Annotated in this window: 52 protein-coding genes, 1 other RNA gene and 1 pseudogene; 30 read left to right on the plus strand and 24 right to left on the minus strand. The window is 64.0% G+C overall.

Translation table 11 applies throughout. From position 1 onward, the window contains the following. A pseudogene (locus HMPREF2716_RS09070) lies at positions 1-215 on the minus strand (aromatic amino acid transporter AroP); the annotation flags it as partial. A gap of 297 nt (positions 216-512) precedes the next feature. Then, on the minus strand, positions 513-1,586 hold the full coding sequence (gene hppD, locus HMPREF2716_RS09075; protein WP_003106569.1) for a 4-hydroxyphenylpyruvate dioxygenase: 1,074 nt from the start codon (positions 1,584-1,586) through the stop codon (positions 513-515). A 321-nt stretch (positions 1,587-1,907) separates the two neighbouring features. Between hppD and HMPREF2716_RS09080 the strand changes: the two genes are divergently transcribed. The 3 genes from HMPREF2716_RS09080 (at position 1,908) to HMPREF2716_RS09090 (ending at position 3,938) form a co-directional block, all read left to right on the plus strand. Next, entirely contained in the window at positions 1,908-2,696 is a 789-nt protein-coding gene (locus HMPREF2716_RS09080; RefSeq protein WP_003114237.1) for an AraC family transcriptional regulator, read from the plus strand. 83 nt (positions 2,697-2,779) lie between these two features. Continuing rightward, positions 2,780-2,953, plus strand: a complete 174-nt coding sequence (locus tag HMPREF2716_RS09085) for a DUF1427 family protein (protein ID WP_003109411.1) — start codon at positions 2,780-2,782, stop codon at positions 2,951-2,953. A gap of 25 nt (positions 2,954-2,978) precedes the next feature. Continuing rightward, on the plus strand, positions 2,979-3,938 hold the full coding sequence (locus tag HMPREF2716_RS09090) for a quinone oxidoreductase family protein (RefSeq protein WP_003106575.1): 960 nt from the start codon (positions 2,979-2,981) through the stop codon (positions 3,936-3,938). Positions 3,939-3,988: 50 nt separating this feature from the next. Here HMPREF2716_RS09090 and HMPREF2716_RS09095 read toward each other — a convergent pair whose 3' ends face one another. The 7 genes from HMPREF2716_RS09095 to HMPREF2716_RS09125 form a co-directional block, all read right to left on the minus strand. After that, a complete protein-coding gene (locus tag HMPREF2716_RS09095) occupies positions 3,989-4,771 on the minus strand; it encodes an iron-containing redox enzyme family protein (protein WP_003106577.1) in 783 nt (260 codons plus the stop codon). Between the two features lie 74 nt (positions 4,772-4,845). Then, complete coding sequence (locus HMPREF2716_RS09100) at positions 4,846-7,302, minus strand: EAL domain-containing protein (protein ID WP_003106578.1); 2,457 nt, start codon at positions 7,300-7,302, stop codon at positions 4,846-4,848. A 294-nt stretch (positions 7,303-7,596) separates the two neighbouring features. After that, positions 7,597-9,387, minus strand: a complete 1,791-nt coding sequence (locus tag HMPREF2716_RS09105; protein ID WP_003085865.1) for an ABC transporter ATP-binding protein — start codon at positions 9,385-9,387, stop codon at positions 7,597-7,599. After that, positions 9,380-9,982, minus strand: coding sequence for a DsbA family protein (locus HMPREF2716_RS09110; RefSeq protein WP_003145641.1), 603 nt, complete (start codon positions 9,980-9,982; stop codon positions 9,380-9,382). The genes HMPREF2716_RS09105 and HMPREF2716_RS09110 overlap by 8 nt, the downstream gene beginning before the upstream one ends. A 39-nt stretch (positions 9,983-10,021) precedes the next feature. Next, positions 10,022-10,960, minus strand: a complete 939-nt coding sequence (locus tag HMPREF2716_RS09115) for an oxygen-dependent tRNA uridine(34) hydroxylase TrhO (protein ID WP_023086573.1) — start codon at positions 10,958-10,960, stop codon at positions 10,022-10,024. Positions 10,961-11,124: 164 nt separating this feature from the next. Then, positions 11,125-11,430, minus strand: a complete 306-nt coding sequence (locus HMPREF2716_RS09120; RefSeq protein WP_003114234.1) for a BolA family protein — start codon at positions 11,428-11,430, stop codon at positions 11,125-11,127. A 13-nt stretch (positions 11,431-11,443) separates the two neighbouring features. Continuing rightward, positions 11,444-11,992 carry a DUF2059 domain-containing protein gene (locus HMPREF2716_RS09125; RefSeq protein WP_003120754.1) on the minus strand — a complete coding sequence of 183 codons (549 nt, stop codon included), beginning with the start codon at positions 11,990-11,992 and terminating at the stop codon, positions 11,444-11,446. Between the two features lie 167 nt (positions 11,993-12,159). Between HMPREF2716_RS09125 and HMPREF2716_RS09130 the strand changes: the two genes are divergently transcribed. From HMPREF2716_RS09130 to HMPREF2716_RS09150, 5 genes are all read left to right on the plus strand, one after another. Further along, positions 12,160-13,179, plus strand: a complete 1,020-nt coding sequence (locus tag HMPREF2716_RS09130; RefSeq protein WP_003114233.1) for a DUF2804 domain-containing protein — start codon at positions 12,160-12,162, stop codon at positions 13,177-13,179. A 128-nt stretch (positions 13,180-13,307) separates the two neighbouring features. Further along, positions 13,308-14,702 carry a class II fumarate hydratase gene (locus tag HMPREF2716_RS09135; protein WP_003085854.1) on the plus strand — a complete coding sequence of 465 codons (1,395 nt, stop codon included), beginning with the start codon at positions 13,308-13,310 and terminating at the stop codon, positions 14,700-14,702. Continuing rightward, positions 14,695-15,318, plus strand: a complete 624-nt coding sequence (locus HMPREF2716_RS09140) for an NAD(P)H-dependent oxidoreductase (protein ID WP_003114232.1) — start codon at positions 14,695-14,697, stop codon at positions 15,316-15,318. The genes HMPREF2716_RS09135 and HMPREF2716_RS09140 overlap by 8 nt, the downstream gene beginning before the upstream one ends. Positions 15,319-15,597: 279 nt before the next feature. Further along, positions 15,598-16,767 carry a chitin-binding protein CbpD gene (gene cbpD, locus HMPREF2716_RS09145; protein WP_070621864.1) on the plus strand — a complete coding sequence of 390 codons (1,170 nt, stop codon included), beginning with the start codon at positions 15,598-15,600 and terminating at the stop codon, positions 16,765-16,767. 176 nt (positions 16,768-16,943) lie between these two features. Beyond that, the gene (locus tag HMPREF2716_RS09150) at positions 16,944-17,906 is read left to right on the plus strand and encodes a threonine dehydratase (protein WP_070621865.1); all 963 of its coding nucleotides are present in this window, start codon (positions 16,944-16,946) and stop codon (positions 17,904-17,906) included. Positions 17,907-17,916: 10 nt separating this feature from the next. Here the strand turns inward: HMPREF2716_RS09150 and HMPREF2716_RS09155 are convergent, their stop codons facing one another. The 3 genes from HMPREF2716_RS09155 to HMPREF2716_RS09165 form a co-directional block, all read right to left on the minus strand. Beyond that, positions 17,917-18,336, minus strand: coding sequence for an MAPEG family protein (locus HMPREF2716_RS09155; protein WP_003085846.1), 420 nt, complete (start codon positions 18,334-18,336; stop codon positions 17,917-17,919). A 253-nt stretch (positions 18,337-18,589) separates the two neighbouring features. After that, positions 18,590-19,540: a thioredoxin-disulfide reductase gene (trxB, locus tag HMPREF2716_RS09160; RefSeq protein WP_003114229.1), complete on the minus strand. Its 951-nt coding sequence runs from the start codon at positions 19,538-19,540 to the stop codon at positions 18,590-18,592. A 133-nt stretch (positions 19,541-19,673) separates the two neighbouring features. Further along, the gene (locus tag HMPREF2716_RS09165; protein WP_003085842.1) at positions 19,674-20,273 is read right to left on the minus strand and encodes a peroxiredoxin; all 600 of its coding nucleotides are present in this window, start codon (positions 20,271-20,273) and stop codon (positions 19,674-19,676) included. Positions 20,274-20,457: 184 nt separating this feature from the next. On the opposite strand from HMPREF2716_RS09165, the gene HMPREF2716_RS09170 reads away from it, so the two are divergent. The 6 genes from HMPREF2716_RS09170 to HMPREF2716_RS09195 all read left to right on the plus strand — a co-directional run bounded on the left by HMPREF2716_RS09170 (position 20,458) and on the right by HMPREF2716_RS09195 (position 30,110). After that, complete coding sequence (locus tag HMPREF2716_RS09170; protein WP_003115193.1) at positions 20,458-22,413, plus strand: sensor domain-containing diguanylate cyclase; 1,956 nt, start codon at positions 20,458-20,460, stop codon at positions 22,411-22,413. An 84-nt stretch (positions 22,414-22,497) separates the two neighbouring features. Continuing rightward, positions 22,498-23,238, plus strand: coding sequence for a sulfate transporter CysZ (gene cysZ / locus HMPREF2716_RS09175; RefSeq protein WP_003116482.1), 741 nt, complete (start codon positions 22,498-22,500; stop codon positions 23,236-23,238). A 377-nt stretch (positions 23,239-23,615) separates the two neighbouring features. Further along, positions 23,616-25,628 (plus strand): ceramidase CerN, encoded by a 2,013-nt coding sequence (gene cerN / locus HMPREF2716_RS09180; RefSeq protein ID WP_016263827.1) that lies wholly within the window; start codon positions 23,616-23,618, stop codon positions 25,626-25,628. Positions 25,629-25,968: 340 nt separating this feature from the next. Next, entirely contained in the window at positions 25,969-28,161 is a 2,193-nt protein-coding gene (locus tag HMPREF2716_RS09185) for a phosphocholine-specific phospholipase C (RefSeq protein ID WP_043494651.1), read from the plus strand. 17 nt (positions 28,162-28,178) lie between these two features. Further along, the gene (plcR, locus tag HMPREF2716_RS09190; protein ID WP_009315289.1) at positions 28,179-28,802 is read left to right on the plus strand and encodes a phospholipase C accessory protein PlcR; all 624 of its coding nucleotides are present in this window, start codon (positions 28,179-28,181) and stop codon (positions 28,800-28,802) included. An 87-nt stretch (positions 28,803-28,889) separates the two neighbouring features. Beyond that, positions 28,890-30,110, plus strand: coding sequence for a glycosyltransferase family 4 protein (locus HMPREF2716_RS09195; RefSeq protein WP_003116486.1), 1,221 nt, complete (start codon positions 28,890-28,892; stop codon positions 30,108-30,110). A gap of 3 nt (positions 30,111-30,113) precedes the next feature. Here HMPREF2716_RS09195 and HMPREF2716_RS09200 read toward each other — a convergent pair whose 3' ends face one another. From HMPREF2716_RS09200 to HMPREF2716_RS09220, 5 genes are all read right to left on the minus strand, one after another. Continuing rightward, positions 30,114-31,073, minus strand: coding sequence for a DegV family protein (locus tag HMPREF2716_RS09200; protein ID WP_003114223.1), 960 nt, complete (start codon positions 31,071-31,073; stop codon positions 30,114-30,116). Between the two features lie 190 nt (positions 31,074-31,263). Further along, a complete protein-coding gene (locus tag HMPREF2716_RS09205; RefSeq protein WP_003120762.1) occupies positions 31,264-32,376 on the minus strand; it encodes an NADH:flavin oxidoreductase in 1,113 nt (370 codons plus the stop codon). A 40-nt stretch (positions 32,377-32,416) separates the two neighbouring features. After that, positions 32,417-33,007 (minus strand): TetR/AcrR family transcriptional regulator, encoded by a 591-nt coding sequence (locus HMPREF2716_RS09210; RefSeq protein ID WP_003085819.1) that lies wholly within the window; start codon positions 33,005-33,007, stop codon positions 32,417-32,419. A 152-nt stretch (positions 33,008-33,159) separates the two neighbouring features. Continuing rightward, the gene (locus HMPREF2716_RS09215) at positions 33,160-33,642 is read right to left on the minus strand and encodes a glutathione peroxidase (RefSeq protein WP_003109429.1); all 483 of its coding nucleotides are present in this window, start codon (positions 33,640-33,642) and stop codon (positions 33,160-33,162) included. A 205-nt stretch (positions 33,643-33,847) separates the two neighbouring features. After that, positions 33,848-34,333: an FKBP-type peptidyl-prolyl cis-trans isomerase gene (locus tag HMPREF2716_RS09220; RefSeq protein ID WP_003085816.1), complete on the minus strand. Its 486-nt coding sequence runs from the start codon at positions 34,331-34,333 to the stop codon at positions 33,848-33,850. Here HMPREF2716_RS09220 and HMPREF2716_RS28650 point away from each other — a divergent pair. From HMPREF2716_RS28650 to HMPREF2716_RS09235, 4 genes are all read left to right on the plus strand, one after another. Then, positions 34,302-34,640: a DUF3565 domain-containing protein gene (locus tag HMPREF2716_RS28650; protein ID WP_003109430.1), complete on the plus strand. Its 339-nt coding sequence runs from the start codon at positions 34,302-34,304 to the stop codon at positions 34,638-34,640. The genes HMPREF2716_RS09220 and HMPREF2716_RS28650 overlap by 32 nt on opposite strands. After that, entirely contained in the window at positions 34,640-35,824 is a 1,185-nt protein-coding gene (locus tag HMPREF2716_RS09225) for an acetate kinase (RefSeq protein WP_003085814.1), read from the plus strand. Before HMPREF2716_RS28650 ends, HMPREF2716_RS09225 begins: the two co-directional genes overlap by 1 nt. A 62-nt stretch (positions 35,825-35,886) precedes the next feature. Beyond that, on the plus strand, positions 35,887-38,001 hold the full coding sequence (gene pta, locus HMPREF2716_RS09230) for a phosphate acetyltransferase (RefSeq protein WP_003114221.1): 2,115 nt from the start codon (positions 35,887-35,889) through the stop codon (positions 37,999-38,001). A gap of 126 nt (positions 38,002-38,127) precedes the next feature. Next, positions 38,128-39,042, plus strand: a complete 915-nt coding sequence (locus HMPREF2716_RS09235; protein ID WP_003085811.1) for an acyltransferase — start codon at positions 38,128-38,130, stop codon at positions 39,040-39,042. A 69-nt stretch (positions 39,043-39,111) separates the two neighbouring features. Here HMPREF2716_RS09235 and HMPREF2716_RS09240 read toward each other — a convergent pair whose 3' ends face one another. From HMPREF2716_RS09240 to oruR, 3 genes are all read right to left on the minus strand, one after another. Continuing rightward, positions 39,112-39,825 (minus strand): YiaD family glycine zipper/OmpA-like lipoprotein, encoded by a 714-nt coding sequence (locus HMPREF2716_RS09240; protein ID WP_003085808.1) that lies wholly within the window; start codon positions 39,823-39,825, stop codon positions 39,112-39,114. 105 nt (positions 39,826-39,930) lie between these two features. Continuing rightward, positions 39,931-40,572: an MBL fold metallo-hydrolase gene (locus HMPREF2716_RS09245; protein ID WP_003085806.1), complete on the minus strand. Its 642-nt coding sequence runs from the start codon at positions 40,570-40,572 to the stop codon at positions 39,931-39,933. Positions 40,573-40,673: 101 nt separating this feature from the next. Continuing rightward, complete coding sequence (gene oruR / locus HMPREF2716_RS09250) at positions 40,674-41,693, minus strand: ornithine utilization transcriptional regulator OruR (RefSeq protein ID WP_003114220.1); 1,020 nt, start codon at positions 41,691-41,693, stop codon at positions 40,674-40,676. 124 nt (positions 41,694-41,817) lie between these two features. Here oruR and HMPREF2716_RS09255 point away from each other — a divergent pair, with 124 nt between their 5' ends. Continuing rightward, positions 41,818-42,651 carry a metal-dependent hydrolase gene (locus HMPREF2716_RS09255; RefSeq protein ID WP_003109433.1) on the plus strand — a complete coding sequence of 278 codons (834 nt, stop codon included), beginning with the start codon at positions 41,818-41,820 and terminating at the stop codon, positions 42,649-42,651. Between the two features lie 134 nt (positions 42,652-42,785). Here HMPREF2716_RS09255 and HMPREF2716_RS09260 read toward each other — a convergent pair whose 3' ends face one another. Beyond that, complete coding sequence (locus tag HMPREF2716_RS09260; protein ID WP_003085798.1) at positions 42,786-43,727, minus strand: alpha/beta fold hydrolase; 942 nt, start codon at positions 43,725-43,727, stop codon at positions 42,786-42,788. Between the two features lie 108 nt (positions 43,728-43,835). After that, the gene (locus HMPREF2716_RS09265) at positions 43,836-44,519 is read right to left on the minus strand and encodes a TetR/AcrR family transcriptional regulator (protein WP_003116489.1); all 684 of its coding nucleotides are present in this window, start codon (positions 44,517-44,519) and stop codon (positions 43,836-43,838) included. Between the two features lie 87 nt (positions 44,520-44,606). On the opposite strand from HMPREF2716_RS09265, the gene HMPREF2716_RS09270 reads away from it, so the two are divergent. The 3 genes from HMPREF2716_RS09270 to HMPREF2716_RS09280 all read left to right on the plus strand — a co-directional run bounded on the left by HMPREF2716_RS09270 (position 44,607) and on the right by HMPREF2716_RS09280 (position 47,312). Then, positions 44,607-45,485, plus strand: coding sequence for a hypothetical protein (locus HMPREF2716_RS09270; protein WP_009875993.1), 879 nt, complete (start codon positions 44,607-44,609; stop codon positions 45,483-45,485). A gap of 61 nt (positions 45,486-45,546) precedes the next feature. After that, positions 45,547-45,899, plus strand: a transfer-messenger RNA (tmRNA) gene (ssrA, locus tag HMPREF2716_RS09275). A gap of 114 nt (positions 45,900-46,013) precedes the next feature. Beyond that, a complete protein-coding gene (locus HMPREF2716_RS09280) occupies positions 46,014-47,312 on the plus strand; it encodes a DUF6538 domain-containing protein (RefSeq protein WP_227377072.1) in 1,299 nt (432 codons plus the stop codon). A gap of 582 nt (positions 47,313-47,894) precedes the next feature. On the opposite strand, the gene HMPREF2716_RS28655 is transcribed toward HMPREF2716_RS09280, so the two are convergent. Beyond that, positions 47,895-49,157, minus strand: coding sequence for a HEPN-associated N-terminal domain-containing protein (locus tag HMPREF2716_RS28655; RefSeq protein ID WP_073650775.1), 1,263 nt, complete (start codon positions 49,155-49,157; stop codon positions 47,895-47,897). A gap of 166 nt (positions 49,158-49,323) precedes the next feature. On the opposite strand from HMPREF2716_RS28655, the gene HMPREF2716_RS09285 reads away from it, so the two are divergent. From HMPREF2716_RS09285 to HMPREF2716_RS28665, 8 genes are all read left to right on the plus strand, one after another. Then, positions 49,324-49,968: a recombinase family protein gene (locus tag HMPREF2716_RS09285; RefSeq protein ID WP_023105506.1), complete on the plus strand. Its 645-nt coding sequence runs from the start codon at positions 49,324-49,326 to the stop codon at positions 49,966-49,968. 124 nt (positions 49,969-50,092) lie between these two features. Beyond that, a complete protein-coding gene (locus tag HMPREF2716_RS29370) occupies positions 50,093-50,512 on the plus strand; it encodes a hypothetical protein (RefSeq protein WP_023105507.1) in 420 nt (139 codons plus the stop codon). Between the two features lie 6 nt (positions 50,513-50,518). Continuing rightward, positions 50,519-51,115, plus strand: a complete 597-nt coding sequence (locus HMPREF2716_RS09290) for a helix-turn-helix domain-containing protein (RefSeq protein ID WP_049877572.1) — start codon at positions 50,519-50,521, stop codon at positions 51,113-51,115. A 157-nt stretch (positions 51,116-51,272) separates the two neighbouring features. After that, a complete protein-coding gene (locus HMPREF2716_RS29375; RefSeq protein ID WP_124987555.1) occupies positions 51,273-51,800 on the plus strand; it encodes a hypothetical protein in 528 nt (175 codons plus the stop codon). A gap of 141 nt (positions 51,801-51,941) precedes the next feature. Then, on the plus strand, positions 51,942-52,481 hold the full coding sequence (locus HMPREF2716_RS28660; RefSeq protein ID WP_124987556.1) for a hypothetical protein: 540 nt from the start codon (positions 51,942-51,944) through the stop codon (positions 52,479-52,481). Next, the gene (locus HMPREF2716_RS09300) at positions 52,471-52,674 is read left to right on the plus strand and encodes a hypothetical protein (RefSeq protein ID WP_023105509.1); all 204 of its coding nucleotides are present in this window, start codon (positions 52,471-52,473) and stop codon (positions 52,672-52,674) included. The genes HMPREF2716_RS28660 and HMPREF2716_RS09300 overlap by 11 nt, the downstream gene beginning before the upstream one ends. Before the next feature lie 153 nt (positions 52,675-52,827). Then, positions 52,828-53,013, plus strand: a complete 186-nt coding sequence (locus HMPREF2716_RS09305; RefSeq protein ID WP_023105510.1) for a hypothetical protein — start codon at positions 52,828-52,830, stop codon at positions 53,011-53,013. Positions 53,014-53,911: 898 nt separating this feature from the next. Continuing rightward, positions 53,912-54,142, plus strand: a complete 231-nt coding sequence (locus HMPREF2716_RS28665; RefSeq protein WP_073650774.1) for a helix-turn-helix domain-containing protein — start codon at positions 53,912-53,914, stop codon at positions 54,140-54,142. 75 nt (positions 54,143-54,217) lie between these two features. Here the strand turns inward: HMPREF2716_RS28665 and HMPREF2716_RS29380 are convergent, their stop codons facing one another. Next, positions 54,218-55,114, minus strand: coding sequence for a hypothetical protein (locus HMPREF2716_RS29380; RefSeq protein ID WP_124987557.1), 897 nt, complete (start codon positions 55,112-55,114; stop codon positions 54,218-54,220). Positions 55,115-55,696: the final 582 nt, after the last annotated feature.

A 55,696-nucleotide genomic window follows, 5' to 3' on the forward strand; every position in this document is an offset into this window, starting at 1 on the left:
TCGACGATCATCTCGCCGAGCTGGCGCATGATCATGAAAGCGATGAAGCCGGCGATGGCGTAGCCGAGGATCATCGACGGGCCCGCCGACTTGAGCACCCCGGCCGAGCCGAGGAACAGGCCGGTGCCGATGGCGCCGCCGAGGGCGATCAACTGGATGTGACGATTCTTCAGGCCGCGCTTGAGCTCGCCCGAATGCGGATGTTGGCCGTCCATTGAATTATCTCACGCAAGTGGAAATTTATTGTTGTCGGAGGCGAAACGGGGCCGTGCGGCTCAGGCGGCAGGCGCACGGCGGGCGCCATGCGGGGCGCGTGGCGGCGGGCGGTCGGCTGGGCGGAGGGAGGACTCACGGATCATGCGTCACCTGTTTGTTGTTGTACGTGACGTGAATGGGCCGCCAGGCTCGTGGCTCGGCGGTGCGGGCAAGGCTGGCGCGATCGGCGCCGCTGGAACGGAAACGCGGAGCGCAAGGAAAACCGCCAGCCCCGGAAGAGGCTGGCGGCAGCGGGATCAGATCACGCCGCGGCGAATCTGGTCTTCCTCGATGGACTCGAACAGGGCCTTGAAATTGCCCTCGCCGAAGCCCTGGTTGCCCTTGCGCTGGATGATCTCGAAGAAGATCGGGCCGATCACCGTGTCGGTGAAGATCTGCAGCAGGATGCCGTCGTCGCCCGGGGCGCCGTCGATCAGCAGGTTCAGTTCGCGCAGTTGCTCGAGCGGCTCGCCATGCCCGGCGACGCGGGTGTCGACCTTCTCGTAGTAGGTGTCCGGGGTCGACATGAACTTCACGCCGTTGTCGCGCAGCTTGCGCACGGTGGCATAGATGTCGTCGGTGGTCAGGGCGATGTGCTGGATGCCTTCGCCATGGTATTCGCGGATGAATTCCTCGATCTGCGAGGTATCGTCGGCCGACTCGTTGATCGGGATGCGGATCTTCCCGCAAGGTGCGGTCATGGCGCGGGAGAACAGGCCGGTGAGCTTGCCTTCGATGTCGAAGTAGCGAATCTCGCGGAAGTTGGCGATGCGCTCGTAGAAACCGGACCAGACGTCCATCTGGCCGCGCTTGACGTTGTGGGTCAGGTGGTCGATGTAGGTCAGGCCGACCGAGTTGTCGTTGGCGCTGCGGCCTTCGATGAACTCGAAGTCGACGTCATAGATGCTGCGGTCGCCGTAGCGGTCGACAAGATACAGCAGCGAACCGCCGATGCCTTCCAGGGAAGGGATGTTCAGCTCGCCGAAGTTGGCGTGGCTGCCCACCAGCTTGGCGCCCTGGGATTCGGCGTAGGCGGCGGCCTGGGAAGCGTTCTTCACCCGGAAGGCCATGGCGCAGGCGCTCGGGCCGTGCTTGAGGGCGAATTCATGGACATGCCCGGTCGGGCTGCCGTTGAGCACGATGTTGATATCGTTCTGCTGGAACAGGAAGACTTCCTTGGAACGATGCTTGGCGGTTTCGGTGAAGCCCATCATGTTGAACAGCTGGCGCAGCTGCTCGATGCCCTTGGCGTCGGGGGCGGTGAACTCGACGAATTCGAATCCGTCGGTACCGATGGGATTGTGCTGTTCGATCTTGGCCACGGCGTTCATCCGGCCTCCTCGTTGTTCTTGTTGAATGGACCGCCGCCGGTCCAGGCGGCCGACGACATGGGAGATGCCTTCATCTCACCCCGTGGCGGCGCGGCGGACAAGCCGTCGGCAGGGCCCGGCACAGGGCCTGGCGCAGGGTTTCTGGCAACTATTCCTTACGCGCCGGCGGCATGCATGGCGAACGCCCGGTCTTCGTAAAGTTATCTTTACAGTGCGGTGCGAAAAGCTGCCAGCAGCGCTGTCACGGCTGCGCTGAAAGCCGGCGCTGCATGATCGGCGTCAAGCGGTTAACCTGCGTCTTTCCTCCGCGACGGCATTCCCATGGCACGACCCGCCCCACCCGACCTGAGCGACAGCCGCCGGCCCCTGCGCGGCGTTGCCCGCAGCTATCCTGCCGGGCACCGCGTCGATGCCCACGAGCACGCCTGGGGCCAGGTGCTCTATGCGGTGTCCGGGATGATGTGGCTGGAGACGCCCGACGAGGCCCTGCCGGTCCCGCCGCAACGGGCGGTCTGGTTGCCTCCGGGCCTGCGCCATGCGGTGCGGGTCGCCTCCGAGTTGCAGATGCGCAACATCTACCTGAGCCCGGAACTCTCCCGCGGCCTGGAGGACCGCACCCTGGTGCTGGTGGTCGGCCCGCTGCTGCGCGAGCTGATCGTCAGCCTGGTGGAGCAGGAACGACAGAGCGACCCCCACTACTATCGGGCGCTGGCCGATCTCGCCGTGCTCGAACTCGGCCGCGCGCGCCGTTCCAGCCTCCGCGTACCGCTGCCGGACGCCTCCGACAGGCGCCTGCTCGCGCTGTGCCAGGCGGTGATGGCCAATCCCTCCCTGGACATCGGCCTGGAGCGCCTGGCCGAAGACGCCGGGGCCAGCGTGCGGACCCTCTCGCGCCTGTTCCAGCGCAGCCTGGGCATGGGCTTCGCCGACTGGCGGCGGCAGGTGCAGCTGGCGACCGCCGCCGCCGCACTGATCGATGGCCGTCCGGTGGCAGGCATCGCCCATGCCCTGGGATATACGCCGAGCGCCTTCAGCGACATGTTCCGCCGCGAGCTGGGCGTCTCTCCCACCGAGTACAGGGCCGAGCATCACCAGCCGTTCCAGCCTTGACCGGCATTCGATAGTGATTGGCCGATAGATGTTTTTTCGGCCAACTAGACTGGTGCCATCGTTCACCGTCCCTGTCAGCCGCCATGAACTACCTGATCTCCCTCGGCATCGGCCTGCTGGTCGGCCTGCTCTACGCCGTACTCGACTTCCGCTCGCCGGCGCCACCCGCCATCGCCCTGGTCGGCCTGCTTGGCATGCAGCTCGGCGAACAGCTTTTCCCCCTTGGCCGCGACCTGCTGCAGCAGTGGCTGCACTGATCGCCGCGACGACACGGAGCCCCCGATGAAAGCACTGCAATTCGACCGTACCGGCGACCTCGCCGCCCTCGAGCTGGTGGACATGCCCGACCCGCTTCCCGCCGCCGATGAGGTGCGGGTGGAAATCCGCGCCGCCGGGCTGAATCCGAGCGACGTGAAGAACGTCCTCGGCCGCTTCCCCTATACCACCCTGCCCCGGGTACCGGGCCGCGACTTCGCCGGGGTGGTGGTGGAGGGACCGAAGGCTCTGCTCGGCCAGGCGGTCTGGGGCACCGGGCGGGAGCCGGGATTCTTCCGCGACGGTAGCCACGCGCAGTTCCTGACCCTGCCGGCCGCCGGCGTCGCGCTCAAGCCGGAAAGCCTGAGCTTCGCCCAGGCCGCCAGTTGCGGGGTGCCCTACAGCACCGCCTGGGACGCCCTGCAACGCAGCCAGGTCAAGGCCGGCACCCGGCTCCTGGTAATCGGCGCCAACGGCGCGGTCGGCAAGGCCGCGCTGGCGCTGGCCAAGGCCCTGGGGGCCGAAGCGATCGGCGCGGTGCGGCGCGAGGAGCAACGCCAGGCGCTGGAAACGCAGGGCATCGCCGCGCTGCTGCTGGGCGAGCCGGCCGAACTGGCGGCACAGGTGGAAGGGATCTTCCCCGGCGGGGCCGAGGTGATCTTCGATACGACCGGTTTCTGGCTCGAGGCGGCGGTCCCGGCGCTGGCCGCCTTCGGTCGCCTGGCGATCATCGCCGCACCGGCCGACGGCCATGTGCGCCTGCCGGCGTTGAACCTGTACCGTCGCGGTGGCTCGGTGGTGGGGATCAACTCGCTGCTCTATGGCGTGGAAGCCTGCGCAGGCTTCCTCGACGCCTTCGGCAAGCTGTTCGACCAAGGCCGCCTGCCGCTGCCGGACGGGCTGCGGGAAGTCCCGCTGGAGCAGGGCGTTGAGCAGTACCGGGCGGTGAACGAAGGCACCTGCGAGAAGATCATCCTGGTGCCTTGAGGACCAGCGGAATCCCGGCGGAACATGCCGGGATTCCGCTGTGCGCAAGGCTACTCCGCGCCGACCGCGAGCTTGCGGGCGCTGCGCGCCTCCTCCAGCTGCATGCAGCGCTCGAGGAACAGGTACATATAGTCGTAGCTCTTGCAGATCGCGTCGCGCAGTTGCCGGCGCAGCTCGGCGCTGGGATTGGTGCCGGCCAGGGTGCAGATGATCTCCAGCGCCTCCCAGGGGTGGGCATCGTCGTACTGGGCGTGGAGCTTGAGCCACTTCATGGCGCGCTTGCGGCCTTCCTTGGGGAAGGCGTTTTCGTAGACGCCGTTCGAACAGACCAGCGCCGACCACTCGCCGGTGACGCCTTCGATGGCGTAGTTGGTGGCGGCCATGGCCACCGCCAGTGAGTCGCTGGCGCAGGTGTGCCAGCACCAGTGGCTGAGCGCGTGCAGTTCGGCCGGCACGTCTTGCGCCTGGATCTCGGCCAGGCTCACGCCGTGGGCCTCGGCCCAGTGCAGCCAGTAGTCGGCGTGGTTGAGTTCGACCCGAATGTTGCGCATCAGCCAGCGGCGCGCCATGTCTTCGCCGGGATGGCGGGCGAAACGGGTCTTCAGCAGGTTCTGCGACATGTACAAGGGGAACTGCTCGACCACCGGCCAGCCGCCGATCAGGTACAGGCGCATCAGCGCCGGGCTCAGCTCGGCGTCGCGCATGCGCCGGTACAGCTCGTGACCGGAAACCCGGTCCTTGCTCGCCTGGCAGTCGACGATCAGTTGCTGCGCCCACTGCGGATAGCTTCCCGCCTCCTGCAAGGGGCCCGTACGGTCAAAGAACTCGCTCACACCCGTCTCCCTTCTCTTCTTGTCGGCAACGGCCTCATAGCAGCGAAACTACTCTTTCTTCGCCCCGCGGTCACCTACCGGAGGTTCTGTCCCAGGCTCGGCCACAGGCCCTGGGCATCCACTCCAGCCCCCGGAGGCTGGCGACTGAACGGCAGGGGCGCGCCGATGGCCAGGCCCTGGGCATAGTCGATGCCGATCTCGCGCAGCGCTTCCATGACTTCGACGGTCTCGACGAACTCCGCGATGGTACGTTTGCCCATCACGTGGCCGATATGGTTGATCACCTGGACCATGGCGCGATCGATGGGATCCTCGAGCATGTCCTTGACGAAGCTGCCATCGATCTTCAGGTAATCCACCGGCAGGTGCTTGAGGTAGATGAAGGACGACATGCCGGCGCAGAAATCGTCCAGGGAGAAACGACAACCGGTGTCCTTGAGCTCGTTGATGAAGCGGATGGCGCTGGCCAAGTTGGCAACCGCCACGGTTTCGGTGACCTCGAAGCAGATCGTCTGCGGCGGAATGCGGTAACGGGCGAACAGCTCGGTGAGGAACTGCAGGAACGACTCGTCGCCGATGGTCGCGCCGGAGAGATTGATGGCGCAGGTGCCGATCGGCTCGGCGCGAGGGTCCTGGGCGCGCTCGACAAGGGTGCGGAAGGCATTCTCCACCACCCAGCGATCGATCAGCGTCATCAGGCCGTAGCGCTCGGCGGCGGGTATGAAGCTCAGCGGCGGCACCAGGCGCCCGCCCTCGTCGCGCAGGCGCAGCAGCAGTTCGACGTGCAAGCCCTCCTCCGCACCTTCGCCCAGCGGCACGATGGGCTGGGCATAGAGACTGAAGCGGTCTTCCTCCAGCGCCAGGTGGATGCGCTGGACCCAGGTCATCTCGCCGAAGCGCATCGATAGTTCGACGTCGTCCTGATGGAACACCTGGACCCGGTTGCGGCCCTTTTCCTTGGCCATGTAGCAGGCCATATCGGCGGAGCGCAGCGCCTCCTCGAGGGTCGAGATACCCGGCAGCAGGTGCACCAGGCCGACGCTGACGGTGCAGTTGAACGGCTGCCCGCTCCAGGTGAAGTGCAGATCCTGGATGGTCTTGCGCAGATGGTCGGCGATCTCCACGGCTTTTTCCGCCGGACAGTTCTCCAGCAGGATGCCGAACTCGTCGCCGCCCAGCCGCGCCAGCGTGTCGCCCTCGCGCAAGCCTTGTTGCAGCAGGGTACAGACCTGGCGCAGCAGTTCGTCGCCGGCGGCGTGGCCGCAGGTGTCGTTGACCAGCTTGAACTGGTCCAGGTCGAGGAACATCAGGGCGTGCCGCCCGCTGTTGCGCTCCAGGCGTTCCAGCGCTATTTGCAGGCGATACTCGAACTCGCGGCGGTTGGTCAGCCCGGTCAACGCATCGTGGGTCGCCTGCCAGGACAGGCGCGCCATGTACTGGCGCTCGCGGGTCATGTCGTGAAGCACCAGGACCACCCCGGTGATCTCGCCGCCACGGTGGATCGGCGCGCCCACCAGGGTCACCGGCACGCTGCTGCCGTCGTGACGCAGAACCAGCTTGGAATGCTCGCGACCGCCGTCGATCTCGCCGCTGAGGATCTGCTCGATCAGCAGCATGCCCTCCTCCCGCGAGCTTTCGTCGACGATCCGGAACAGCGACGCCAGGGGCAGGCCGCGGGCCTTGTCCAACGTCCAGTTGGTCATCTGCTCGGCGGCCGGGTTGAGGTAGGAAATGCCCCCCTGGGTGTCGGCGGTGATCACTCCGTCGCCGATCGAGGCCAGGGTGATCTGGGCCCGTTCGCGCTCGGCATCGAGGGCGTTCTCCACTTCCTGGCGCTGCATCAGTTGCTGCCGGGTCCGCAGGAACGCCAGGAGGATGAGCACGCTGGCGGTGGTCAGGTTGGCCACCAGCAGCAGCCTGAGCAAGGCCCGCGAGCCCTCGCCAAGGGCGTCGCTGAAGGCCTTGGCCGCCGGCGTGACCTTCTCGTTGATCGCGTGGATCTCGGTCTTCCACTGTTGCACCTGCTCGGCGCTGGCCTGCCCGGCGCCGATGCCCGCGCGCATCTTGCCGGCGACGTCGATCAGTTCCATGACGTACTTGTCACCCACCAGCCACAGCTCGATGGCGCGCTCGAAGTAACTGAAGTCGTGGAAGTTGCGGTACAGCCAGATGATCGCGGTAACGTCGTCGGCATGGTTGCCGCCCTTGAGGATGCCCTGGCGGGCCGCCTCGATGTCCGGGTCGGGCTGGTCCAGGGCAAGGCGCATCTCGCGGTCGCCGAGGGGGATCGCGATGGCCTCCTCGTAGCGGCGGAAGTCTTCGTCGGCGCGTGAGTCGGCATAGAGGGTGAGGTAGTAGATGGCATCCTTCTGGCCCTTCGACCAGAGGCTTTCGCCGCCGACATAGCTGCGCACCGCGGAGAGGACGTAGAGACTGCCGCCCGCCAGCATGGCCTGCAGCAGCACCACGACGATGAAGGGCCATACCAGGCCGAGCAGGCGGGGCTTGTCGAGAGTCCGGTTCTGCCTCATTCCATCTACCATTCAAACTGGCGCTAAGCGATCGGGCGCCGTCTCCGTCGCCCCTGACTGCATCACCTGTCGGCCGCTCAAGATCCCGTCGCAGAACTCCCGAGGCCTTGCCTGCCGGCAGCCACGACGCTGGAGGAGGCGGACACCTGGCAAACAGTAGGAGTCTAGTGGCTGTTTGCCGAACCTGCCCTGCACCTGGCGGAACAGACAGCGTTTTTTATTGCCGCAGCCAATAAAAACCGGATGTCTTATATGGAATATACGAGAAAAACCGCCAGGCGGCAGCCTGGCGCCTCACATCTGTTGCAGATGTCCGTAGAGCCGGGCGTAGAGGCCGCCTTCGGCGATCAGTTGCTGGTGATCGCCGTCTTCGGCGATATGCCCGCCATCGAAGACCAGGACCCGGTCGGCCTGCTTCACCGCCGACAGCCGATGGGCCACGATCAATGTGGTGCGGCCTTCGAGGAAGTCCCCGAGCGCCTGGTGCAGGGCGTACTCGGTAGCGGCGTCGAGGGCCGAGGTGGCCTCGTCGAGGATCACCACCTTGGGCTCGGCGAGGATCATCCGGGCGATCGCCAGGCGCTGCCGCTGACCGCCCGACAGGCGCACCCCGGAACGCCCGACCACGGTGTCCAGCCCCTGCGGCAGGCGCCGCACGCCGTCGGCCAACTGGGCGATCTCCAAAGCCCGCCAGCAGGCCTGGTCACTGCGTTCGCGGCCCATGGTCAGGTTGGCCCGCACGCTGTCGTTGAACAGCGCCGGATGCTGGAGGACCACCGCGACATGTTCGCGCACGCAGTCCAGGCCGATTTCCTCCAGGGGCACCCCGCCGTAGCGGATGCTGCCGCGCTGCGCACTGTAGAGGCCGAGCAGCAGTTGCACCAGCGTGCTCTTGCCGCCGCCGCTGGCGCCGACCAGGGCAACCTTCTCGCCGGCGCCGATGTTCAGGTCCAACTGCTCCAGGACCTTGTCCTCGCCGTAGGCGAAATCCAGCCCGCGCACCTCGATGCCAACGGTCGTGCGGCCGGCGAACGGATCGCGCAGCGGCGGGTAGCGCGGCTCGTCGGCCCGCGCCAGCAACTCGTTGATCCGCTGCAACGCGCCGCCAGCGGCGTAGTAGGCGTATTGCAGGCCGAGCAGCTGTTCGACCGGACCGATCATGAACCAGAGGTAGCTGAACACCGCGAGCATCTGGCCGATCGACAGGTCCGAGAGCAGCACGGTGAGCATCGCCGCGGCGCGGAACACGTCGATGCCGAACTGGAACAGCAGGCCGCTGGCGCGCCCGGCGGCGTCGCTCTTCCATTGCGAGGCCACGGCGTAGTCGCGGACCTCCTGGGCGCGGTGGCCGAGGCGGCCGAGGAAATAGCCCTGGCGATTGCCGGCGCGGACTTCCTGGATCGCCTCGAGGGTCTCGGTGAGCGCCTGGGTGAAGCGCGCGGTGCTGTCGTTCTCGAGCTTCTTGAGATGCTTGACGCGCTTGCCCAGCTGCACCGTGGACCAGATCACCAGCGGGTTGAACAGCAGGATCAGCAAGGCCAGCTGCCAGTGCATCCAGACCAGGATCGCGGCGGTGCCGAGCAGCGTCAGCAAGGCGACCAGGAAGCGGCTGAGGGTTTCCCCGACGAACTTGTCCAGGGTATCCAGGTCGGTGACCAGGTGGGCGCTGATCGACCCGCCGCCGAGGGTTTCGTATTCGCCCAGGGCGATATGCCGGAGGCGCTCGATCAGACGCAGGCGGATGCGGTAGACGATGTCCTTGGACAACCGCGCGAACAGCTTCGCCTGGAGCACGTTGAATACCAGCGCCGCCCCCCGCAACAGAAGGGTCGCCGCCAGCATCAGGCCGATGTAGCCGAACGCCACCTGCCAGTCGGCGGGCAACAGGCGGTCCATGAAACGCAGCGCGCCGTCACCCTTGCCGAGCAGCACCTCGTCCACCAGCAGCGGCAGCAGCAAGGGAATCGGCACGGTGCAGAGGGTGGCCAGCACCGCCACCAGGTTGGCGAACAACAGGGCTTTCTTGTGGCGCAGTGCGAGTCGACGAATCTCCGCCCAGCTCAGGCGGTCTCCGCGCTCACTCATGCCGGCCCCGTTCCAGCCAGCGGCCGAGCAAGGGTGAAAGTTCGGCAAGCGGCTGGTAGCCGTTGGTGAGCAACGCCAGTTGGCCGTTGCGTTCGGCCAGCAGGGTCGGGAACCCGGCGATGCCGAGATCCTGGACCCAGGCGAAATCGGCGGCGGTGGCGTCACGCGCCTCGCCGCTGTCGAAGGCCGCGGCGAACTCGATGCGCGGAAGCCCCACCGCTTCCGCCAGGCCGGCGAGCACCGCCGCCTGGGTGACATCGCGACCCTCGGCGTAGAACGCCCGCTGGATCGCCCTTACCAGCGGCCAGGCGCTTTCCTCGTCGAGGCTGCGCGCCGCCACCAGGGCCCGGCAGGCCGGCTCGGTGTCATAGACGAAGCCTTCGGGCAACGCGTCGTCGAAGCGGAACGGCTGGCCGGTGGTCTGCTGCACGGTCTGCCAGTGGCCGAGGATGTAGCCGCGGGTATTCGGGTCGAGCGCCGCGCCGTGGCCGGCGCGCAGGCCACCGGCTACCAGGTGGAAAGCGACGCCGTCGGCGGCCGCCTGCCGGGACAGCGCCTCGGCAACCGGGGCGAAGCCCCAGCACCAGGAGCACATGGGGTCCATCACGTACAGCAGGCGGGCCTTGGCCAAGGTTCAGTTCTCCAGCGTGGACTGGCGCGGATCGCGACCGAGCGGGTGCGGCTGGTTGCGCTGCCGCGCCAGTTCGATCTGTTTCTGCCGCTCGCGGGCGCCGGCGCGGGTCTTCTCGCTCAGCGAGTCCCAGCAGTGCGGACAGCTGATGCCGGGCACGTAGTGCTCGGACTGGCGGTCCTCCAGCGAAACCGGGTTGCGGCAGGCGTGGCACTGATCGTACTCGCCCTCGCTAAGATCGTGGCGCACGGTCACGCGGTTGTCGAATACGAAGCAGTCGCCGCGCCACAGGCTCTGTTCCTGCGGCACCTCTTCGAGGTACTTGAGGATGCCGCCCTTGAGGTGGAAGACCTCCTCGAAACCGGCGCCGAGCATGTAGCTGGAAGCCTTCTCGCAGCGGATGCCGCCGGTGCAGAACATCGCCACCTTCTTGTGCCGCGCCGGGTCGTAGTGGGCCTTGATGTACTCGGGGAACTCGCGGAACGACCTGGTCTTCGGATCGACCGCGCCCTCGAAGGTGCCGATCGCCACCTCGTAGTCGTTGCGGGTATCGATCAGCAGGACTTCCGGATCGCTGATCAGGGCATTCCAGTCCTTCGCCTCGACATACTGGCCGACCTGCTTGTTCGGATCCACGCCAGGCACGCCGAGGGTGACGATTTCCTTCTTCAGCTTGACCTTGGTGCGGTAGAAGGGCTGTTCGTCGCAGTAGGATTCCTTGTGCTCGATATCGGCCAGCCGGGGATCGCTGCGCAGCCAGGCGAACAGCGCATCGATGCCTTCGCGGCTACCGGAGACGGTGCCGTTGATGCCTTCCTCGGCCAGCAGCAAGGTGCCTTTCACACCGTTGTCGAGCAGGGTTTGCAGCAGGGGTTCACGCAGCGCCATGTAATCGTCGAGAGTCACGAACTTGTACAGCGCCGCCACGACGATGGATGTCATGGGGATATAGCCTCCAGGTGGTCGCCCGCGTAAAGGGCGGACCGGAACGAAAAGCGCCAGCCGCTGGCGCCATGGAAACGACAACGCCGGCGGAAGGCCGGCGCTGGGTGCGTAGTCTAGCGCAGCAGGGGCAGGCTCTGCACCCCGCCGCGACGGACGCCGTCTCAGGGTATGTCGTGCTTGCTCCCGCCGCGGCAGGTCGGCGAGGCCGGCACCGCAGCCTGGCTCCACTCCTCAGGGGTGAAGGTATGCAGCGCCAGGGCGTGGAACTCGCCCATCAACCCACCGAGGGTGGCATATACCTTCTGGTGCCGCTTCACCGCGTTCAACCCGGCGAACTGCGGGCTGACCAGCACCACCTTGAAGTGGGTCTCCAGCCCGCGGCTGTGCATGTGGCTCTCGTCGAGCACCTCGACGTGTTGCGGATCGAGGGGCTGCAGGGCGGTCTGGATACGGTCACGCATGCTCATCGCGAATCACGACTCACTTTTTCTTCTGGGCCGGCGCGGCGACGCCGAGTTCCTTGTCCATGTCGGCCATCAGCTTGTTCACCGGCTCGACGGCGCCTTGCAGCTTGGCCTGGGTCAGTTGGGCGGATTCGGCAGTCAGGCGCGGCATCTTCTCCAGCACCTTCTTGCCCAGCGGCGACTGGTAGAAGGCATTCAGGTCCTTCAGCTCGGACTCGGTGAAGTTGGTGGTGTAAAGCTTGATCAGCTCGGGCTTGATCTTGTCCCAGCCGATGGCGCGGTCCAGCTCGGCATTGGCCTTGGCCTGGTAACGCTCGAGAACCGCCTTCTTGCTCTCCGGCGCCTTGGCCTGGGCGAAGCGCTGGGCCAGCATCTGCTGCACCTGGGCATAGACCGGGACCGTCAGCTTGTCGGCATGGACCAGCTTGAGGAATTGCTCGGCCTGGCTGGCGGAATCGGCCATGGCCATGGAGCTGAGGCTGAGCAGCACGGCGCTGCCGATGAGGCGAAGACGGGTCATGGAAAATCCTTGAGGTTGGGTAGATGTGTCCGTGGGACCCGACATTCTGCGCCTAAGTTCGAAATCCGCTCAAGCGCGGCGCCGAATATCGGGAGAATCCTATCCGGCGCCCGCCCGCTCCATGCCGTCTACTATCAGTTCTGTAGTGGGTACTTGCCGCCTTCCTTCCGCAGCCGGCATGCTTGCGTCAGCCTGTCACATGGATGTGTTAGATGAACGGAACCGCCGCCGATACCCTCGCCGTATCGCCCCCGCCCCTGCGCAACCTCTGCGACGGCCACGGCCGGCTCGATCCCCGGGCGGTCGGCTGGTCCGCCCGGCCGCGGGTGCTCTGCCACATCCCCGGCCACTTCGGCCGGCGCAAGCGCTGGAACCACTGGTGCATCGTCAGCCCCGGCTGGATGCTCTCGCTGACCATCGCCGACCTCGACTACCTGACCTACGGCGCCGCCTATTTCCTCGACCTGGACAGCGGCCAGGCGGTAGCGCACACGCAGATCCGCTTCTTCGGCCTCGGCTGCCAGTTGCCCGACGAGCCGCAGGCCAGCCATGCCTTCGAGCATCCCCGCCTGCAATTGCGCTTCGACGAACAGCCCGGGCGCCTGCGCGTCACCGGCCAGGCCCCGGACCTCGGTGGCCTGCCGCTGGAGCTGGCGCTGGAAGTGCGACGACCGTCGCACCTGGAGTCGGTGAACCTGGTGGTGCCGATGGGCGAACACACCTTCCATGCCTGCAGCCGCCAGCTCGGCCTGCCGATCAGCGGCTGCCTGCAGCTCGGCCGCCGACGCTACGACTGCCAGGCGGGCCAGAGCTTCGCCGCGCTGGACTTCGGCCGCGGCGTCTGGCCGCTGCATACCTACTGGACCCGCGCCGCCTTCGCCGCCCCCGGCGGCATCGCCGGCAACTTCGGCACCGGCTGGACCGAAGCCAGCGACCTGCGCGAGAACGCCCTGTGGTTCGGCGGCAAGCTCAGCCGCGTGCTCGACGACGTGCACATCCGCGAGCCTCGCGACCCGCTGGCCGAATGGCGCCTGGACAGCGCCTGCGGTCGCGTCGAGCTGCTCTTCCGTCCCGAACAGCTGCACCAGGCGCGGCCCAGCGTCGGCCTGTTCTATGCCAATACCCGCCAGTGGTTCGGCCGTTTCAACGGCACCCTGCGCCACGACGACGGCGACTGCGTGCCGGTGGACGGCGCCCTCGGCTGGATCGGTTCGACCCGCGCGCGCTGGTGAGGCCGGCGGCGGGCAATCTATTTCCGACCCGCAGCGCGGCGAAAAATGCCCACGAGGAAGCGACGGCAGCGGAACCCAAGGCGGGAGCGAAGGCCTAAACTGCCGGATACGCACCCTGGAGAACACTCATGAGCCGGACCGAAACCGATAGCCTGGGCACCATCGAGGTGCCCGACGATGCCTACTGGGGCGCCCAGACCCAGCGTTCGCTGGAGAACTTCGCCATCGGCGGCCAGCGCATGCCGCTCGCCGTGATCCACGCCCTGGCGCTGATCAAGAAAGCCGCCGCGCGGGTCAACGACCACCTCGGCGAACTGCCGCCGGAAGTCGCCCGGCTGATCGAACAGGCCGCCGACGAAGTCCTCGCAGGCCGCCACGACGAACACTTCCCGCTGGTGGTCTGGCAGACCGGCAGCGGCACCCAGACCAACATGAACGTCAACGAGGTGATCGCCGGCCGCGCCAACGAACTGGCCGGCAATCCGCGCGGCGGCAAGTCGCCGGTGCATCCCAACGACCACGTCAACCGCGCGCAGAGTTCCAACGACAGCTTCCCCACCGCCATGCACATCGCCGCCGCCAAGGCCGTGCACGAACAATTGCTGCCGGCCATCGCCGAGCTTTCCGGCGGTCTCGCCGAACAGTCGGCGCGGCACGCCAGCCTGGTCAAGACCGGGCGCACCCACCTGATGGACGCCACGCCGATCACCTTCGGCCAGGAACTCTCGGCCTTCGTCGCCCAGCTCGACTACGCCGAGCGCGCCATCCGCGCGGCGCTGCCGGCGGTCTACCAGTTGGCCCAGGGCGGCACCGCGGTGGGCACCGGGCTCAACGCGCCGAAGGGCTTCGCCGACGCCATCGCCGCGGAAATCGCCGCCGAATCGGGCCTGCCCTTCGTCGCCGCGCCGAACAAGTTCGCCGCCCTGGCCGGCCACGAGCCGCTGGTCATCCTCTCCGGCGCCCTGAAGAGCCTGGCGGTGGCCCTGATGAAGATCGCCAACGACCTGCGCCTGCTCGGTTCAGGCCCACGCGCCGGCTTCGCCGAGGTGAAGCTGCCGGCCAACGAGCCGGGCAGCTCGATCATGCCCGGCAAGGTCAACCCGACCCAATGCGAGGCGCTGTCGATGCTGGCCTGCCAGGTCATGGGCAACGACAGCACGATTTCCTTCGCCGCCAGCCAGGGCCATCTGCAACTCAACGTGTTCAAGCCGGTGATCGTCTACAACCTGCTGGAGTCCATCCGCCTGCTCGCCGACGGCTGCCGCAACTTCAACAAGCATTGCGTCGCCGGCCTGGAGCCGGACGCCCAGCGCATGGCCGACCTGCTGGAGCGCGGCCTGATGCTGGTCACCGCACTGAACCCGCACATCGGCTACGACAAGGCCGCCGAAATCGCCAAGAAGGCCTACGCCGAAGGCACCACCCTGCGCGCCGCGGCGCTGCAGCTGGGCTACCTGGACGAAGCGCAGTTCGACGAATGGGTACGGCCGGAGCAGATGCTGGAGGCCGGCCACCATGGTTGAAACCGCCAAGACCGGCGCCACCCCGCTGGAAGGCGACGGCAAGCGCATCCTGCTGATCGTCGGCTCGCCCAAGCGCAAGAGCTTCTGCCACCTGCTCGCCGAATGCTACGCCCAGGGCGCGCGCAGCAAGGATCACGTGGTGCGCGAACTGAAGCTGGGCGAGCTGGCCTTCGACCCGATCCTCCACGAAGGCTACGAACAGAGCCAGGTGCTCGAACCCGACCTGCTGGAAGCGCAGCGGCAGATCCACTGGGCCGAGCACCTGGTGTTCGTCTACCCGGTCTGGTGGGGCGGCCTGCCGGCGTTGCTGCAGGGCTTCTTCGACCGCGTCCTGCAGCCGGGCTTCGCCTTCCGCTACCGCGGCACCCAGGACAAGGACTGGGAGCAACTGCTGGGCGGGCGCAGCGCCGACCTGCTGGTCTGCCACGACCAGCCACTGTCGCGGCTGCGCTTCCTCAAGGGCCCGCCGGCGCACCGGCAGATGGTGCGCAGCGTGCTCGGCGCCTGTGGCATCGCCACCCGCCGCCTGGAAGAGTTCGCGCCGATGCGCAGTTCCAGCGAGGAACAGCGCCAGGGCTGGCTGCGTCGCGCCGAACAGCTCGGCAGCCAGGTCTAGTTCCCTTCCCGCCCGGCTGCGGCCGGGCGCGGACACTGATCGTTCTGACAGGTCCTCCACCTTCCCGCCGGCTTCCCTTCCCCGCCCCCATGGCGGCCCTTTGCCTGCCTCTACCGGCTCACAGTGCGGGTGCCGACCGCTTTGCATTCCGCGACATCCATCAGGAATGGGTAGCGAATCTGACCGGCCCGTCACATTTGGTAGGGACCTCAAACCGGCACCGAGGGCTAGGATCAGCCCGCTTCGAAATGAATCCGGTTCTGGAAAAAAGGACTTGTCATGAAACACTCCTCAGCCACCCTGGCACTCCTGCCACTCACCCTCGCCCTGTTCCTGCCCCAGGCAGCCCATGCCCACGGCTCGATGGAAACGCCGCCCAGTCGGGTCTACGGCTGCTTCCTCGAAGGTCCGGAGAATCCCAAGTCGGCCGCCTGCAAGGCCGCCGTCGCCGCCGGCGGCACCCAGGCGCTGTACGACTGGAATGGCGTCAACCAGGGCAACGCCAACGGCAACCACCAGGCGGTGGTCCCCGACGGCCAGCTCTGCGGCGCCGGCAAGGCACTGTTCAAGGGCCTGAACCTGGCTCGCAGCGACTGGCCCAGCACTGCCATCGCGCCGGACGCCAGCGGCAACTTCCAGTTCGTCTACAAGGCCAGCGCGCCGCACGCGACCCGCTACTTCGACTTCTACATCACCAAGGACGGCTACAACCCCGAGAAGCCGCTGGCCTGGAGCGACCTGGAACCCGCGCCGTTCTGCTCGATCACCAGCGTCAAGCTGGAGAACGGCACCTACCGGATGAACTGCCCGCTGCCCCAGGGCAAGACCGGCAAGCATGTGATCTATAACGTCTGGCAGCGCTCGGACAGCCCGGAAGCCTTCTACGCCTGCATCGACGTGAGCTTCAGCGGCGCCGTCGCCAACCCCTGGCAAGCGCTGGGCAACCTGCGCGCGCAGCAGGACCTGCCGGCCGGTGCCACCGTCACCCTGCGCCTGTTCGATGCCCAGGGCCGCGACGCCCAGCGTCACAGCCTGACCCTGGCCCAGGGCAACAACGGTGCCAAGCAATGGCCGCTGGCGCTGGCGCAGAAGGTCAACCAGGACTCCACCCTGGTCAACGTCGGCGTGCTGGATGCCTACGGGGCGGTCAGCCCGGTGGCCAGCTCGCAGGACAACCAGGTCTACGTGCGCCAGGCCGGCTACCGCTTCCAGGTCGACATCGAACTGCCGGTCGAGGGCGGCGGCGAGCAGCCGGGCGGCGACGGCAAGGTCGACTTCGACTATCCGCAAGGCCTGCAGCAATACGACGCCGGGACCGTAGTGCGCGGTGCCGATGGCAAGCGCTACCAGTGCAAGCCCTACCCGAACTCCGGCTGGTGCAAGGGCTGGGACCTCTACTACGCCCCGGGCAAGGGCATGGCCTGGCAGGACGCCTGGACCCTGCTGTAACGCCCTCGACTGCCGCCCGCTCCGGGCGGCAGTCGTTTTCGCCGCCAGGCACCCGCCGCGAGACGGCGAATCCGCGCAACGGTACAGTCCCCCGGCGAAACCCTGGCTACGTGTGCCTGTTCAATCTGCCGTGCGCTCCCTAGGCTGGTCCGACCACCAGCACGGGGAAACCACGCATGCCTTTTTCTCTCGCCGCCCTCCAACAAGCCGCCGCCATCGTCCACCAGAGCCTGCCGCCGACGCCGCAGATACGCTGGCCACTGCTATGCGAGGCACTGGGTTGCGAAGTGTGGATGAAGCACGAGAACCACCTGCCGGTGGGGGCCTTCAAGCTGCGCGGCGGCCTGGTGTATTTCCACCACCTGGCGCACCAGGGTGAGCGGCCGGCCGGCGTGATCAGCGCCACCCGCGGCAACCACGGCCAGTCGGTGGCCTTCTCGGCGAGCCGCTACGGCATCCAGCCGATCATCGTCGTGCCGCACGGCAACAGCCGCGAGAAGAACGCGGCGATGCGCAGCCTCGGCGCGGAGCTGATCGAGCATGGCGAGGACTTCCAGGCCTCCCGCGAATACGCCGCCGAGTGCGCCCGGCACGAAGGCCTGCACCTGATTCCGGCGTTCCATCCCTGGCTGGTGGCCGGGGTCGCCAGCTACAGCCTGGAGTTGTTCGCCGCGCTGGCCGACCTTGACGAAGTCTACGTGCCGATCGGTATGGGTTCGGGCATCTGCGGCCTGATCGCCGCGCGCGACGCGCTGGGCCTGAAGACCCGCATCGTCGGCGTGGTGTCCGCCCATGCGCCGGCCTACGCCCTGTCGTTCGAGGCCGGCACGGCGATCAGCCACCCGGTCGACACCCGCCTGGCCGACGGCATGGCGTGCAGTACGCCGGACCCGAGCGCGCTGGAAATGATCCTGGCCGGCGCCGATCGCCTGGTGCGGGTCAGCGACAGGGAGATCGGCGCGGCCATGCGCCTGTGCTTCACCAGCACCCACAACGTCGCCGAGGGCGCCGGGGTGGCGGCGCTGGCCGCCGCCTGGCAGGAGCGCGAGCGCCTGAAGGGGCTGAAGGTAGGCCTGATCCTCAGCGGAGCGAACGTCGACCGCGAGGTATTCGCCGAGCAACTGGCCGCCGGCGACTGAGCCGGCGCCGCTAGGCCAGCCCCGCGAGGAGCAGCAGCCACCAGGCGAGCACCAGCAACTGCACGAAGAAGCCGGCGAAACGCAGCCAGACGAACAGCGCGGAGGTGCTGACCAGGTGCATCAGCGACTGGAACAGCCGGGCGCCGAGCACCAGTGGCGCCAACGGGTCGGTCAGGCTGCTCTGCCCGCTGGCGATCGCGTAGAGCAGCGCGCCGGCCAGCAACGGCAGGTTCTCCACGCAGTTGGCATGGACTCGCACCAGCCGCTGGCCGAAACCGCCAGGCGTGTTGCTGCCATCGGCGGCGAAGGCGTTCACCGCCATCCGCCCGCCGAGTACCAGCAGGCCGCGCTGGCTGACCAGCAGGAAGACCAGCAACAGGGTCCAGGCGATCAGGCCGAGCAGGCAGATCGCGCTAGGGCTGAGAAACATGGATGACGCTCCTTCTATTGTCTTGTCGTGGGAAGGATGAAGCGTCTGGATTCTAGGCCGGCTAGAGCAATTGCTCTATTCGCAGTCCGCCGTCCTTAAGTCGTGTTCTGCCGGTACGCCGCTCGGCCCCGATGTCCGCCGTCGGCGGATGCGTAACCGGACGACCCACTGCCCGCGGCTTTCCGAACGGACAAAGAAAAGCCCCGCCGAAGCGGGGCCTTCCTTGCACGCAGCACTCAGGGCTGTCTTCTCATCAGAGCGAATCGAGATAGCGCTCCACATCCAGCGCGGCCATGCAGCCGGCGCCGGCCGAGGTGATCGCCTGGCGGTAGACGTGGTCGGCCACGTCGCCGGCGGCGAACACACCCGGTACGTTGGTCGCGGTGGCGTTGCCTTCGCGCCCGCCGTTGACCACCAGGTAGCCGTCCTTCAGGGCCAGTTGCCCTTCGAACAGCGAGGTATTGGGAGTATGGCCGATGGCGACGAACATGCCATCCACGGCGATCTCCTCGCTGCCACCATCGCGGGTCTTCAGGCGCACGCCGGTGACGCCCATCGTGTCGCCAAGCACCTCATCGACCTCGGCGTTGAGCTTGAGCACTATCTTGCCTTCGGCGACCCGCGCCTGCAGCTTGTCCTGGAGAATCTTCTCGGCGCGGAAGGTTTCGCGACGATGCACCAGGGTCACCCGGCTGGCGATGTTGGCCAGGTACAGGGCCTCTTCGACAGCGGTATTGCCGCCGCCGATCACCGCCACTTCGCGGTTGCGGTAGAAGAAACCGTCGCAGGTGGCGCAGGCCGACACGCCCTTGCCCATGAACGCCTGCTCCGACGGCAACCCCAGGTAGCGCGCGCTGGCACCGGTGGCGACGATCAGTGCGTCGCAGGTGTAGGTGCCATTGTCGCCGCGTAGGGTGAACGGCTTGCCGGCCAGGTCCACGGCATGAATGTGGTCGAAGACGATCTCGGTCTCGAAGCGCTCGGCGTGCTCCTGCATCCGCTGCATCAGTGCCGGGCCGGTCAGGCCGTGGGGATCGCCCGGCCAGTTGTCGACCTCGGTGGTGGTGGTCAACTGGCCGCCGGCCTGCATGCCGGTGATCAGCAGCGGCTTGAGGTTGGCGCGCGCGGCGTAGACAGCCGCGCTGTAACCGGCGGGACCGGAACCGAGGATGATCACTCGGGCGTGGCGGAGGGTATCGGGCATCTCGTCGGACTCCTGCCGACATCAGCGTCGGCGCGAATAAAAACGGGGCCACCAAAGCACATGGGGAAGGCTTGGAAGGAGCGGTCGCCCCGGGAAAAGGTCGGCCGGGCACACTTCGCGCCCGGCATCGGGATCACAGTGCCTCGGCGTTCTCGGCCAGGTACGAGGCCACGCCCTCGGCGCTCGCCTTCATGCCTTTCTGGCCCTTGCGCCAGCCGGCCGGGCAGACCTCGCCGTGTTCCTCGGTGAACTGCAGGGCCTCGACCAGGCGCACCATCTCGTCCACCTCGCGCCCCAGCGGCAGGTTGTTCACCACTTGGTGCTGGACCACCCCGGCGCGGTCGATCAGGAACGAAGCACGCAAGGCCACTCCGTCCTCGTGCTCGATGCCGTAGGCGCGGGTGATCTCGTGCTTGACGTCGGCGACCATGGTGAACTCGACCGCACCGATGCCGCCCTTCTCCACCGGCGTGCTGCGCCAGGCGTGATGGGTGAACTGCGAGTCGATGGAGACACCGACCACCTCGACGCCCAGCTCGCGGAACTTATCCATGCGGTTGTTGTGGGCGATGATTTCCGAGGGGCAGACGAAAGTGAAGTCGAGCGGCCAGAAGAACAGTACGACGTACTTGCCGCGCAGGCTGGAAAGCTGGAAGGCATCGACGATGGAACCGTCGCCGAGGACCGCGGCGGCAGTGAAATCGGGGGCTTGCTTGTTGACCAGTACGCTCATCGCGAGGCTCCTAGAAGGTTGGGTTGCGCCCGGCGACGCCAGGCTCCCGGAAGAATATGCAGCGCAGGTTACCCAGCCACGACGATGCATTGAAATGTCGAATTTCAATTCGCACGATAGAGTCAGCCTATGCTCTCAACCTGCGGCTAGACTCATGCTGTCGCCCATTACCCGTCCTCACCGCATGCCCCTACGCACACGCCTGCTCTGGCTGTTCCTGCCGTTGCTGGCCGCCAGTCTCGGCGGTATCTGGCTCTTGTCGGAAAGCATCCTGCTGAGCCGTTTCGACCGAGAGGACCAGCAACGCCTGCAAGAGGGCGCCACCGTCCTGCACAACCGGCTGGACTTCGAGTTGAAGCGCCACCTGGACATCGTTCGCACCTACGCCTGGTGGGATGCCAGCTACGACTTCATCCAGCGCCCCAACGAGACCTTCGAACAGGAAAACCTCGACCACGAGATGCTCGACGACCTGGGATTCGACTTCGTCCTGTTCCTCGACGACCGGGGTCACCTGCAACTGAAGCAGTGGTCCCCGCCCGCGCCCGACCAGCGCGTGCTCTTCGGCGCCCCCTCGGCGAGCGACCAGGCCCTGCTCGAGGCACTGCAGCAACGCGCCATCCGCCTCGGCGCGCTGGACTTTCGCGGACGCACCGACCACAGCCTGAGCGAGCTGCTGCTGGTCGACAACCTGCCGACCCTGCTGGTCAGCGTGCCTATCAGCAACAACCAGGGTAGCGCGCCGGCGAAGGGCGCGATCCTCGCCGGCTACTTCCTCGACCGGGAACGCCTGGCCAACCTCCGCGAACAGATGCAGGCCGACCTGCAACCGATGCCCAACATCGCCACCGACTCCACCTGGAAGCCGCTGCGCAGCCGCAGCGGCAGTACCCACAACCAGGCCCTGCTCAGCCCACGGCGGTTCATCGGCGAACATGTCCAGCAGGTCTCGGTGCAGTACCTGAGTTCCAGCGGCGAGCCGCAGCTGCGCTTCGACATCACCAAGAAACGCCTGCTCTACATCCAGGGCGAGAAGGCCATCAACTTCTTCCTCGGCGCCTCCCTGCTGGTCGCGCTGGGCGCTTTCCTGGTCGGCTACCTGGCCCTGGAGCTGTGGGTCCTGCGCCGGGTCCAACGGCTCAACCGGGAGGTCGCCGAAGTCGGACGCAACGCCCACTCGATACGCCTGAGCGACTTCGGCAACGACGAGCTGGGACAACTGGCGGGCGAGATGAACCAGATGCTCGAGCGCCTGGAACACAGCGAGGCGCGCGACCGGGCGATCCTCCAGTCGATGCGCGACGGCTACTTCGAAATGGACGTCGACGGCGTGATCCTCACCGTCAACCCCGCGCTCTGCCAACTGCTCGGCCAGACGCGCGAAACGCTGATCGGCCATCCCTACTACGAACTGCTCGGCGAAGACGACCTGGCGCGTGCCCGCCAACCCTTCCAGCGCGCCATGCAGAGCGGCGCAGGCAAGACCTTCGCCATCCCCCTGCAGCGCGCCGACGGCAGCCTCGGCTACTTCGAGGCCACGGTTTCGCTGATCCACGACCTGCAGGGCGAACTACGGGGCTACCGCGGCATCGTCCGCGACGTCAGCGACCAGATCGCCTACCAGCAGCAATTGCTGGAAATGGCCTACCGCGACCCGCTGACCGGCCTGGGCAACCGCAAGGCCTTCGACGAACAGCTCGGCCAGGCGTTGCTTCGCGCCGGCTCCGGCGGAAGCGAACTGGCGCTGCTGTACCTGGACCTGGACCGCTTCAAGGAGGTCAACGACCGCTTCGGCCACGACATCGGCGATGCCCTCCTCAGGACCGTCGCCGAACGGGTACGCAGCACCCTGCGGCAGCCGGACAAGGCCTACCGCCTGGGCGGCGACGAATTCGCCGTGCTCCTCGAGGACAGCCAGGAAAACAATCCGCAGCGCCTCGCAGAACGCCTGCTGGCGGCGCTGGTCCAACCGATCGCGCTGAATGGCGAACGCATCGACTTCGTCACCCCGAGCATCGGCATCGCTCTCTACCCGCGGCATGCCGGCGATGCCGAAGGACTGGTCCGTGCCGCCGACAGCGCCATGTACGAGGCCAAGCGCCAGCGCAACCACTATTGCCTGTACCAGGCGCCAGCCTGAAATGCGCGGTCAAACAGGCTCTGTCGCGGGCTTTCGCCAGTCTGCTAAGGTTTCAGCCCGCATCCCATCGGAGAACCATTCCCTATGCCAGCCCTGAGCGGCCCGCAATACCTCGGCGAAGGCCTGAAGCTGATCATGCGTCCCGGCCTGCGCCTGTTCGTGCTGATCCCCCTGACCCTCAACCTGCTGGTGTTCGCCCTGCTGATCGGCTTCGCGATGCAGCAGTTCAGCCACTGGGTCGACCTGCTGATGCCCAGCCTGCCCGACTGGCTGAGCTTCCTGCAGTACATCGTCTGGCCGTTGTTCGTCCTGCTGGTGCTGGTGATCGTGTTCTTCACCTTCACCATGGTCGCCAACATCATCTCCGCGCCGTTCAACGGCTTCCTCTCGGAAAAGGTCGAGGTGGTGGTTCGCGGCCGCGACGACTTCCCGCCGTTCAGCTGGGCCGAACTGCTGGCGATGATCCCGCGCACCATGGGTCGCGAGATGCGCAAGCTCGCCTACTTCCTGCCGCGCGCGCTGGTGCTGCTGGTGCTGAGCTTCGTGCCCGGGGTCAACCTGATCGCCACGCCGCTGTGGATCCTCTTCGGCATCTGGATGATGGCGGTGCAGTACATCGACTATCCGGCGGACAACCACAAGCTCGGCTGGAACGAGATGCTCGCCTGGCTGCGCAGCAAGCGCTGGGCGTGCATGGGTTTCGGCGGGGTGACCTACCTGGCGCTACTGATCCCGCTGGTCAACCTGGTCATGATGCCCGCCGCCGTCGCCGGCGCCACCCTGTTCTGGGTCCGCGAGGAAGGCGAGAAGGCGCTGGTGAAATAAGCATGCGCCCGGTGTCCGCTGTCGGCATTGTCAGGCGGGCGTCAGCACCCTGACAGCCGGCGTCGGGCACACTACGAATGCCCTCGGGAGCGTCGGCGCAGGCCGCAGCCGAGACCTGCGCCAGCCCTTGCAGACCGGCTCGACGCTGCCGAACCGACTGGCCGCCGGTGCCTCCCCACGCAGGCGGCCTTTTTTTACCCGCCTGCCTTGCCGTCCATGCAGGATGGCCGGCGCTCACCCCCTTCCTGTCCGCTACGCCCCCCTCGACTCCACCACCCTGGCACTACAGTGGCAACCAGGCGAAGCAGGCTCCGGCCCGCTTTCGATGACCACCGTCCCCAGCCCGCCCAGCGGCGGAAAACAAGAAGAGGGTCGCCATGTCACGTTCCGCATTCACCGCGCTCTTGCTGTCCTGCGTCCTGCTGGCGCTCTCCATGCCTGCCAGGGCCGACGACCTGCCCTACCGCTTCGGCCTGGGCAAGGCGGACATCACCGGCGAAGCCGCCGAAGTCGGCATGATGGGTTACTCCTCCCTCGAACAGAAGACCGCCGGCATCCACATGCGCCAGTGGGCGCGTGCCTTCGTGATCGAGGAAGCGGCCAGCGGACGTCGCCTGGTCTACGTCAACACCGACCTGGGGATGATCTTCCAGGCCGTGCACCTGAATGTCCTGGCCCGGCTCAAGGCGAAGTACCCCGGTGTCTACGACGAGAACAACGTGATGCTCGCCGCCACCCACACCCACTCCGGTCCGGGCGGCTTCTCCCACTACGCGATGTACAACCTGTCGGTGCTCGGCTTCCAGGAAAAGACCTTCAACGCCATCGTCGACGGCATCGTCCGCTCCATCGAGCGGGCCCAGGCCAGGTTGCAGCCCGGCCGCCTGTTCTACGGCAGCGGCGAGTTGCGCAACGCCAGCCGCAACCGCTCGCTGCTGTCGCACCTGAAGAATCCGGACATCGCCGGCTACGAGGATGGCATCGACCCGCAGATGAGCGTGCTCAGCTTCGTCGACGCCAACGGCGAGCTGGCCGGCGCGATCAGTTGGTTCCCGGTGCACAGCACCTCGATGACCAACGCCAATCACCTGATCTCCCCGGACAACAAGGGCTACGCCTCCTATCACTGGGAGCACGACGTCAGCCGCAAGAGCGGTTTCGTCGCCGCCTTCGCCCAGACCAATGCCGGCAACCTGTCGCCCAACCTGAACCTGAAGCCCGGCTCCGGTCCCTTCGACAACGAGTTCGACAACACCCGCGAGATCGGTCTGCGCCAATTCGCCAAGGCCTACGAGATCGCCGGCCAGGCCCAGGAGGAAGTGCTCGGCGAACTGGATTCGCGCTTCCGTTTCGTCGACTTCACCCGCCTGCCGATCCGCCCGGAGTTCACCGACGGCCAGCCGCGCCAGTTGTGCACCGCGGCCATCGGCACCAGCCTGGCCGCCGGTAGCACCGAAGACGGTCCAGGCCCGCTGGGGCTGGAGGAAGGCAACAATCCGTTCCTCTCGGCCCTGGGCGGGTTGCTCACCGGCGTGCCGCCGCAGGAACTGGTGCAATGCCAGGCGGAAAAGACCATCCTCGCCGACACCGGCAACAAGAAACCCTACCCCTGGACGCCGACGGTGCTGCCGATCCAGATGTTCCGCATCGGCCAGTTGGAACTGCTCGGCGCCCCCGCCGAGTTCACCGTGATGGCCGGGGTGCGGATCCGCCGCGCGGTGCAGGCGGCCAGCGAAGCGGCCGGTATCCGCCATGTGGTCTTCAATGGCTACGCGAATGCCTATGCCAGCTACGTCACCACCCGCGAGGAATACGCCGCCCAGGAATACGAAGGCGGCTCGACCCTCTACGGCCCCTGGACCCAGGCCGCCTACCAGCAGTTGTTCGTCGACATGGCGGTGGCGCTGCGCGAACGCCTGCCGGTGGAAACCTCGGCGATAGCGCCGGACCTGTCCTGCTGCCAGATGAACTTCCAGACCGGAGTAGTGGCCGACGATCCCTATATCGGCAAGTCCTTCGGCGACGTGTTGCAACAACCCAGGGAAAGTTATCGCATCGGCGACAAGGTGACCGTCGCTTTCGTGACCGGACATCCGAAGAATGACTTGCGCACCGAGAAGACTTTCCTGGAAGTGGTGAATATCGGCAAGGATGGCAAACAGACGCCCGTGACCGTTGCCACCGATAATGACTGGGATACTCAATACCGCTGGGAGAGAGTGGGTATATCTGCCTCGAAAGCGACTATCAACTGGTCCATTCCACCAGGGACCGAGCCCGGCCATTACTACATCAGGCACTACGGCAACGCGAAGAACTTCTGGACCCAGAAGATCAGCGAAATCGGCGGATCGACCCGCTCCTTCGAGGTGCTCGGCACCACTCCCTAGCGGGCTCCAGCCAAGGTTGCGAGATTCGCCAGCCAACTTTATGACGCATGAAAGTCGTCAAATAAAATGTGATTTAAACACATGAACAAGTGACCTTTCATTCAACCGACAAGGGCATGGAACTCCATTTCCATGCCCTTTGTTTTTATCCCGAAAAACTTCTCAAGTTGTCGCTCAAGGTCATATCGAAGTCGCTTTCGGGATCAACCGATAAATTATCGCCATGAAACCATCGGCTCGCTGTATTCCCTGCCGGAAAAACAGCGAAGACGATTAATCATCTCGAAACAAGAAGTACGCAGATTGATGGAAATCAAAAAACCACCCGGGAAATAAAACGATGACCGAAAACTGGAAATTCCGCCGTCGAACCTTTCTCAAGCACGGCGCCCAGGCCGCTACCCTGGCCGGCCTTTCCGGGCTGTTCCCGGAGACGCTCCGGCGCGCCCTGGCCGTCGAGCCGGACATCCGCACCGGAACCATCCAGGACGTCCAGCACGTGGTCATCCTGATGCAGGAGAACCGCAGCTTCGATCACTACTTCGGCCACCTCAACGGCGTCCGCGGCTTCAACGACCCTCGCGCGCTCAAGCGCCAGGACGGCAAGCCGGTCTGGTACCAGAACTACAAGTACGAGTTCTCCCCCTATCACTGGGATACCAAGGTCACCAGCGCCCAGTGGGTGAGTTCGCAGAACCATGAATGGTCGGCCTTCCACGCGATCTGGAACCAGGGCCGCAACGACAAGTGGATGGCGGTGCAGTACCCCGAAGCCATGGGCTACTTCAAGCGCGGCGACATTCCCTACTACTACGCCCTGGCCGACGCCTTCACCCTGTGCGAGGCCTACCACCAGTCGATGATGGGCCCGACCAATCCGAACCGCCTCTACCACATGAGCGGACGCGCCGCCCCCAGCGGCGACGGCAAGGACGTACACATCGGCAACGACATGGGCGACGGCACCATCGGCGCCAGCGGCACGGTGGACTGGACCACCTATCCCGAGCGGCTAAGCGCCGCTGGCGTGGACTGGCGGGTCTACCAGGAAGGCGGCTACCGCTCCTCGTCACTCTGGTACCTGTACGTCGACGCCTACTGGAAATACCGGCTCCAGGAGCAGAACAACTACGACTGCAACGCCCTCGCCTGGTTCAGGAACTTCAAGAACGCTCCGCGCGATTCGGACCTCTGGCAGCGCGCCATGCTCGCCCGCGGCGTCGACCAGTTGCGCAAGGATGTGCAGGAGAAAACGCTGCCGCAGGTGTCGTGGATCGTCGCGCCCTACTGCTACTGCGAGCATCCCTGGTGGGGCCCCTCGTTCGGCGAGTACTACGTGACCCGGGTGCTCGAGGCGCTGACCAGCAACCCCGAGGTCTGGGCCAGGACCGTGTTCATCCTCAACTACGACGAGGGCGACGGCTTCTATGACCACGCCAGCGCCCCGGTGCCGCCGTGGAAGGATGGCGTCGGCCTTTCCACGGTCAGCACCGCCGGCGAGATCGAGGTATCCAGCGGGCTGCCCATCGGGCTCGGCCACCGCGTCCCGCTGATCGCCATCTCGCCCTGGTCGAAGGGCGGCAAGGTCAGCGCCGAAGTGTTCGACCATACCTCGGTGCTGCGCTTCCTCGAACGCCGCTTCGGCGTCGTCGAGGAAAACATCTCGCCCTGGCGGCGTGCCGTCTGCGGCGACCTGACTTCGCTGTTCGACTTCCAGGGCGCAGGCGATACCCAGGTCGCCCCCGACCTGACCAACGTCCCGCAGAGCGACGCGCGCAAGGAGGACGCCTACTGGCAGCAGTTCTACCGGCCCAGTCCCAAGTACTGGTCCTACGAGCCGAAGAGCCTGCCCGGCCAGGAAAAGGGCCAGCGCCCTACCCTCGCGGTGCCCTACCAGTTGCACGCCACGCTGGCCCTCGACATCGCCGCCGGCAAGCTGCGCCTGACCCTGGGCAACGACGGCATGAGCCTGCCGGGCAATCCGCAGGGACACTCCGCTGCGGTATTCCAGGTGCAGCCGCGGGAAGTCGGCAATCCGCGCTTCTATACCGTGACCAGCTATCCGGTGGTCCAGGAAAGCGGAGAGGAACTGGGCCGGACCCTCAACGACGAACTCGACGACCTGCTCGACGCCAACGGCCGCTACGCCTTCGAGGTGCACGGCCCCAACGGCTTCTTCCGCGAGTTCCACGGCAACCTGCATCTCGCCGCGCAGATGGCGCGGCCCGAGGTATCGGTCACCTATCAACGCAACGGCAACCTGCAGTTGAACATCCGCAATCTCGGCCGCCTGCCGTGCAGCGTGACGGTGACGCCGAACCCGGCCTATACCCGGGAGGGCAGCCGTCGCTATGAACTCGAACCGAACCAGGCGATCAGTGAAGTGTGGCTGTTACGCAGCAGCCAGGACTGGTACGACCTCAGCGTGACCGCCAGCAATACGGAAGCCAACTATTTCCGCCGCCTGGCCGGACACGTCGAGACCGGCAAGCCGAGCAGGAGCGATCCATTGCTCGACATCGCAGCGACCTGAAGCGAGGAGTCCATCGCATGAGACCTACCCTGACCTGGACCTTGCTGGCCCTGCTGCTCTGCGGCACGGCCATCGGCGCCGTCCTGTTGCTTTACCCATCGGAGCCGGCGCCCGTCGCGCCCTTCGCGTCTCCCCCGCAGGCCACACCGGCGGCAAAACCTTCCATTCCTTCCCGAGCCCCCGAGATGAATACAGCCACCGCTCCCGACAACCTGGAACAGCAACTCGGCGAGTTCGGCCGCAACGCCGGGCAGATGTCCGAGATCGAACGCAAGCAGGCCGCCGAAGGCCTGATCGAACAGCTCAAGCGCGAGGTGGCGGTCGGCGCCGATCCGCGCCAGACCTTCGAGGAGATCCAGCGTCTGACGCCCTATGTGGAAGCCGATGCCAGGCGCCGCGAGGCGCTCGACTTCGAGATCTGGATGGCGCTCAAGGACAACGCCTCCGTCCAGCAGCAAGCGCCGACGCCTGGCGAGGAAGAGCAACTGCGCGAATACGCGCAAGAGTCGGACAAGGTGATCGCCGAGGTGCTCGCCAGCGTCGACGGCGAGGAGCAGCGTCACGCCGCCATCGACGAACGCCTCAAGGCCCTGCGCAAGCAGATCTTCGGCGAGGAGAACCCACGCCTGCTGCAACGCTGAAATCCACGGCGCCCCGACCGGGGCGCCGTCACGCAAGCGTCACCAAAACTTCACATCCGCTACACGGCGTCGGTCGACACTGACGTCATGAGCAGACCTCTAAGCATCGCCCTGATCAGCGAAACCTACCCACCGGAAGTCAACGGCGTCGCCAATACCCTGGGGCGCCTGCATGCCGGTCTCCAGCAGCTTGGCCATCGGGTCCAGGTGGTGCGCCCGCGCCAGCCCGGCGACGACGGCCGGCGCAGCGACGCCGAGCTGGTGCTGACCCGCGGCTGGCCGTTGCCCGGCTACCCCGGCCTGCAATGGGGCATGTCGAGCCTGCACAAGCTGCTGCGCTGCTGGAAGCGCCAGCGCCCGGACGTGCTCTACATCGCCACCGAAGGCCCGCTCGGCTTCTCTGCCCTGCGCGCCGCGCGGCGCCTGGGCATCCCGGCAGTCAGCGGCTTCCACACAAACTTCCAGCAGTACAGCGAGCACTACGGCTTCGGTCCGCTGACCCGGCTGGTCACCGGCTACCTGCGCTGGTTCCACAACCGCACGCAGATGACCCTGGTGCCCAGCGGCAGCCAGCGCATGGAATTGCAGCGGCGCGGTTTCGAACGTCTCAACCTGCTCTCCCGCGGGGTCGACAGCCAACTCTTCCATCCCTCCCGGCGCGATCCCGAACTACGCCGGCGCTGGGGCCTGGGCGAACAGGACATCGCCGTGCTGCACGTCGGCCGGCTGGCGGCAGAGAAGAACCTCGGCCTGCTCGGCGGCACCTTCCGCGCGCTCTGCGCCGCCCATCCGCAGCTGAAGCTGCGCCTGGTACTGGTGGGCGACGGGCCGGAGCGCAGGCACCTCGAACGGGACCTGCCCGAAGCGCTGTTCTGCGGCGTCCAGCGCGGCGAAACCCTGGCCGCCCACTACGCCTCGGGCGACCTGTTCCTCTTCCCAAGCCTGTCGGAGACCTTCGGCAACGTGGTCCTCGAAGCCCAGGCCGCCGGCCTCGCGGTGGTCGCCTTCGACCAGGCCGCCGCCGGCCAGCACATCCGCCATGGGCACAACGGCGTGCTCGCCGCGCCGGGCGACAAGAGCGGCTTCGTCGAAGTCGCCAGTTGGCTGCTGGACGACCAGGAACGCCTGCGCCGGGTCCGTCTCAACGCCCGCCAACACGCCAGCCGGCAAGGTTGGGACAGTATCGTCGAGCACTTCCAGAACTACCTGGAAGACGCCTGCGCCAGTCCGCTGGTCCAGCCCGCTCGGTCGAAGCCCGAGCGGCCGCCGGCAGAGGATGGCGGGGCCTTGCCACGCAGCCGCGAGTAGCTCTCAGGCAAAGGCTTTCGGCGTGGCGATGAAGCCCAGGCTCATGGCCCCGGCGCCCAGATTGATGCCGCCGGTAGGGCTGAGCATGCCCAGGTGCAAGTGGATGTCGCGCTCGCGGCAGGCGTTCTCCAACGCGGCGAAGCCCGGCAGGTCGCGCAGCGCGGTCGGATCGCCGGCATAGCTGAGACCCAGTTGCGGTGCCAGCAGCTCACCCGCCTGTACCCGCGCCAGGGCATAGCCGAACAGCTTCTCCGCCGACTTCTCGAAGCTCGGCGAGAGCGCCACCGGTTTGTCCTCGCCATCGGCCAGGCTGAACACCGGCTTGACGTCGAGCAGCGAGCCCAACCCCAGCGCTGCGCCCTTGACCCGGTCGACGAAACCGCTGCGATCACCCTTCTGGAAGCCGCGCCGGCGCAAGTGGCCCAGGTCATCGGCGACCAGGTAGGTGCAGGTCTGCTGGCTGAGCTGTTCGAGGCGCGTACGCAGCGCGTTGGGGTGGCTGCCCTGCGCCAGCAGGCGCGTGCCCTCGGCCGCCAGGCAGGCGATGCCGGCGAACACCGAGTGGCTGTCGAGTACGCGCAGGGTGAAGGGACCGGCGATGCCGGCCGCGTGGCGGCGCTCGTGGTAGTGCTGGAGCAGGCCGAAGGAAGCCTGGGTGGCGTGCTCGAAGATCGGACTGCGCAGGCTGTCGACGGTGAGGCAGACCACGTAGTCGAAGTCGGTCACCAGTTCGTCGAGGAACCATTGTTGCAACTCGGCGGCGGAGAGCGGCTGGCTGCCGTCCTTGCTACCGACCTTGGGCAGGTGGTCGCGGTAGAAGCTCAGGGTGGTGTCGGGGTCGCGTCGATCGATGAGCCGCTGCTCGCCCAGGCGGATCCCGATCGGCATCACGCGGATGCCGTGGGCGGCGAGGAATTCGGGCGGCAGGTCGCAGGTCGCGTCGACCACCAGGCCGATACGCATGGATTCGCTCCTCTGGCCGTTTCTCGGCCTATTGTTGTGTTGGCGGTCATACAATGCCCGTTTCGGACTTTGAAGTCAGCCGGCCGCACGGCGGGTTTTCGGAAAAAATCACGGCCATGAAAAATCCCACCCCGAGGGGTGGGATCTGCTTGCCGGCGCGGCGCCGGGCCGGTGCGTCGCGGACGCGCCTTCAGACCAGGCTGGCCAGGGCCTCGCGGCTGAACGGCTTGATGTCGCCGATACGCCCCTCGCGGACCTTCACCGCCCACTCCGGATCCACCAGCAGCGCGCGGCCCACCGCGACCAGGTCGAACTCGCCCTTGTCCAGGCGCTCCACCAGGCCGTCGATGCTCGCCGGCTGCGCCACCTCGTCGGTTTTGCCGAAGAATTGCAGGAACTCGCTGCCGTCCAGGCCGACGTTACCCACGGTAATGGTCGGCTTGCCGGTCAGCTCGCGGGTCCAGCCGGCCAGGTTGAGTTCCGAGCCTTCGAACTCGGGAATCCAGAAGCGGCGGGTCGAGCAGTGGAAGATATCGACGCCGGCCTCCACCAGCGGCGCGAGGAACTCGCGCAGGCCCTCCGGGGTTTCCACCAGGCGCGCGGAATAGTCCTGCTGCTTCCATTGGGAGAAGCGGAAGATGATCGGGAAATCCGCGCCGACCGCCGCGCGCACCGCCCGCACCAGCTCGACGGCGAAGCGCGAGCGATTGGCCAGGCTGCCGCCGTACTCGTCGTCCCGCTGGTTGCTGCCTTCCCAGAAGAACTGGTCGATCAGGTAGCCGTGGGCGCCGTGGATCTCCACCCCGTCCATGCCGATCGCCTGGGCGTCGCGGGCGGCCTGGGCGAAGGCGGCGATGACGTCCTGGATGTCGGCCTTGCTCATGCCGTGGACCAGCACCTTGCCGTCCTTGGCCTTCTCCATCGGGCCGTAGCCGGGCACGCTGGCGTCCGGCTCCACGCCCAGGCGCCGAACGCTGCCGACGTGCCAGAGCTGCGGAACGATGCGCCCGCCCTCGGCATGCACCGCGTCGACCACCTGCTTCCAGCCGGCCAGGGCGTCCTCGCCATAGAAGCGCGGCACGTTCGGATAGCCGTTGGCGGCCTTGTGGCCGACCGTTGTGCCTTCGCTGACGATCAGGCCGACGCCGGCGGCGGCGCGCCGGCGGTAGTACTCGACGACCTTGGCGTTGGGTACGCCGCCGGGGGAAAAGTTGCGGGTCATCGGCGCCATCACCACACGGGTGGGCAGCTCCAGGGCGCCGAGACGGAACGGTTGGAACAGGGCTTCTACGGGGGCACTCATGGACGGACTCCTGAGGGGGAATGGGAGGTTCGGGCAGGTATCAGGCGCGGAGCAGCAGCTCCAGGCGCGACATGAAAGCATTCAACGGAGCGAGGCCGGCGCCGACCTTGAAGCGCGCCAGGGCGCCCTGCCAGGCGAAGCCGATGAAGCCGGCCAGGCTCGCGCAGTCCTCGTCGGCGGCCAGTTCGCCGGCCTCGCGCGCCTGCTCCAGGCAGTCCTGGAGGATTTGCGCGGAAGCCTGCAGGATCGACTCGACCTTGGCCGCGATCGGCGGCGACAGCTCGGCCATCTCGAAGCTCAGGCTGCCGATGAAGCAGTGGTATTCGGGCTTTTCCTGGCGGGCGAAGTGCTCCAGTAGCTCGCCGTAGTAGCGCAGCACCCGCTCGCGCGGGCTGAAGCGGCTGTCGCCGAGGGCCTGGGCGTAGCGCGCCAGGCGCGGCGCGTAGACGTGCTCCAGGGCCTGCTGGGCGAAGGCTTCCTTGCTGTCGAAGTAGTGATAGAAGGAGCCCTTGGGGATGCGCGCGGCCTGGACGATCTCCAGCACCCCGGTGCCGTGGTAGCCACGCCGGGTCATGACCTCGGAGCCCTTGGCCAGGATCAGTTCGCGCTTGTCGAGTCGGTTGCTAGTCATGGAACGAGAGAATATGACCGGTCGTCTCGTCCGCCCAGCATTATCAACGGCGGTGATCAGGCGTTACAGGCAGGGACTTATCGCGTTGCGTCATGAACCGGCGCAAGACAGGAAAGGAAGCGGCGGGACGCGAACGCGTCCCGCGGGGGAGATCAACCCAGGGCCTTCTCGATGGCTTGCACCAGGGCCGGGTCGTCCGGCGCCGTGCGCGGGCTGAAACGCGCCAGCACGCGACCGTCGGGACCGAGGAGGAATTTCTCGAAGTTCCAGGTGATGTCGCCGGGAAACTCCGCGCCCTCGCCCGCCAGCAGGCGATAGAGCGGATGCCGCGCGCTGCCGTTGACCTCGACCTTGGCGCTCATCGGGAAGCTGACGCCATAGTTCAGGCTACAGAAGGACTGGATATCCGCCTCGCTGCCCGGCTCCTGGCCGGCGAACTGGTTGCAGGGCACGCCGAGCACCGCGAAACCGCGCTCGCGGTAGGTCTGGTAGAGATTCTCCAGGCCGGCGTACTGGGGTGTCAGGCCGCATTTGGAGGCGACATTGACCACCAGCAGCACCTTGCCCTTGAACGGGGAAAGCGGCAGGTCCTGTCCATCCAACCCCTGCAGGGTGAGATCGTGAAAGGCACTCATGACGTACTCCTTGCGCATTCAGCGACACAACGTGCCAAGCCCCGCACCGGGCAAGAACCCTGGCTGCGGCGCATCCCCAGGGACGGGGTAAAGAGCCCAGGCATGGCGCATGACGCGAAAGGCGCCCAAAGGCGCCTTTCGCTATACCAGCTTAGCAGTTCCGCCGGCGGACGGCCCAGGCCATCAATCGGCGAATGAACGCCGATCAGTGGTGGTGACCGCCTTCGCCATGGATGTGACCATGGGCGATTTCCTCGGCGTTGGCCTCGCGCACGTCGACTACCTTGACCTTGAAGTTCAGGCGCTGGCCGGCCAGCGGATGGTTGCCGTCGACGGTCACGTCGTCGCCGTCGATGTCGCGGATGGTGACGATCTGCATGCCGCCGTCCGGAGCCGAGGCGTGGAACTGCATGCCGACTTCCAGTTCGTCGACGCCTTCGAACATCTCGCGGGTCAGGGTCGCGACCAGTTCGGCGCTGTATTCGCCATAGGCGTCTTCCGGCTCGATGGCGACGCTCAGTTCGTCACCGACGTTCTTGCCTTCCAGGGCCTTCTCCAGGCCGACGATGATGTTGCCGGCACCGTGCAGGTAGACCAGCGGCGCGCCACCAGCGGAACTGTCGATGACATCCCCGGCGTCGTTGGTCAGGGTATAGTCGATGGAAACCGCCTTGTTGGCCGCGATCTGCATGGTTCGAAACCTTTTCGATAAAGAAGATGAATGCGTAAGTGTACGCATCAATAGCCCCGAAAGCGACCGCGCCCCTGATGAACGGGGCGCGCGAGCGCCGTCGCGGGTGATTGATTTTCATCAGGACGAGGAAGGCCATTGGGTGGCAGTCTTGTCCTGTGGCCATACTCAACACCTGCGCCACCAACCGCCCTGGCAATCGCGCGCCTGGGTCCTTGACGAAAACGAGCGGCACAGACAGCTCGGCCGCGAATTTCGCTGCGGCTGGTGTGCCCGGGAAGAAGAAGAGCAGACCAAGGAGCAGTGATGCCCTCACGCAACATACTGGTGATCAACTGCGGCAGTTCGTCGATCAAGTTCGCCCTGGTCAACGAGGCCCACTCCCTGTTTCCCCTGCACGGCCTCGCCGAGCGCCTGGGCAGCCGCGATGCGGTGCTGCGCTGGAAGCGCGGCGGCGACAGCGACAGCCTGATGATTCCCAACGCCGACCACCGCGCCGCCCTCGCCCAGTTGCTGCCGATGGTGCAGAACGCCGCGGGCGGCAAGCTCCACGGCATCGGCCACCGGGTGGTGCATGGCGGCGAGCTGTTCACCCATGCCACGCGCATCGACGACCGGGTGGTCGAGGCGATCCGGGCCACCGCGCCGCTGGCGCCGCTGCACAACCCGGCCAACCTGCAAGGCATCGAGGCAGCGATGACGCTGTTTCCAAAGCTGCCCCACGTCGCCGTGTTCGACACCGCCTTCCACCAGAGCCTGCCGGAGCACGCCTACCGCTACGCCCTGCCGGAAGCCCTCTACCGCGAGCATGGCGTACGCCGCTACGGCTTCCACGGCACCAGCCACCGCTACGTCAGCCACCGCGCCGCGGAAATGGCCGGGTTGGCGGTCGGCGACAGCAGTTGGCTCAGCGCCCACCTTGGCAATGGCAGCTCGACCTGCGCCATCGTCAACGGCCAGAGCCTCGACACCAGCATGGGCCTGACCCCGCTGGAAGGCCTGGTAATGGGCACCCGCAGCGGCGACGTCGACCCCAACCTGCACAGCCACCTGGCGCGGACCCTGGGCTGGAGCCTGGAGCGCATCGACTCGATGCTGAACAACGAAAGCGGCCTGCTCGGCCTCTCCGACCTGTCCAACGACATGCGCACCCTGGAGCAGGAGCGCGAGCAGGGCCACCCCGGCGCGGCCCTGGCGATCGAGGTGTTCTGCTACCGCCTGGCCAAGTCCCTGGCGGCGATGAGCTGCGCCCTGCCGCAACTGGACGGGGTGATCTTCACCGGTGGCATCGGCGAGAACTCGCCGCTGGTGCGCGCCAAGACCGCCGCCCACCTGCGGCTGTTCGACCTGCGCCTCGACCAGGAGGCCAACGCCCGCTGCGTGCGCGGCGTCGCCGGGCCGATCCAGGCCGCGGGGCATCCGCGGGTACTGGTGATCCCGACCAACGAAGAGCGGCAGATCGCCCTCGACACGCTGGCCCTGCTCGACTGAACTGGATCGACGCCCCCGCCCAACCAGGCGGCGTGGCCAAACGCACGGCTTAAGGAGCCCAGATGCATACCTTCTTCATCGCCCCGACCGGTTTCGGCGTCGGCCTCACCTCGATCAGCCTCGGCCTGCTTCGCGCCCTGGAACGCGCCGGGCTGAAGGTTGGCTTCTTCAAACCCATCGCCCAGCTGCATCCCGGCGACCTCGGCCCGGAGCGCTCCAGCGAACTGGTGGCGCGCACCCACGGCCTGGATACGCCGAAGCCGCTGCCGCTGGCCCAGGTCGAGCGGATGCTCGGCGACGGCCAACTGGACGAACTGCTCGAAGAGATCATCAGCCTCTACCAGCGCGCCGCCGCCGACAAGGACGTGGTGATCGTCGAAGGCATGGTACCGACCCGTCACGCCAGCTACGCCGCGCGGGTCAACTTCCACCTGGCGAAGAGTCTCGACGCCGAGGTGATCCTGGTCTCCGCGCCGGAAAACGAGACGCTCACCGAACTGACCGACCGTATCGAGATCCAGGCCCAGCTGTTCGGCGGCCCGCGCGACCCGAAGGTGCTCGGGGTGATCCTCAACAAGGTCCGCGGCGAGGCCGACGCGGCCAACGCCGAGGACGGCGTGGCGGACTTCGCCCGGCGCCTCACCGAACACTCGCCGCTGCTGCGCGACGACTTCCGCCTGATCGGCTGCATTCCCTGGCAGGACGAACTCAACGCCGCGCGCACCCGCGACATCGCCGACCTGCTCAGCGCACGGGTGATCAACGCCGGCGACTACGAGCAGCGCCGGGTGCAGAAGATCGTGCTATGCGCCCGCGCCGTGCCCAACACCGTGCAACTGCTCAAGCCCGGCGTGCTGGTGGTGACCCCCGGCGACCGCGACGACATCATCCTCGCCGCCAGCCTGGCCGCGATGAACGGCGTACCCTTGGCCGGCCTGCTGCTGTGCAGCGACTTCCCGCCCGACCCGCGGATCATGGAACTCTGCCGCGGCGCCTTGCAGGGCGGCCTGCCAGTGCTGTCGGTGGCCACCGGCTCCTACGACACCGCGACCAACCTGAACCGGATGAACAAGGAAATCCCGGTGGACGACCGCGAGCGCGCCGAGCGGGTCACCGAGTTCGTCGCCGGGCACATCGATTTCGAATGGCTCAAGCAGCGCTGCGGCACGCCGCGCGAGCTGCGCCTGTCACCGCCGGCGTTCCGCTACCAGGTGGTGCAACGCGCGCAGAAGGCCGGCAAGCGCATCGTCCTGCCCGAGGGCAGCGAGCCGCGCACCGTACAGGCGGCGGCGATCTGCCAGGCGCGCGGCATCGCCCGCTGCGTGCTGCTGGCCAAGCCGGAGGAGGTCCAGGCAGTGGCCCAGGCCCAGGGCATCGTGCTACCGGAAGGCCTGGAGATCATCGACCCTGACCTGGTGCGGCAGCGCTACGTCGAACCGATGGTCGAGCTGCGCAAGGGCAAGGGGCTGAACGCGCCGATGGCGGAGCAGCAACTGGAGGACAGCGTGGTCCTGGCGACCATGATGCTTGCCCTGGACGAGGTCGACGGCCTGGTCTCCGGCGCCATCCACACCACCGCCAGCACCATCCGCCCGGCGCTGCAACTGATCAAGACCGCGCCCGGCTACAACCTGGTGTCGTCAGTGTTTTTCATGTTGTTACCGGACCAGGTGCTGGTCTACGGCGATTGCGCGGTGAATCCCGATCCTTCGGCCAGTGACCTGGCCGAGATCGCCGTGCAGAGTGCCGCGTCGGCGCAGGCTTTCGGCATCCCGGCACGGGTCGCGATGATCAGCTACTCCACCGGCGACTCCGGTTCCGGGGTGGATGTCGACAAGGTTCGCGAGGCCACCCGCCTGGCGCGCGAGCAGCGCCCCGACCTGTTGATCGACGGACCCTTGCAGTATGATGCCGCCGCCATCGCCAGCGTCGGCCGCCAGAAGGCGCCGAACAGCCCGGTGGCCGGGCAGGCCACGGTGTTCATCTTCCCCGACCTGAACACCGGCAACACCACCTACAAGGCGGTGCAGCGCAGCGCCGATTGCGTCAGCGTCGGGCCGATGCTGCAAGGCCTGCGCAAACCGGTGAACGACCTGTCGCGCGGCGCGCTGGTGGAAGACATCGTCTACACCATCGCCCTCACCGCCATCCAGGCGGACGCCCAGGCCCCGGCCTGAAGGAACGCCGCCCAGTGGGCGGCACTGGCTTCGGCCAGGCACGAGGATGTGCCATGTGAACGGCGGGACCACGCCCCGCTCCACGCGCCCGGCCCTGGCCGGGCGCCTACGTACAAGGACTCCTTGATGCTGTCGTTTCTCCCCCATTTCCTGCGCGGCTCCCTGGCCGGCCTGCTGCTGGTGTCCAGCACCCTGTGCTGGGCCTGCCTGCTGTTCGGCATGACCCTGGTCAAGCTGCTCCTGCCGTTCGCCGCCGCCCAGCGCCTGTGCAGCAAGATCATGAGCCTGATCGCCGAAGGCTGGATCGCCTGCAACAAGGGCTGGATGAACCTGGTCCAGCGCACCCGCTGGAACGTCCAGGGCCTGGAGGGCCTGGAGTACCAACACTCCTACCTGGTCACCAGCAACCACCAGAGCTGGGTCGACATCCTCGTCCTGCAATACCAGTTGAACCGACGCATCCCGCTGCTGCGCTTCTTCCTCAAGCAGGAACTGATCTGGGTCCCGATCATCGGCCTGTGCTGGTGGGCCCTCGATTTCCCCTTCATGAAGCGCTACAGCAAGGCCTACCTGGCCAGGCACCCGGAGAAGAAAGGCCAGGACCTGGCGACCACGCGCAAGGCCTGCGCCAAGTTCAGCCGCATCCCGGTAGCGGTGTTCAACTTCCTCGAAGGCACCCGTTTCACCCGCGCCAAGCACGACGAGCAGCAGTCGCCGTTCCGCCACCTGCTCAAGCCCAAGGCCGGCGGTATCGCCTTCGTCCTCGACGCCATGGGCGAGCAATTGAAGACCCTGGTCAACGTGACCATCCACTACCCGGACGGCAGCCCGACCTTCTGGTGCCTGCTTTCCGGACGCCTGAAGGACGTCGTGGTGCGCTTCGAGGAACTGGAGATTCCGCGCCAGTTCGTCGGCAAGAGCTACGACCAGGACGCCGGCTACCGCGCGGAATTCCAGCAATGGGTCAACCAGCTGTGGGAGCGCAAGGACCAGTTGCTCGACAGCCTGCACCGCGAGTTTCCCGGTAACGCCAAGGCGTAGGACGAAGAGCGCCGACCAGCGCCCATGAAAAAGCCCGCCGAATGGCGGGCTTTTTCGTCCAGGCCGCGATCAGTACTGCGGCTGGGTCTGCGCCGGGCCCTGGGCGCCCGGAACCGGTCGCAGGTTGACCTCGACGCGCCGGTTCTGCGCGCGACCGTCGGCAGTGGAGTTGCTCGCGATCGGCTGGTCCGGGCCCATGCCGCGGGTGCTCAGGCGGGTGCCGTCGACGCCCTGGGCGGTCAGGTAGCCGGCCACGCTCTGCGCACGACGCTGGGACAGGTCCATGTTGTGCTGGCGGCTGCCGGTGCTGTCGGTGTAGCCGACGATCTCGATGGTGTTCTGGTTGTACTGCTTGAACGAGTTCGCCAGGTTGTTCAGCGGCGCGTAGAAGCTCGGGGCGATGTTCGCCGAATCGGTGGCGAAGGTGATGTTGCCCGGCATGATCAGCTTGATGTCGTCACCTTGGCGCTGCACTTCCACGCCGGTGCCTTCCATCTGCCGACGCAGCTCGGCTTCCTGCTTGTCGGCGTAGTAGCCATAACCCGCGGCGGCCGCGCCGGCAACGGCAGCGCCGATCAGCGCGCCCTTGCCACGGTTGTTGTGGTCGATCGCAGCGCCGGCGACGGCGCCGGCCAGCGCACCCAGTCCGCCGTACTTGGCCGTCTTGCTCATGCCACCCTGGCTTTGGCTTTGCGTGTCGTAGGGGTTGTTGTTGGCACAACCGGCGAGCAGCGCCAGTGCGGTGACGGCTGCGGCCAGAGGCAGGCAACGGGAGGTGAACATGGGAAAACTACTCCTCGAGGTACTGAAACGCCCCTGCGTGAGGGGCGGCCGATATCTTAGAGCATAGCCAAGTGGCAAAATTCCCGATGCTCGGAAAAATCCTTTTCAGCCCCTGACGAAGGGGTTCTCGCGCATCTCTTCGCCCAGCGTGGTATCCGGGCCATGGCCGGCGACCACCGTGGCGTCCTCGTCGAGGCTGTACAGGCGCTGCCGGATCGAACGCTGGATCGCCGCCGAGTCGCCGCCCCACAGGTCGGTGCGGCCGATGCCACGGCGGAACAGGGTGTCGCCGGCGATCAGCAGCTTCGCCCGGGGGAACCAGAAACTCATCGAGCCCGGCGTATGCCCCGGCGTGTGCAGTGCCACTCCGCAACCGCAGGCCAGTTCCTCGTCGTCGGCCAGCCAGCGGTCCGGGGCCGGCACCGGCGTGTAGGGCACGCCGAACAGTTGGCACTGCATCTCCAGGTTGTCCCAGAGGAACTGGTCGTCCTTGTGCAGGTGCAGGCTGGCGCCGGTGCGCTTCTTCATCTCGCCGGAGGCGAGGAAGTGATCCAGGTGCGCGTGGGTATGGATGATGCTGACCACCTGCAGGCCGAGGCGGTCGAGGCGCTGCAGGATCAGTTCGTGGTCGCCGCCCGGATCGACGACGATGGCCTTCCTGGTCAGCGGATCGCCAATGATGGTGCAGTTGCACTGCAAAGGCCCGACGGGAAAGGTTTCGCGGATCAGCGCGGGGGATGTCGACATGCAAGACTCCGATCACGGTCGGCGCGGCAAGCGCGCCATGGATTTCTATGAAACGCCAAGCATGGCACATCCATCCGCTGCCGAGGATCGCCGGCGTCGGCTCAGGGCGCTTCGCGGTAGTCGCTGGGCAGCTTGCCGGTCCACTTGCGAAACGCCCGGCGGAAGTTCGACGAATCGTTGAAGCCGAGCAGCAGGGCGATCTCGTACAGCGGTAGCTGGGTGGTGGTCAGGTATTGCAGCGCCAGGCGCTTGCGCACATCGTCGAGGACCTGCTGGTAGGTGGTGCCCAACGACGACAGGTGCCGGCGCAGGCTGCGCCCGCTGGTGTGCAGTTCGCGGGCGGCCTGTTCGAGATCGGGGAAGTCGCCGGGACGCGCCAGCAGCAGGCGGCGCACACGGGTCAGCAGGCCTTCCTGGACGTCCAGGGTGGCCAGCAGCGCCTCGCACTGCTGCTCGCACATCTGCACCGTGGCCGGGTTGGCCAGCGCCATCGGTCGTTCCAGGTACTCGCTGGGCATGCTCAGCCAGTGCCAGGGCTGCTCGAACTCCGCGGCCACCCCGAACACCTCGGCGTAGCGCCGGGCATGGGCCGGCGGCGGATAGGCGAAGCCGACCCGCACGTCCTGCAACGGCTCGCCGACCAGGAAGCAGGCGATGGAATACAGCGTCGCCATCAGGCCCTCGGCGGCGAACACCGAGGCGGCGCCCAGCGGCATCGACTCCACCGCGCGCAACTCGGCGCGGCCGTCATCGAGCACCAGTTCCAGTTCGTAGGCCAGGCCGAGCACCCGGTAGTACTTGAGGGCGAACTGGATGGCCTTGCCCAAGTTGGCGCTGGACAGCACCGCGTAGCCGAGGATGCCGTGGGCGGAGACGTTCAGGCGCTGGCCGAGCACCAGCCCCAGCGCCGGCTCGCCGCACAGGGCCTGGGCGCTGTAGGTGAGCTGGTTGAAGTCGAGGAAGGACAGGCGGCCGTTCGGGCTGTCCAGCACCTCGGGACGCACCCGCGCAGCGTCGAACAGCGCCTGGCGGGATACGCCGTACTCCGCGACAAGATCGAGGAGTGCCTCGGCATAGGCCACCGGCACCAGTTCGGCGGTGAAATTGAGCGGTTGTTTCATGGCTGTTTATTGTTCTGACCGCTGGCCGGATATGACCGGAAAGTTGGCAGAAGATAACCTTGTGAGGCTATCCCCCGCAAGCGATAGTCGATCCCATGGTCCTTCACCATCACAGGGAGCCGCTATGGCCAGCACCACCCCCGAAGGTCTGGAGATCCGCCCGCGTCATCTGGACTTCGACCTGCCCGATCCGATGCCGCGCCATTGGCACAGCGGCGACGCTTTCAAGACCCACATGTTCAACGCCATGTCGGTGCTGTTCCCCGATGGCGAGCGCTTCTTCATCGACTCCGTGCGCCACTACCGCGAACGGGTCGAGGACCCGGCGCTGAAGCAACAGATCCGTGGCTTCATCGGCCAGGAAGGCCACCACAGCCGCGAGCACCTGGTCTACAGCGACCGCCTGCGCGCCCTCGGCTACGACATCGACCGCCTGGAAGGCGGCGCCAAACGGCGCATCCGCTTCGCCCAGCAGAAACTGCACCCGTCGCGGCAACTGGCGGCCACCGCGGCCCTGGAGCACCTCACCGCGATCATGGCCGACGGCCTGCTGAGCAACCCCAGGTGGCTGGAAGGCGCCGACCCGACCATGGCCCGCCTGTGGCGCTGGCACGCACTGGAGGAAACCGAGCACAAGGCGGTGGCCTACGACGTGTTCATGCTGGTCAACGGCAAGGCCAGGCTGCGCCGCCGGGCGATGGTCCAGGGCACCTTCTTCTTCGCCCTCGACACCACCAAGGGCCTGGTCCACATGCTCAAGCGCGACGGCCTGCTGTGGAACTTCAAGGTCTGGCGCGACGGCATCAAGTGGCTGTGGGGCAAGGACGGCGTGTTCCGCTCGCTGGTGGGCGTGTACCTGGACTTCTACAAGAAGGACTTCCACCCCTGGCAGCACAATAACCTGCACCTCATCGAGCAGTACCGCGACCAGTTCGAACCGGAACCGAAGGCCGCCTGACCCTCCTCGCCGCCCCTCCGCGCCGCGAGAGGGGCATGCATCGCTTCCCTGCCCTGCCTGGTATTTCGGCCCTTCGTCCACGCATTAAAAAGCCCGCGACTGACCAGCGCGGGCTTCTTCATGACGGCCTGGGATCAGGCCATCAGGAAGCGCAGTGCATCCGCCGCGGTCTGCTCGGGAATCTCCTCCATGGGGATATGCCCGACGCCCGGATAGGTCTTCACCTGGATCCCCGGCAGGTCGCGTTGCCACAGCGGTACGTGCTTCGGCGAGATCCAGCGGTCGCGTTCGCCCCACATCAGCAGGGTCGGCGCGACGATCCGGGCGATGCGTTCGCCAGAGGTGCCGAGTTCCTCGCGGTTGACCTTCAGCAACACGCGGAAGATCTCCATCATGCCCTTGCGGTTGCCCGGGCGGCGGCTCAGATCGTAGTAGCGGTCGACCACCCCCGGCTTGATCCGCCCCGGCTCGCCATAGACTTCCTTGATGCCCTGGGCGATCAGCGCTCGCGGCATCCACAGCGGCATCGCCAGGGTCGAGCCGGGCAGCGCCGCCGAGGCGATCATCCACGGCACCTTGCGCATCTGGTAACCGGCCGGGTCGATCAGCACCAGCCGCTCCACCCGCTGCGGCTGCGCCAGGGCGAAGTTCCAGGCGATATAGCCGCCCAGGGAGTTGCCGGCGATCGAGGCCTTGTCGATCTTCAGGAAATCGAGCAACTGGCCGAGGATCGCCACCATGCGCTCGCCAGAGTAACGGCTGTCACGCCCCGGCCCGGTCAGGCCGAAGCCCGGTACGTCGAAGCGCACGATGCGGAAGTACGGCGACATCGCCTTCACCCAGTCGTCCCAGGTGTGCAGCGAGGCCACTACGCCGTGGATCATCACCAGTACCGGCTTGTCGCGGCTGCCTTCGTCGCGGTAGTGCAGCGGGAAACCGTCCAGCTCGATGAAGCGCGAGCCGCTGGACGGTGCGGCGTAGCGTTCGCGCAACGACTCCAGCGAGAGAGAGCCGAAGCCCAGGCGGGCGAATCCGACCGCCAGCGGCGGTTGCAGCAGATAGGGTGTCGCGGACATGGACGCACGTCTCCCGTCTTGTTGTTATGACAGGGCATCAGAGCATGGCCACGACGGACTGCGAGCCCAACCTAGGTTCTGTAGGCGCGAGCGGCGACTGCCCGGCTGTTACCCTTGCAATCTCGTCGGAGCCTGGGTGCGGGGACAGAGCGTACCCACCAGCAGGTCGCCGAGCACCCGCTTGACCCGCGGCAGCTCCAGCGGGTCGCTGGCATTGAGCAGCTCCAGCGAAGCCGCCTCCATCGCCCAGATCAGCACCCGGTAGGTCAGCGCATCGTGGGCCGCACCCTGGGCGCCCAGGCGCTCGGCCCACAGCTCGATAATCTTCAGGTGCGCGCGCTGCCGGTGCGCCGCCAGCGGCGAGCCGGCATGCAGGGCCTCCTCCTGCATCATGCGAATGATCGGACCGACCGCCAGGTGGTAGTCGAAGAACAGCGAGACCATCGCCCGCAACCAGTCCTCGTCGCTGCCGGCCTCGCTGCGCAGCCCGCCGAAGCGCGCCAGCAGCAATTGCACGGCGCTGTGGTAGATGCTTTCCAGCACCTCCAGCTTGCCGGCGAAATACTTGTAGAAAGTCCGCCGCGAGACCCGCGCCGCCTCCAGCAGGTCGTTGACCGTGGTCTCGGCGACTCCCTTGCGGGTGAACACCGGGATCGCCGCGAGCTGGATGTTGGTTCGTTGCAGATGCCCCACCAGCGGCCCCTCGCCCTGCGCCGCCTGGCGCGCCAGCGCGCCGTAGCCGCCGAGGTCCTCGAATACCGCCTGCAAGCCGTCCCACTGCGCCGTTGCCATCCCGTCCGCCCCAATCGAAGCGCGGGGTGACGGCGGCCCCGGCCATCGCTAACCTAGGCCGATCCACGCGCCCCGCAAGGAAAGTCCGTGCCGACCCTATCACGCCGCCTGCTCTGGCCGCTGGCCATCCTTTTACTGGTTCTCGGCCGCCCGCTCGCGGCCGCCGACCTCTACTACCTCGGCCAGCGCATCCCGGACATCCAGAAGCCCTGGGACAGCCACGACTACCAGGTGCTGATCGACGCCCTGAAGAAGATCGAGGAAACCCAGAAGAACGCCCTGCCGCGACGCAGCGGCGAATTCACCGGGCCGCTCTACCTGCGCATGGTCAGCGAGGAAAACTTCCGCCCGCAGCTGAACATCTACAGCCCCCTGGAGATCCGCCAGAACGAGGCCCGCGAAGTACTGTTCAAGCTCAAGGAGCTGATGCGCCTGTACTTCGATTTCCGCGCCGCCAAACAGCCCTACGGCGCCGAGGCGCTGGGCCTGATGAGCTACTCGCTGCGCGAGCAGTCGATCCTGTTCACCCTCACCGTCGAATTCTGGATGACCCTGTCCCAGGCCGAGCAGCGCAACCCCGCGCGCCTGCAGGGCATGCAGGAAACCAAGGCGGCCGCGGCGATGCTCACCGGCAGCGCCCTCGACTACCTCGGCCTCACCGCCCAGTTCGAGCGCCAGGACCTGGTGCTCTACTCCGCCGAACTGGCCAAGGAAATGCCCGAGCTGTTCATCCACCTGCCCTCCCCGGTGCGCGCCCAGTTGCTGGAACGCATCGCCGCTTTCGCCAAGGACCACCCTTACCCCAAGGTCCGCGACAACATGCGCGACCTGCAACCGGTGTTGCAGGCGATCCAGGCCGACGTGGAAAAACAGCTGGCGCCCGGGCGGAACGCCAAGGCACCGGACAAACCCCTGGACCTGAGCCCGCCTCCGGAGGGGAAACCCAGCGGCGTCAAAGGTTTATGAGCGGCGGATTGGACTCTCGCAGCCCTTTGCCGTAGACTGGTCGTCGACCTGTCAAGGTTTTGGGGCCGATTAGGATTCGACGCCGGTAACAAAACTTGAGGGGCATGCCGAGCTGGTAGCAGAACTCGTAAATTCGCTGCTGCAAACTTATAGTTGCCAACGACGACAACTACGCTCTAGCTGCTTAATGCGGCTAGCAGTCGCTAGGGGATGCCTGTAAACCCGAAACGACTGTCAGATAGAACAGGATCGCCGCCAAGTTCGCTGTAGACGTAACGGCTAAAACTCATACAGCTCGCTCCAAGCACCCTGCCACTCGGGCGGCGCGGAGTTAACTCAGTAGAGCTGGCTAAGCATGTAGAACCGATAGCGGAGAGCTGGCGGACGGGGGTTCAAATCCCCCCGGCTCCACCATCAACTACACAAGAGCTTGATTTTATAGGCTTTTGTGCTCAGTCTACCGGCCGTTCCAGGCCGGTGTGACACTGAGGTGTGACACTAATGTGGGGCATCGCTTCGGTGCCCACCATGAAACCCTCCCCCTCCTACCTCACACGCAACCGACACGGAACCTTCTACTTCCGCATCGTGATTCCACGACTATTGCGAGCCTTGCTCCATGGCCAGCGAGAAGTCAGACGCACCCTGAAAACAGACAGCGAAAGGCTGGCGCGTAAGCGTGCCCGGCAATACGTCGCACGTTACGAAGCCATCTTTGACAAGGTAGTGAACATGGTTGAGCGTGATGAACTCGGCCTGACCGAGGCCGATTACAAGGAGCTGATGGAGCTCCTCCCCGATACAAAGCCGACGCCGGATTTCTCCAGTCCGCAGGACGAAAACCAATCAGCCGAGCCAATTCTTTCCGAGAAGGAAATCGAGGCTCGCCAGCGCCGCAGGGAAGTAGAGCGCCTGCTAACTGGAGCCTATGGCCGCCCGATCCCGGCCAAACTTGAGCAGACTGCGCAACAGCTAATTGAACTTGCTCACCCCTACCAAACGACAGAGCTGCGGGCCGTTCTACCAAAGCTCAGAGATGAGCTAGCACTCCGCAACCTCGCCCCTACGACCACCAGCGTGGCACCAGCAGCAAGCATTGACCCCGCAATGTCTAGCTGGACGCTATATCAGGTATGGCAGCATCAGCTTGAGCGTGACAGAGCCGATACCTCTGCAAGGGGCGGCCAAGCCAAACATGGCGGGACACTGGAGGAGCGCGAGCGGCGAGCCCGCGTAATGACCGTGCTGACCAAACATCAGCCTGTATGCCAGCTTAAGAAAAGCGACTGGCAGGCAGCATACGACGCAGCTCGGAAAATGAAGGCCGGCGCCAAAGCATCAATTGACCCACCGACACCGCTCAGCGAGTTTCTAACTGACGACCCAGAACAGATGACCGGGCACGAACGAGTAAGCGCCCTTATCGGCTCGATGAAGCAAATCCAAGAGCACGCCCGCTTCCTTGATCTAACTACAATCCGGCCAGATGACCTGCTAATCAAGCCAGTACAAAAACGGGTAACGAAACGCAGTCATGATGGTGTGCCATTTTCGTCAGCCGATGTTGAAGCAATTTTCTCCGGATACATCTACCAAGGTGCTCTGCCGAGTGACAGAACCAAAGCTTATCCTTTTTGGTTCTGGCTTCCATTGGTCGCCTACTTCACTGGCGCCAGGACAAACGAAATAGCTCAGCTCGACACCGCCGACATTCGAACAATTGACGGACATCCCTGCTTCGACTTCTGTCCGGACGACCCAAAAGCTTTGAGGCCAAACGAGTCAAGACAAAGGAAGCTCGACAGGTTCCAATTCATCCACGCCTGATTGAGCTGGGTTTTCTTGACTATGTTGAGAGCCAGAAAAAAGACCGGCAGAAAAAGCTCTTTGGAGATGGTCTCGCCTATCTACCACCACGCAGCGAAGAAGTTGACCATAACAAAGAAGGATGGGCTAAAAGCGCAGGCAAGTTCTTCAACGAAGGGCCAAAAGGCTATTTAGTCGCAATAGGGGTTCACAAAGCTCATGACGGCAAAAGCCTCTACTCGTTCCGCCATACGCTAGAAACCAACTTGCGAAACGCCAGACGCGACGGAAAGCTCAATGCAGAACAGCACATCATTGACTCCATCGCAGGCCATGTAGCAGAAAAGCAGCTAAACACTGCAATAGACAAAACCGTAACAGACGCAATCGCTGGGCGAGTTGCTCAGGATATGGGAGGAATACATTACGATGGCGGCGCTACAATTCGGCACAAGCTGGAAGCACTGAATTTACTTCCGATGCCCGATGCCATCCGACGACTAACAAGTTATAAGGTAGATTTTGTTGATAGTTTCGGAGACGTTCTGGTCAAAAGCATTAATAGCCATCGACGCAGACGCCCCCGCATTGTTTAAGGCAACTTCATCTTAACAAGCCACCAAAAACCTCATCATCTGAATCATCGACCTTCTTAGCTATGTACTCTTGAAGGTCGACTTCAATTACATTATTTAACTTGAGCAGAGCTCCGCGCTGCTTTTCCTCACCAGCATCAACACATGCAGCGGAGTCTGCAAAAATCACTATAGCCCGTTCACCGGTCTTGGAACTCGGATAAATCACCCCGTCAATGCTAGCCCCCTCCCTGCTTCGATATATATGCCGAAAGAACTCTGTAACTACCTGAGTAGGAACATAGTCAGCATGCGCTCTTTCTCCGCGCTCTATAGGCTTAGAGAAATCAGAAATAAAGTCGCACATAAACTTATAGTATGACCTTAGCTCCTGCTTATCCGGATCAAACAAACTTGGCACATAAAAAGAATCCGAGAGATCAACTACCACCAACTCCCTTACCGGAGAAAACTCCCCACAAACAGCTTTTTTATCCACACTAATTGATGGATCAAAAGTCTCCCTGATAGCGGTATCAATACTAAACGCACCATAGAACATTGATATACCAACAGGACTCATTCTATTAGGCATATTAGCTAAATTATCAGGCGGAGAACCGAGCTCTTTTGCCTTGCTCAAGGTAGCATCTGGATCGACAACCCTAACCCTGTAAATTTTCTCCGTGACGGCAAGCGAGCCAACCAAATCCAGACGATCACAGATACCTCCAATTGCCTCAAGAATATCTACCGGATTCATTTCATCATGCTGATGACGATCATACGCAGCATTTTCTGCCTTAAAAAAAACAAACCTGGCAGTATGAATAATAAAATTACAAAAACTCTCCCAGCCATACACAAGAGTTCTATCTAACGGCAAAGAATAAGGCTCCACTTCGCACCACTCCGAATCATGAATTGCGCCTGAAATATCGCCAAACAATTCATCGGAACCACATTGAATATCCAACTCCTCCAAAAGCTCCCACGTATCATATACATCAGCAACCTGCCACCCCCCTTCCCTAGTTTCATATGGCAGGCCTTCATTAGCCGGGTGCCCCCATTCAAGCCTCACACTATTCATAATGTGCTCTATAACTTGATTCAAAGAGCAGACCCTGCGACGCCTCTCACAGTAAGAGCACTTTCCGGGCTGGCTGTTCTGTCGAATAAACTCCTTTAGCCCCTCATCACCAAAGCACCTGGCACAGACGTAAGCACCGTCTACTGTGGAATACCCACGATCCATCTCTTCTTCCCACATCCTTTTGGCAATTCCCATATCTCCCCCAGCAGTTCGCATTTACGTAGTGAGAAGGTATGCCCAAACGGAGACAGGGAAAAGCCCTACCAAAGCATCCCAAAACGTAGTGATAAAGCACGCTTGACCGTTCAAACGGACACGCCCCATTATCACAACACCAAATCAACACAACGGGATGCAATCGATGTTTGTCCGTGCCTACCTTCGAGCCTCTACCATCGACCAAGATGCCAGCCGAGCTAGGGCATCTCTTGAAAGCTTTGCTGAGGAGCATGGCGTCACCATCGCCAACTTCTACGAAGAGAACGAGTCCGGCACAAAGTTGGAGCGACCGGAACTGTTTCGGCTGCTCAACGATTGCCGCCCGGGCGACATCCTACTTACGGAGCAAGTAGACCGACTCTCCCGCCTCACCGATACTGACTGGAAGAAACTCCGGGGATTGATCAACTCGAAGGGTGTGACCGTGGTTGCGCTAGACCTTCCGACCTCTCACCAGCTACTGACACCGTCGAAAGCCGATGCCTTCACCGGACGCGTGCTTGCAGCTATCAATGACATGCTGCTCGATATGCTGGCCGCAGTGGCTCGAAAAGACTACGAAGACAGAAAGCGCCGAACTGCCGAGGGAAGGGAAAAAGCCAAAGCTAACGGCATGTATAAAGGTCGCCCCGTCGATCAAGAGAAACATCGCCGCATCCATGAACTACTGGCCGAAGGCAAGTCTATCCGCAAGATTGCAGACCTCTTGAACTGCTCAACTCAAACAGTATCGCGGGCTAAGAAATCCTTACACATAGAAGCCTCGCCAAGTCAACCGGCCAGCTAGACACTAAACACAACACACGATAAAATTTTGGCGCTGAACTTTTTGATCAGCGCCATCAACCAAAAACATGCGAGGTAACCCTATCGAAGAGCCGAATTCATACACCGTTACTTAGGAGTAACAAATGCACAACCTAGTAGAAGCTGCCCGCAAGTTCATGCAATCCGATAACGGCAGTTATTCCCGCCTAGCTGACCACCTCAATAACTTCGCCCCTCGCTCCGACGGTTCACGTTGGACAAAAGACGCCGCTTACCACTTCTGCCGTACTCACGGCATCAAATCCAATCGTCCCTGCAAGAATCAACCTGCTGCCGGATGCGCCCAACGCGCCAGAACTCGGCAGAACATCATCAACGCCACGCTTGAAGCCTTGTCCAGACAGGGCCAAACCATTCATGACATCGCCCCGGTACAGCTCAAGAACATCGTGATGCTGTCCCGCGCCCCGCTCTACAACGTGCGCAACAACTGGCACGAACTCTCGAACGAGCTAAACGCCCTGGCTGGCCTCCCGAAAGCGCTCCGCATCATCGAGGACTGACCAGCCATGAGCCGCAAGACAAAGCCAGACATCGAGGCTCAGGCTGTGATACTGCGCGAAGCTGGTTATTCGTGCCCGGCAATAGCAGCCCAACTCGACCTATCCCTTTCGACCACCAAGCGGATACTCAAACGGCGGGGCGCTGTTGCTGGCGCTGCAACCGAAGCCCTCATTGAGCAAGCCCGACAGAACATGCTCAACGCAGCCTTTGATTTGGAAACGGTGCAAGGGCAAGCCGCAGCGCTCGCCCTAGAGGACATCGCCCTTGCCCGGATGATCAGGGAAAAGACGGTGGAAACGCTCGAAGCGCTCGACCCCAGCACCAGCACGCCCTATCAGATGATGCGCACGACCGTAGCAGCGGCAACGGCCCTCGACCTTACGCAGAAGGTCAGCCGTCGCGCCCTTCCCCTTGAAAGGCTGGCAGAGGCTACCCACGTTGAGCAGCTTTCCGAGCTACGTATTCGGATCATGACCGATGAGGACGTTCGGGTAATGCGAGAGCAGCAACGCAGGGAGGCAGCAGAACGCATCACGGGCAATCCCCTACTGAATGAGCGAAGCCCCGAGGACGATGAGGTAGTAGAGCCGGTGCACGAGTAGCGAGACACCGACCCGACACCGGGCCGAACCTGACACCACAGGCCCGGTTGTCAAACCCTTAGAAAAACGACGATGACTCGACCCCATAGCGCTTTCTGCGGACGACCCGAAATTGAAAATCGGGCAGAGGGAAGAGCGACCACAACGAGCATGGGCAATGCAACAGAAGACAGGGCATACACTGAGCAAGGAAGAGCGCGAAGCGCTTTTTGACGAACTCGAAGCAACGCTATACCCCGACACCGGCCATTCGCTGCTCCTCAAAGAGCACGCAGACGAGATAAGCATCCCGCCCCAAGTCGAGACCGAGCGGCTCCATAAGACCCCCGAGGAGCTGGATCGTGAGCTAGACGAGATGTGTGATGAGCTTCTGGCCAAGTATCGCCGGCCGTCAGCACCATCGTTCCCCGGGCCAGCCGCAAGCGAAGAGTACGAGCCAAGCTTTTTGCCAGTAAACGCTTCTAAGCCCAATGACTGGGGAGGCTTTTCCTCCCCCGCCTCGGGAAGCAGAAAGCGCCCTCTTGCAAAAAAATCTGCTGAGCCAGCGACTGCCCCATCGGGAGTAGATGCAAAAAACGGTAAGCGACGCACCGCATCCATACGACTCCCAAACGCCCATAAGGCGGGGCTTCTAGCGAATTTCCAAAGCATGCGCGAACAGGGTGTAGCAGCTATTAGCTATTAGCTATTAGCTATTAGCGAACTAGACCCAGACCTTGACCATGAGCAGATAGCTCAGATTGAAGCCAGGATCAGTTTCATCGACCGAGTGGCTCAGTCATACGCCGGAAAAGGCTCCGCCAAGCTGGCTGACTGGTCGAAGCGTGTGCCGGCAGAAATCAAACAGTTCTTCCGGTTGCTCTGGCTGGCCCGTCAACCTGACGCAGTTGCCGTGACCATTCGCCTGGATCACAGCACAGCGACAAAGGCGCTTGATGCGAAGCGAGGCCCAGCTAACCACCTTGCGGGGATCATCCAGCGAACGCTAGCAAAACTGGAGATCAGCACTGACCTTGCCTTCAATCTGGAGTATGCACACAGCACCAGCACCGAGAACCACCCGCTTCACCTACACGGGATTGTGCGCATCTCGGCTGACCGCATCGAGGAGGTAAGGCTGGCACTCAGGTCGGCACTTGCCGTGGGATACCGGCAACGCTTTGGAAATCTTGCGGTTCACATCGCAGAAATCAGCAATCCACGGTGGTGGACCGGTTACTGCACCAAGGAGCACGAAATATCCGCCGACATCCTCAAGAAGGCGCGGGGAATGCGGACGATTCCGGACTACGCCAGCGACTCAGCGAGAGATGGCGGCAGAACGCTCTACCAAAGCGTAGGAGAGCTTTTCAGCGATGAAGGCTAATCACCTAGCACTTGCACTTTACGTCACGCTCAGCGGGCTCCCAGGAGCGAGCGCGGACGATCAGAGACCGTTCTCGGGCGATGACTTGAGGATCGACGAAGACGGGCCGGAGCAAGACGAGCTGTACGACGAAGACGACCCGCTATACGACGAAGCGGATGACTATGAAGATCATGAGGACGGGACAGAATGAAAAGAGCCAGCGGATTAGTCAAAGTAACTAACCGCTGACTTAATTACGAGCTTGGACGAGTTAAATATATCATCCGCGGCGATATAGAAACAGACTTACATGCAAACCTACTCACTGCTAGCATTTCTCTGCCAACAAAGCAGAGAGGTACACATGCAGCATAAACTCATTACTTACGAAGAGGCATGCACGCTGATTAGCGACTACGATGCCGAGGAGATTTTTAGCTTGGGCTGGTCACAGAGCTTCAGAGCAGAAGCCGATAACCGAACAATCTACATACAGCTAAACGGAGCCAATGAAAGTCTTCTGATTGAAGAAACACAAAGGGCCGCATGAAGCGGCCCTTTCTTTACACCCTACGATGTATCGCCAATATCAATCCCTCTGAAAGCGCATATAGACGGCGCCGGAAGATCACGGCGAAAAGCACCAACAGCAAATACAAGCCAACCCAAACGTAAGGAAAGAAAACCCCTGGCGTTAGGCCGCTACCCTCAGGAATCAGCAACCGAAGAGACTTGACCACAAGCTCCCCTGAAAAGGTGTTAGCGATCATCCATTCCCCGTCCTGACAATACTTCCCCTCGAAGCTCAGCCCTTCGCTTTTAGGGTCGTAGTAACTTTTCTCTCGACATAGCCAATCAGTAGTACCCCCAGCCCACATAACCCAATTCGCAAAGAGAATCCAAAACAGCAGAGAAACATATCTTGCAATTTTCATTACGCAGCCTTACTCACAAGCACCAGACTGAAGCCTGCTCAGAAATTTCTTTGATATTGGAGTTTGCCATTTCTCTTGAGAAACAAGCCGTAACTCCGTAGTGCCATCCTCAGTCTTAGTGCCGAGAACTATGTCAGATGGAAGCGATGCCCCAAAGAAGCCCGGGAAGGAATACTTGACGACGAAACTGTCGTCATACGCATCGTATTGACCATCTACAAGCCATCCGTTGCCACAGTACGGATGAGCCTTCATCCCTTCATAAGCCTGCCTGACCGGCATATCTACGACGATGACTTGATAGGGCTCCCGATGCTCTATCGGCTGACCAGCACACCCGGCAAGCGCTATTCCTCCCATACTCCCCAGCCACAACAACCTCACGCGCATCAATGCTCTTCCTACTTCCGTTGCTTCTCAGTGATGCGTCGAGCGCTGCTTTTCAGCCGCTCCAACGCAGAACGCTAATCATAGTATGTAGAATCATAGTATGCATAGACTGACAGTGGGCAGATGCCCGTCAAGCCTCAGCAATGCATCCTTGTCACCATATTCGCTGCCAACGTGCGAAGGAGACGCCTTGAGCTCGGCCTCTCGCAAGAAGAGCTAGCCGAGGCCGCAGGTGTGCATCGTACTTATGTGGGGATGTTAGAGAGGGGGGGAGAAAACGTGACGATCTACAATATCGAGCGTATTGCACAAGCCCTGAGCTTAGAACCTGCCGCATTACTTACAACGCATTAACAAACGCCCTCAGACTCAAAGAATCCCCGCCCCAAAAAAAACCCTGACAAGCAGGGGTTTAAAACTAATAATTATTTAACTAGAAGGGGCTAAGCGAGACCGCCCAAGAGTGACCTGACCACTTACCATGTACGGCCTTAACTTCCTTAACCGTCGATAGTAAGCCAAAAGCACTCTAATCTGTTGCAATGCATTTGCTTCTATAGCATTGAATTCCTCTCTATACTGCTCCCAAAGCATGACGGAAAAGAACTGATCAACAAAGCTTACAAGCTGCTGAACAACGCCATCAGTTAGGAAAATATCTACCTGACGCCTTTCATCTTCGAAGCCGCCAAGATTATTTTCTGAAAAGTAGCGATAGACCCTTCTATAGAACAACTCTAAATCATTAAAAACATCATCATCGCAAATTCTAACAGCCGCACGCTCAATCTGAGCCGCCATTCGCGGCAACATATTTAACCTTATGTGCCCGGGCGAGTTAAATCTCAGCTCAGCCACCCAAGGTCGATGAATCGATGGTATAACTGACTTCAATCCACTAAAAATATTAACAGCGCTAAAGCCGCCAGTCCATTTCGCCATTACCCTCGCAAGAGTACCTCTGACCGCCTCTCGCCCTAAGTGCTCAAGACCATAGTGAAATGAATATAGCTGCTGATATAGCTTGGGCACTAACGAAAGGTCGTCTATGTACAACTCACGATCCAAGCCAATAAAATAATCATCAGTTACATCAAAAGCTAACTGCCGCGCAGCAGGCGTTGCTATATCAAAAGTCAGATAAGAATTCTCAGACGGCTGATATTCTTCGGGAAGTTGCTGAAAAGTAGTTTTGACGAAGGCAGATCTTCTAGCAGACGCCCCCATATCAAAAACAGTTAACCAGTCCGCACGCTCAAATAATTCCCGCAAAGAAAATAGGCCATCTAAGTACCCCCTTAAATCTGCACGCACCACTGGAACCATACACCACCGATTCCGCGAAGCCGTACAATCAAGCCAAGAATAGAGAACATCATCCCCCTCTTCACTTTTGAATAAACTAAGGAGAGGGCCATCAAAGTCTATTAAGTCGGCATTCCACGTATGCTTCGGGATGTTCCGACCATCAATTCTTCGCCCATCCACTCGCAAGAAAGACATTATGGTATCTCCCCAGCCAAAGAGAATGAGAGGAGAAAGTCATAACTAGCATATGGATGGAAATCAAAATGTTGCCGTTCATCCACTGGCGTACATAGGCCATCCTGTGGCGTCAAATCTGCGCGCGCCACATACCCGCCAAATATCTTGCGCGCACGCCTAAAGTGACTTTCCAGATGCTGAAATGCTGTAACGCTTCCGGCATAAGATGCATGCATAGAAAGGGCCCAACAGGAGCACTTCTCTTCGGAGTCTGCTGCCCTGAGAAAGCGAGGCGGATTCTTAACAGCCTGGGGCAGGAAGCATTCCCGACTTGGGCTTCCTGCGACCCAGCGCCAAGCCTCGCGATTCACACCCACGGCTGATGCAGGTGGGCATTGATCAACACCAGCCGCAATCTGAGCG

The organism is Pseudomonas sp. HMSC076A11 (assembly GCF_001810205.1).
Classification (GTDB): domain Bacteria; phylum Pseudomonadota; class Gammaproteobacteria; order Pseudomonadales; family Pseudomonadaceae; genus Pseudomonas; species Pseudomonas aeruginosa.

Bases quoted from the DNA above. Each gene is read 5' to 3' on its own strand.
- hppD (WP_003106569.1), bottom strand. From the start codon at position 1,586: ATGAACGCCGTGGCCAAGATCGAACAGCACAATCCCATCGGTACCGAC.
- HMPREF2716_RS09080 (WP_003114237.1), top strand. From the start codon at position 1,908: ATGGCACGACCCGCCCCACCCGACCTGAGCGACAGCCGCCGGCCCCTG.
- HMPREF2716_RS09085 (WP_003109411.1), top strand. From the start codon at position 2,780: ATGAACTACCTGATCTCCCTCGGCATCGGCCTGCTGGTCGGCCTGCTC.
- HMPREF2716_RS09090 (WP_003106575.1), top strand. From the start codon at position 2,979: ATGAAAGCACTGCAATTCGACCGTACCGGCGACCTCGCCGCCCTCGAG.
- HMPREF2716_RS09100 (WP_003106578.1), bottom strand. From the start codon at position 7,302: ATGAGGCAGAACCGGACTCTCGACAAGCCCCGCCTGCTCGGCCTGGTA.
- HMPREF2716_RS09105 (WP_003085865.1), bottom strand. From the start codon at position 9,387: ATGAGTGAGCGCGGAGACCGCCTGAGCTGGGCGGAGATTCGTCGACTC.
- HMPREF2716_RS09110 (WP_003145641.1), bottom strand. From the start codon at position 9,982: ATGTGCTCCTGGTGCTGGGGCTTCGCCCCGGTTGCCGAGGCGCTGTCC.
- HMPREF2716_RS09115 (WP_023086573.1), bottom strand. From the start codon at position 10,960: ATGACATCCATCGTCGTGGCGGCGCTGTACAAGTTCGTGACTCTCGAC.
- HMPREF2716_RS09120 (WP_003114234.1), bottom strand. From the start codon at position 11,430: ATGAGCATGCGTGACCGTATCCAGACCGCCCTGCAGCCCCTCGATCCG.
- HMPREF2716_RS09125 (WP_003120754.1), bottom strand. From the start codon at position 11,992: ATGTCGGGTCCCACGGACACATCTACCCAACCTCAAGGATTTTCCATG.
- HMPREF2716_RS09130 (WP_003114233.1), top strand. From the start codon at position 12,160: ATGAACGGAACCGCCGCCGATACCCTCGCCGTATCGCCCCCGCCCCTG.
- HMPREF2716_RS09135 (WP_003085854.1), top strand. From the start codon at position 13,308: ATGAGCCGGACCGAAACCGATAGCCTGGGCACCATCGAGGTGCCCGAC.
- HMPREF2716_RS09140 (WP_003114232.1), top strand. From the start codon at position 14,695: ATGGTTGAAACCGCCAAGACCGGCGCCACCCCGCTGGAAGGCGACGGC.
- cbpD (WP_070621864.1), top strand. From the start codon at position 15,598: ATGAAACACTCCTCAGCCACCCTGGCACTCCTGCCACTCACCCTCGCC.
- HMPREF2716_RS09150 (WP_070621865.1), top strand. From the start codon at position 16,944: ATGCCTTTTTCTCTCGCCGCCCTCCAACAAGCCGCCGCCATCGTCCAC.
- HMPREF2716_RS09155 (WP_003085846.1), bottom strand. From the start codon at position 18,336: ATGTTTCTCAGCCCTAGCGCGATCTGCCTGCTCGGCCTGATCGCCTGG.
- trxB (WP_003114229.1), bottom strand. From the start codon at position 19,540: ATGCCCGATACCCTCCGCCACGCCCGAGTGATCATCCTCGGTTCCGGT.
- HMPREF2716_RS09165 (WP_003085842.1), bottom strand. From the start codon at position 20,273: ATGAGCGTACTGGTCAACAAGCAAGCCCCCGATTTCACTGCCGCCGCG.
- HMPREF2716_RS09170 (WP_003115193.1), top strand. From the start codon at position 20,458: ATGCCCCTACGCACACGCCTGCTCTGGCTGTTCCTGCCGTTGCTGGCC.
- cysZ (WP_003116482.1), top strand. From the start codon at position 22,498: ATGCCAGCCCTGAGCGGCCCGCAATACCTCGGCGAAGGCCTGAAGCTG.
- cerN (WP_016263827.1), top strand. From the start codon at position 23,616: ATGTCACGTTCCGCATTCACCGCGCTCTTGCTGTCCTGCGTCCTGCTG.
- HMPREF2716_RS09185 (WP_043494651.1), top strand. From the start codon at position 25,969: ATGACCGAAAACTGGAAATTCCGCCGTCGAACCTTTCTCAAGCACGGC.
- plcR (WP_009315289.1), top strand. From the start codon at position 28,179: ATGAGACCTACCCTGACCTGGACCTTGCTGGCCCTGCTGCTCTGCGGC.
- HMPREF2716_RS09195 (WP_003116486.1), top strand. From the start codon at position 28,890: ATGAGCAGACCTCTAAGCATCGCCCTGATCAGCGAAACCTACCCACCG.
- HMPREF2716_RS09200 (WP_003114223.1), bottom strand. From the start codon at position 31,073: ATGCGTATCGGCCTGGTGGTCGACGCGACCTGCGACCTGCCGCCCGAA.
- HMPREF2716_RS09205 (WP_003120762.1), bottom strand. From the start codon at position 32,376: ATGAGTGCCCCCGTAGAAGCCCTGTTCCAACCGTTCCGTCTCGGCGCC.
- HMPREF2716_RS09210 (WP_003085819.1), bottom strand. From the start codon at position 33,007: ATGACTAGCAACCGACTCGACAAGCGCGAACTGATCCTGGCCAAGGGC.
- HMPREF2716_RS09215 (WP_003109429.1), bottom strand. From the start codon at position 33,642: ATGAGTGCCTTTCACGATCTCACCCTGCAGGGGTTGGATGGACAGGAC.
- HMPREF2716_RS28650 (WP_003109430.1), top strand. From the start codon at position 34,302: ATGGAAACCGCCTTGTTGGCCGCGATCTGCATGGTTCGAAACCTTTTC.
- HMPREF2716_RS09220 (WP_003085816.1), bottom strand. From the start codon at position 34,333: ATGCAGATCGCGGCCAACAAGGCGGTTTCCATCGACTATACCCTGACC.
- HMPREF2716_RS09225 (WP_003085814.1), top strand. From the start codon at position 34,640: ATGCCCTCACGCAACATACTGGTGATCAACTGCGGCAGTTCGTCGATC.
- pta (WP_003114221.1), top strand. From the start codon at position 35,887: ATGCATACCTTCTTCATCGCCCCGACCGGTTTCGGCGTCGGCCTCACC.
- HMPREF2716_RS09235 (WP_003085811.1), top strand. From the start codon at position 38,128: ATGCTGTCGTTTCTCCCCCATTTCCTGCGCGGCTCCCTGGCCGGCCTG.
- HMPREF2716_RS09240 (WP_003085808.1), bottom strand. From the start codon at position 39,825: ATGTTCACCTCCCGTTGCCTGCCTCTGGCCGCAGCCGTCACCGCACTG.
- HMPREF2716_RS09245 (WP_003085806.1), bottom strand. From the start codon at position 40,572: ATGTCGACATCCCCCGCGCTGATCCGCGAAACCTTTCCCGTCGGGCCT.
- oruR (WP_003114220.1), bottom strand. From the start codon at position 41,693: ATGAAACAACCGCTCAATTTCACCGCCGAACTGGTGCCGGTGGCCTAT.
- HMPREF2716_RS09255 (WP_003109433.1), top strand. From the start codon at position 41,818: ATGGCCAGCACCACCCCCGAAGGTCTGGAGATCCGCCCGCGTCATCTG.
- HMPREF2716_RS09260 (WP_003085798.1), bottom strand. From the start codon at position 43,727: ATGTCCGCGACACCCTATCTGCTGCAACCGCCGCTGGCGGTCGGATTC.
- HMPREF2716_RS09265 (WP_003116489.1), bottom strand. From the start codon at position 44,519: ATGGCAACGGCGCAGTGGGACGGCTTGCAGGCGGTATTCGAGGACCTC.
- HMPREF2716_RS09280 (WP_227377072.1), top strand. From the start codon at position 46,014: ATGAAACCCTCCCCCTCCTACCTCACACGCAACCGACACGGAACCTTC.
- HMPREF2716_RS28655 (WP_073650775.1), bottom strand. From the start codon at position 49,157: ATGGGAATTGCCAAAAGGATGTGGGAAGAAGAGATGGATCGTGGGTAT.
- HMPREF2716_RS09285 (WP_023105506.1), top strand. From the start codon at position 49,324: ATGTTTGTCCGTGCCTACCTTCGAGCCTCTACCATCGACCAAGATGCC.
- HMPREF2716_RS29370 (WP_023105507.1), top strand. From the start codon at position 50,093: ATGCACAACCTAGTAGAAGCTGCCCGCAAGTTCATGCAATCCGATAAC.
- HMPREF2716_RS09290 (WP_049877572.1), top strand. From the start codon at position 50,519: ATGAGCCGCAAGACAAAGCCAGACATCGAGGCTCAGGCTGTGATACTG.
- HMPREF2716_RS29375 (WP_124987555.1), top strand. From the start codon at position 51,273: ATGCAACAGAAGACAGGGCATACACTGAGCAAGGAAGAGCGCGAAGCG.
- HMPREF2716_RS09300 (WP_023105509.1), top strand. From the start codon at position 52,471: ATGAAGGCTAATCACCTAGCACTTGCACTTTACGTCACGCTCAGCGGG.
- HMPREF2716_RS09305 (WP_023105510.1), top strand. From the start codon at position 52,828: ATGCAGCATAAACTCATTACTTACGAAGAGGCATGCACGCTGATTAGC.
- HMPREF2716_RS28665 (WP_073650774.1), top strand. From the start codon at position 53,912: ATGCCCGTCAAGCCTCAGCAATGCATCCTTGTCACCATATTCGCTGCC.
- HMPREF2716_RS29380 (WP_124987557.1), bottom strand. From the start codon at position 55,114: ATGGTTCCAGTGGTGCGTGCAGATTTAAGGGGGTACTTAGATGGCCTA.